At 64.1% G+C, this 57,671-nt stretch carries 53 protein-coding genes and 1 tRNA gene (1 of these 54 running past the window's edge); 39 read left to right on the forward strand and 15 right to left on the reverse strand.

The features are described from left to right. Positions 1-785 (reverse strand): GGDEF domain-containing protein (locus tag AX692_RS20745; RefSeq protein WP_155646318.1); only part of this gene is annotated, 785 nt, incomplete at its 3' end. Between the two features lie 172 nt (positions 786-957). On the opposite strand from AX692_RS20745, the gene AX692_RS12760 reads away from it, so the two are divergent. From AX692_RS12760 to AX692_RS12785, 6 genes are all read left to right on the forward strand, one after another. Next, a complete protein-coding gene (locus AX692_RS12760) occupies positions 958-1,515 on the forward strand; it encodes a flagella basal body P-ring formation protein FlgA (RefSeq protein ID WP_230959494.1) in 558 nt (185 codons plus the stop codon). A gap of 84 nt (positions 1,516-1,599) precedes the next feature. Beyond that, the gene (flgM, locus tag AX692_RS12765; RefSeq protein WP_073973113.1) at positions 1,600-1,905 is read left to right on the forward strand and encodes a flagellar biosynthesis anti-sigma factor FlgM; all 306 of its coding nucleotides are present in this window, start codon (positions 1,600-1,602) and stop codon (positions 1,903-1,905) included. Positions 1,906-1,909: 4 nt separating this feature from the next. Further along, positions 1,910-2,290, forward strand: a complete 381-nt coding sequence (locus tag AX692_RS12770; protein ID WP_230959495.1) for a flagellar protein FlgN — start codon at positions 1,910-1,912, stop codon at positions 2,288-2,290. A gap of 106 nt (positions 2,291-2,396) precedes the next feature. Further along, positions 2,397-3,437, forward strand: coding sequence for a transglycosylase SLT domain-containing protein (locus AX692_RS12775; protein ID WP_073973112.1), 1,041 nt, complete (start codon positions 2,397-2,399; stop codon positions 3,435-3,437). A gap of 50 nt (positions 3,438-3,487) precedes the next feature. After that, the gene (locus AX692_RS12780) at positions 3,488-5,554 is read left to right on the forward strand and encodes a flagellar biosynthesis protein FlhA (RefSeq protein WP_073973111.1); all 2,067 of its coding nucleotides are present in this window, start codon (positions 3,488-3,490) and stop codon (positions 5,552-5,554) included. Next, on the forward strand, positions 5,551-6,276 hold the full coding sequence (locus tag AX692_RS12785; protein ID WP_073973110.1) for a sigma-70 family RNA polymerase sigma factor: 726 nt from the start codon (positions 5,551-5,553) through the stop codon (positions 6,274-6,276). Before AX692_RS12780 ends, AX692_RS12785 begins: the two co-directional genes overlap by 4 nt. 16 nt (positions 6,277-6,292) lie before the next feature. Here AX692_RS12785 and AX692_RS12790 read toward each other — a convergent pair whose 3' ends face one another. The 4 genes from AX692_RS12790 to AX692_RS12805 all read right to left on the reverse strand — a co-directional run bounded on the left by AX692_RS12790 (position 6,293) and on the right by AX692_RS12805 (position 13,789). Beyond that, positions 6,293-9,616 carry an amidohydrolase family protein gene (locus AX692_RS12790; RefSeq protein ID WP_073973109.1) on the reverse strand — a complete coding sequence of 1,108 codons (3,324 nt, stop codon included), beginning with the start codon at positions 9,614-9,616 and terminating at the stop codon, positions 6,293-6,295. Between the two features lie 103 nt (positions 9,617-9,719). After that, the gene (locus AX692_RS12795; RefSeq protein WP_073973108.1) at positions 9,720-11,006 is read right to left on the reverse strand and encodes an acyl-CoA dehydrogenase family protein; all 1,287 of its coding nucleotides are present in this window, start codon (positions 11,004-11,006) and stop codon (positions 9,720-9,722) included. A gap of 4 nt (positions 11,007-11,010) precedes the next feature. Further along, complete coding sequence (locus tag AX692_RS12800) at positions 11,011-12,357, reverse strand: phosphotransferase (RefSeq protein ID WP_073973107.1); 1,347 nt, start codon at positions 12,355-12,357, stop codon at positions 11,011-11,013. A gap of 4 nt (positions 12,358-12,361) precedes the next feature. Further along, entirely contained in the window at positions 12,362-13,789 is a 1,428-nt protein-coding gene (locus AX692_RS12805) for an aldehyde dehydrogenase family protein (protein ID WP_073973106.1), read from the reverse strand. Between the two features lie 186 nt (positions 13,790-13,975). Between AX692_RS12805 and AX692_RS12810 the strand changes: the two genes are divergently transcribed. From AX692_RS12810 to AX692_RS12820, 3 genes are all read left to right on the forward strand, one after another. Continuing rightward, the gene (locus AX692_RS12810; RefSeq protein WP_073973105.1) at positions 13,976-14,680 is read left to right on the forward strand and encodes a glutathione S-transferase family protein; all 705 of its coding nucleotides are present in this window, start codon (positions 13,976-13,978) and stop codon (positions 14,678-14,680) included. Between the two features lie 33 nt (positions 14,681-14,713). Then, entirely contained in the window at positions 14,714-15,580 is an 867-nt protein-coding gene (gene mtnP / locus AX692_RS12815) for an S-methyl-5'-thioadenosine phosphorylase (protein WP_073973104.1), read from the forward strand. 148 nt (positions 15,581-15,728) lie between these two features. Beyond that, entirely contained in the window at positions 15,729-17,171 is a 1,443-nt protein-coding gene (locus tag AX692_RS12820) for a methyl-accepting chemotaxis protein (RefSeq protein WP_073973103.1), read from the forward strand. A 95-nt stretch (positions 17,172-17,266) separates the two neighbouring features. Here AX692_RS12820 and AX692_RS12825 read toward each other — a convergent pair whose 3' ends face one another. From AX692_RS12825 to AX692_RS12835, 3 genes are all read right to left on the reverse strand, one after another. Next, positions 17,267-20,290: a TonB-dependent receptor domain-containing protein gene (locus AX692_RS12825; protein ID WP_081095306.1), complete on the reverse strand. Its 3,024-nt coding sequence runs from the start codon at positions 20,288-20,290 to the stop codon at positions 17,267-17,269. Positions 20,291-20,498: 208 nt separating this feature from the next. After that, the gene (locus tag AX692_RS12830; RefSeq protein WP_073973101.1) at positions 20,499-21,110 is read right to left on the reverse strand and encodes an LON peptidase substrate-binding domain-containing protein; all 612 of its coding nucleotides are present in this window, start codon (positions 21,108-21,110) and stop codon (positions 20,499-20,501) included. Beyond that, positions 21,107-22,036 (reverse strand): tetratricopeptide repeat protein, encoded by a 930-nt coding sequence (locus tag AX692_RS12835; protein ID WP_073977717.1) that lies wholly within the window; start codon positions 22,034-22,036, stop codon positions 21,107-21,109. The genes AX692_RS12830 and AX692_RS12835 overlap by 4 nt, the downstream gene beginning before the upstream one ends. A 257-nt stretch (positions 22,037-22,293) precedes the next feature. Between AX692_RS12835 and AX692_RS12840 the strand changes: the two genes are divergently transcribed. The 14 genes from AX692_RS12840 to AX692_RS19100 all read left to right on the forward strand — a co-directional run bounded on the left by AX692_RS12840 (position 22,294) and on the right by AX692_RS19100 (position 29,637). Further along, positions 22,294-22,368: transfer RNA gene (locus AX692_RS12840), tRNA-Gly, on the forward strand. A gap of 424 nt (positions 22,369-22,792) precedes the next feature. Then, complete coding sequence (locus AX692_RS20195; protein ID WP_165362082.1) at positions 22,793-22,957, forward strand: hypothetical protein; 165 nt, start codon at positions 22,793-22,795, stop codon at positions 22,955-22,957. A 105-nt stretch (positions 22,958-23,062) separates the two neighbouring features. Beyond that, entirely contained in the window at positions 23,063-23,518 is a 456-nt protein-coding gene (locus AX692_RS12850) for a hypothetical protein (RefSeq protein WP_081095317.1), read from the forward strand. 403 nt (positions 23,519-23,921) lie between these two features. Then, entirely contained in the window at positions 23,922-24,239 is a 318-nt protein-coding gene (locus AX692_RS12855; RefSeq protein ID WP_073973098.1) for a DUF736 domain-containing protein, read from the forward strand. Positions 24,240-24,332: 93 nt separating this feature from the next. Then, the gene (locus AX692_RS12860) at positions 24,333-24,551 is read left to right on the forward strand and encodes a helix-turn-helix domain-containing protein (protein WP_073973097.1); all 219 of its coding nucleotides are present in this window, start codon (positions 24,333-24,335) and stop codon (positions 24,549-24,551) included. A gap of 226 nt (positions 24,552-24,777) precedes the next feature. Beyond that, a complete protein-coding gene (locus AX692_RS12865) occupies positions 24,778-25,041 on the forward strand; it encodes a DNA -binding domain-containing protein (protein ID WP_073973096.1) in 264 nt (87 codons plus the stop codon). Positions 25,042-25,176: 135 nt separating this feature from the next. Next, a complete protein-coding gene (locus tag AX692_RS12870) occupies positions 25,177-25,374 on the forward strand; it encodes a transcriptional regulator domain-containing protein (protein WP_073977076.1) in 198 nt (65 codons plus the stop codon). A 91-nt stretch (positions 25,375-25,465) separates the two neighbouring features. Then, positions 25,466-25,948 (forward strand): DUF2285 domain-containing protein, encoded by a 483-nt coding sequence (locus tag AX692_RS12875; protein WP_230959496.1) that lies wholly within the window; start codon positions 25,466-25,468, stop codon positions 25,946-25,948. A 119-nt stretch (positions 25,949-26,067) separates the two neighbouring features. Beyond that, positions 26,068-26,319, forward strand: a complete 252-nt coding sequence (locus tag AX692_RS19085; protein ID WP_081095307.1) for a helix-turn-helix transcriptional regulator — start codon at positions 26,068-26,070, stop codon at positions 26,317-26,319. Beyond that, positions 26,319-27,185 carry a replication initiator protein A gene (locus AX692_RS12880; protein ID WP_073973095.1) on the forward strand — a complete coding sequence of 289 codons (867 nt, stop codon included), beginning with the start codon at positions 26,319-26,321 and terminating at the stop codon, positions 27,183-27,185. The genes AX692_RS19085 and AX692_RS12880 overlap by 1 nt, the downstream gene beginning before the upstream one ends. Positions 27,186-27,432: 247 nt before the next feature. Continuing rightward, positions 27,433-27,942 (forward strand): DUF2840 domain-containing protein, encoded by a 510-nt coding sequence (locus AX692_RS12885; protein ID WP_073973094.1) that lies wholly within the window; start codon positions 27,433-27,435, stop codon positions 27,940-27,942. Beyond that, on the forward strand, positions 27,939-28,532 hold the full coding sequence (locus AX692_RS19090) for a S26 family signal peptidase (RefSeq protein ID WP_073981410.1): 594 nt from the start codon (positions 27,939-27,941) through the stop codon (positions 28,530-28,532). The genes AX692_RS12885 and AX692_RS19090 overlap by 4 nt, the downstream gene beginning before the upstream one ends. Beyond that, on the forward strand, positions 28,529-28,861 hold the full coding sequence (locus AX692_RS19095) for a DUF736 domain-containing protein (protein WP_081095308.1): 333 nt from the start codon (positions 28,529-28,531) through the stop codon (positions 28,859-28,861). The genes AX692_RS19090 and AX692_RS19095 overlap by 4 nt, the downstream gene beginning before the upstream one ends. A 2-nt stretch (positions 28,862-28,863) precedes the next feature. Further along, entirely contained in the window at positions 28,864-29,637 is a 774-nt protein-coding gene (locus AX692_RS19100; protein WP_081095309.1) for a lytic transglycosylase domain-containing protein, read from the forward strand. 139 nt (positions 29,638-29,776) lie between these two features. On the opposite strand, the gene AX692_RS20695 is transcribed toward AX692_RS19100, so the two are convergent. After that, positions 29,777-29,899 (reverse strand): hypothetical protein, encoded by a 123-nt coding sequence (locus tag AX692_RS20695; RefSeq protein WP_269135697.1) that lies wholly within the window; start codon positions 29,897-29,899, stop codon positions 29,777-29,779. Here AX692_RS20695 and AX692_RS12895 point away from each other — a divergent pair. The 14 genes from AX692_RS12895 to AX692_RS12955 all read left to right on the forward strand — a co-directional run bounded on the left by AX692_RS12895 (position 29,873) and on the right by AX692_RS12955 (position 43,672). Next, positions 29,873-31,630 carry a relaxase/mobilization nuclease domain-containing protein gene (locus AX692_RS12895; protein WP_073973092.1) on the forward strand — a complete coding sequence of 586 codons (1,758 nt, stop codon included), beginning with the start codon at positions 29,873-29,875 and terminating at the stop codon, positions 31,628-31,630. The genes AX692_RS20695 and AX692_RS12895 overlap by 27 nt on opposite strands. Positions 31,631-31,658: 28 nt before the next feature. Beyond that, positions 31,659-33,716: a conjugal transfer protein TraG gene (locus tag AX692_RS12900; RefSeq protein WP_073973091.1), complete on the forward strand. Its 2,058-nt coding sequence runs from the start codon at positions 31,659-31,661 to the stop codon at positions 33,714-33,716. Beyond that, entirely contained in the window at positions 33,713-34,117 is a 405-nt protein-coding gene (locus AX692_RS12905) for a ribbon-helix-helix protein, CopG family (RefSeq protein WP_073973090.1), read from the forward strand. The genes AX692_RS12900 and AX692_RS12905 overlap by 4 nt, the downstream gene beginning before the upstream one ends. 204 nt (positions 34,118-34,321) lie before the next feature. Next, entirely contained in the window at positions 34,322-35,257 is a 936-nt protein-coding gene (trbB, locus tag AX692_RS12910) for a P-type conjugative transfer ATPase TrbB (RefSeq protein ID WP_419470480.1), read from the forward strand. Beyond that, positions 35,254-35,586, forward strand: a complete 333-nt coding sequence (locus AX692_RS12915) for a TrbC/VirB2 family protein (protein WP_073973088.1) — start codon at positions 35,254-35,256, stop codon at positions 35,584-35,586. The genes trbB and AX692_RS12915 overlap by 4 nt, the downstream gene beginning before the upstream one ends. Next, positions 35,586-35,855, forward strand: a complete 270-nt coding sequence (locus tag AX692_RS12920; RefSeq protein ID WP_073973087.1) for a VirB3 family type IV secretion system protein — start codon at positions 35,586-35,588, stop codon at positions 35,853-35,855. The genes AX692_RS12915 and AX692_RS12920 overlap by 1 nt, the downstream gene beginning before the upstream one ends. Next, positions 35,852-38,308 (forward strand): conjugal transfer protein TrbE, encoded by a 2,457-nt coding sequence (gene trbE / locus AX692_RS12925; protein ID WP_073973086.1) that lies wholly within the window; start codon positions 35,852-35,854, stop codon positions 38,306-38,308. Before AX692_RS12920 ends, trbE begins: the two co-directional genes overlap by 4 nt. After that, positions 38,305-39,024 (forward strand): P-type conjugative transfer protein TrbJ, encoded by a 720-nt coding sequence (trbJ, locus tag AX692_RS12930; protein ID WP_073973085.1) that lies wholly within the window; start codon positions 38,305-38,307, stop codon positions 39,022-39,024. The genes trbE and trbJ overlap by 4 nt, the downstream gene beginning before the upstream one ends. A gap of 1 nt (position 39,025) precedes the next feature. Beyond that, a complete protein-coding gene (trbK-alt, locus tag AX692_RS19105) occupies positions 39,026-39,280 on the forward strand; it encodes a putative entry exclusion protein TrbK-alt (protein WP_081095310.1) in 255 nt (84 codons plus the stop codon). Beyond that, complete coding sequence (gene trbL / locus AX692_RS12935; RefSeq protein WP_073973084.1) at positions 39,277-40,551, forward strand: P-type conjugative transfer protein TrbL; 1,275 nt, start codon at positions 39,277-39,279, stop codon at positions 40,549-40,551. Before trbK-alt ends, trbL begins: the two co-directional genes overlap by 4 nt. Positions 40,552-40,573: 22 nt before the next feature. Beyond that, positions 40,574-41,257, forward strand: a complete 684-nt coding sequence (gene trbF, locus AX692_RS12940; protein ID WP_073973083.1) for a conjugal transfer protein TrbF — start codon at positions 40,574-40,576, stop codon at positions 41,255-41,257. Continuing rightward, the gene (gene trbG, locus AX692_RS12945) at positions 41,254-42,171 is read left to right on the forward strand and encodes a P-type conjugative transfer protein TrbG (protein WP_073977075.1); all 918 of its coding nucleotides are present in this window, start codon (positions 41,254-41,256) and stop codon (positions 42,169-42,171) included. The genes trbF and trbG overlap by 4 nt, the downstream gene beginning before the upstream one ends. Continuing rightward, entirely contained in the window at positions 42,168-43,448 is a 1,281-nt protein-coding gene (locus tag AX692_RS12950) for a TrbI/VirB10 family protein (protein WP_073974516.1), read from the forward strand. Before trbG ends, AX692_RS12950 begins: the two co-directional genes overlap by 4 nt. Next, positions 43,445-43,672: a DUF2274 domain-containing protein gene (locus AX692_RS12955; protein ID WP_073974517.1), complete on the forward strand. Its 228-nt coding sequence runs from the start codon at positions 43,445-43,447 to the stop codon at positions 43,670-43,672. The genes AX692_RS12950 and AX692_RS12955 overlap by 4 nt, the downstream gene beginning before the upstream one ends. Here the strand turns inward: AX692_RS12955 and AX692_RS12960 are convergent. From AX692_RS12960 to AX692_RS12985, 6 genes are all read right to left on the reverse strand, one after another. Further along, complete coding sequence (locus tag AX692_RS12960) at positions 43,660-44,556, reverse strand: LysR family transcriptional regulator (protein ID WP_073974518.1); 897 nt, start codon at positions 44,554-44,556, stop codon at positions 43,660-43,662. The two genes, AX692_RS12955 and AX692_RS12960, sit on opposite strands and share 13 nt — an antisense overlap. Positions 44,557-44,760: 204 nt before the next feature. Continuing rightward, the gene (locus AX692_RS12965) at positions 44,761-48,054 is read right to left on the reverse strand and encodes a DUF499 domain-containing protein (RefSeq protein WP_073974519.1); all 3,294 of its coding nucleotides are present in this window, start codon (positions 48,052-48,054) and stop codon (positions 44,761-44,763) included. Between the two features lie 11 nt (positions 48,055-48,065). After that, entirely contained in the window at positions 48,066-50,813 is a 2,748-nt protein-coding gene (locus AX692_RS12970; protein ID WP_073974520.1) for a DUF1156 domain-containing protein, read from the reverse strand. 15 nt (positions 50,814-50,828) lie between these two features. Then, positions 50,829-52,475, reverse strand: a complete 1,647-nt coding sequence (locus AX692_RS12975; RefSeq protein ID WP_155644772.1) for a hypothetical protein — start codon at positions 52,473-52,475, stop codon at positions 50,829-50,831. Positions 52,476-52,495: 20 nt separating this feature from the next. Next, positions 52,496-55,999: a helicase-related protein gene (locus AX692_RS12980; RefSeq protein ID WP_073974522.1), complete on the reverse strand. Its 3,504-nt coding sequence runs from the start codon at positions 55,997-55,999 to the stop codon at positions 52,496-52,498. 26 nt (positions 56,000-56,025) lie between these two features. After that, on the reverse strand, positions 56,026-56,889 hold the full coding sequence (locus AX692_RS12985; RefSeq protein WP_073974523.1) for a WYL domain-containing protein: 864 nt from the start codon (positions 56,887-56,889) through the stop codon (positions 56,026-56,028). A 99-nt stretch (positions 56,890-56,988) separates the two neighbouring features. Here AX692_RS12985 and AX692_RS12990 point away from each other — a divergent pair, with 99 nt between their 5' ends. Continuing rightward, positions 56,989-57,225 (forward strand): DUF2188 domain-containing protein, encoded by a 237-nt coding sequence (locus AX692_RS12990; protein WP_073974524.1) that lies wholly within the window; start codon positions 56,989-56,991, stop codon positions 57,223-57,225. A 17-nt stretch (positions 57,226-57,242) separates the two neighbouring features. Then, positions 57,243-57,671, forward strand: the start of a protein-coding gene (locus AX692_RS12995) for a CBASS cGAMP-activated phospholipase (RefSeq protein WP_081095311.1). 543 nt of this gene lie beyond the right edge of the window; only the first 429 of its 972 coding nucleotides appear in the window; it begins with the start codon at positions 57,243-57,245; its stop codon lies off the right edge, out of view.

A 57,671-nucleotide genomic window follows, 5' to 3' on the forward strand; every position in this document is an offset into this window, starting at 1 on the left:
CCCGCCATGGTGGCAAAGCTCCCCGCCAACGCGCACAGCACGCGGTCTCCGGCCGCGTGGCCGTGGCGGTCGTTGACCTGCTTGAAGTGGTCGACATCGCAGAAGGCGACCGTCAGCGGCGTGCCCGCGGCGCGCGCCTCGATCGCGGCGGTCGCCAGCCGTCGCTCGAAGGCGCGGCGATTGGGCAGGCGGGTGAGGTGATCGACCTCGGCCTCGGTGCGCGCCTGGGCGAGGTTGTCGCGCAGGCGGTCGATCTCGACCTCGCTGCGCGCCATCGCCGCCTCGACCTCCTCGATCCGCGCCAGCATCGCGCGCGACAGGTCGATCACCTGGGTGAGTTCGGCCGGCGTGCCCAACGCCTCGACCTGCGCGCCGATCGCCCCGCGATGGTCGTGGGTCTCGGTCTGCGCATCGCGCGCGGTCTCGGCGAAGCGTTCGAGGGTGTATTCGAGCTTCTCGGACAGCGTCTCGAGCGCGGCGATATGGCTGTGACCGTCGGGATCGAGCCGCGTCAGCGTGTCGAGCCAGCGCTGGTCGATCGGCTCTCCGCTCGCCTCGCGCCGCACCAGCGCGGCGGCAAGTTCGGGCTGGGACCCCGACAGCGCGCCGCACACGCTCGCCATGTTGGACGCGCTCACCTCGAGATCGTGGCGCAGGAAGAAATCGGTGATCCTCGCCAGCAGCGCGCGCCGCGCCTCCGCCGCGCGCGGGGCGGCATGCGGCACGGGGGTCGCAGCCTTGGCGCGGGCACGGGCGGCACGGGAGAAACCGGAGGGCAGGGGCATGGCGGGAAGACTGCGCAAGATGGGTGGAACGGTCGGTCCCCTCAAACCTACCTGCTTATGCTTAAGTGCCCGCGCGAAGTCCTTCCGGATGATTGCGTAGGGGAGCGCTTGGCATGGCCCTTGCTGCGTTCGGCCCGCATAAGCTTACGCGGATCACGAGGACATGATGCCGATGGAGACCATTATCGAGCGGCGCCGGACGCGGCGGTTTGCCGCACTGGCGCTTGCTGTGCCGGCGCTGATGCTGCTGCCCGGATACGGCGCGGCCGAGGCCCAGACCGTCCGGGCCGGCACCGATCCCGCCGCGATCGACCGGGCGGTCGCCGCCTTTACCGGAGCCGGCATCGGCACGCCGGGCGGCGCGCGCATGGCGAGCGACCCGCGCCTCCAGCTTGCCGCCTGCGGCGCGCCGCTGGCGGTCGCCTGGCACACCCCGGCGCGCACCGCGGTCGCGGTCGCCTGCCCGGGGCCGACGCCGTGGCGCGTGTTCGTGGCGATTCTCCCCGCGCAGGGCACCGCCGCCGCCGCAGCCCGCCCCGCGCCAGCGGTCAAGCGCGGCGATGCCATCACCATCCTGGTGCGCGGGCGCGGCTTCAGTGTCCAGCAGCCGGGCGAGGCGATGGAGGCGGGGGCGGTCGGCGACTGGATCGAGGTGCGCACGGCCCGCAAGGCGCAGGGCCTGCGCGCCCGGATCGAGCGCCCGGGCCTCGCCGTCGTCCCCGCCGGATAGACGGCTCGCGCGCCATGCCCCCCTTAAACCTTCGCGCCCTCCGCCGTTCTCGCTCACAGCAACCGCACACCAAGGATTGAGCCCATGTCTTCCGTCGAACCGAGCAAAGTGCCTGCCGTCGGCGCTGCGCGTGCCGTCGCCGCGGGCGAACGCGCGCAGATCGAGGCGCGCCCCCGCCCCGCTGCGGCAGCGAGCGGCAGCGCAGCCGCCTCCGGCGTGAGCCTCGAGGTTTCCGCCCCGGTCGAAGCGGCCGCCCCGCCGGTCGATGCCGAGCGCGTCAAGCAGATCAAGGCCGCGCTTGCCGACGGCAGCTACCCGCTGGTGCCGACCAAGATCGCCGACGCGATGATCGCGGCGCAGGTCAGCCTCTCGCTGCCCGAGCGGAACTGATCCGGTGGCCGAAATTCTCGTCCCCTCGCGCCGCCCCGCTCCCGCAGCGCCGACCGCGGCCAGTCCGCTTGCCGCGGGCCTGCGGCAGATGATTGCCGTGCTCGAACGCGAGCGGCAAGCGCTTGCCGCGCTCGATGCCGATGGCCTCGTCGGCGCGGCGCGCGACAAGGAAAGCCTGTGCGACACGCTCGCCGCGCTCGAGCCGGAGATGCTCGACGGCGAGACCCGCAGCCTCGCCGAGACCGCGCGCCAGCTCAACGAGGTCAACCGCCGGGTGCGCAACCTGCTCGCCGCCAATGTCGCCGCGCGGATCGATGCGCTGGGCGGCAGACACGGCCGCTCGGGCCGCCTGCCGAAGATGACCTACGCCCCGGCGCGCACCTGAGGGCTATCCCCTAGACGCGCGATCGCGCCCTGTCTGGCACGGCGTTTGCACTTCCCGCCCCGAAGGCCCCGCATCCCGCGGCGGCACACAGCAGGCGGACGCGCGCATGAGCCAGCCCTCCCCATCGATAAGCCTCCCCGCCGGGTCGATCCGCGCCGGGTTCGAAAGCGCCGCGCGTGCCCATGCGGCGGCGCGCACCGCAATGGAGGGCGCGGTGGATGGCGGCGCGGAGCCGGCCGCAGCGCGGCAGATCGCCGCGCCTGCCGGCTCGGTCGAGGCCGCGATCGCCCGCGCGTCGCAGGCGACCAGCGTCGATTTCAACTACCTCCTCGCCCAGGCCGAGGTCGAGAGCGCGATGAACCCCGCAGCCCGCGCCGCCACCTCGAGCGCGACCGGGCTCTACCAGTTCATCGAGAGCACCTGGCTCGACACGCTGAAGAAGCACGGGCACCGCTTCGGTCTCGGGCATGTCGCCGACCAGATCGACGTGACGTCGTCGGGCAGCGCCTATGTCGCCGATGATGCGCAGCGCGAGGCGATCCTCGCGCTGAGGAACGACCCGCAGATCGCCGCGCTGATGGCGGCGGGGCTCGCCGAGGACAACCGCGCGCACCTGATGCCGATCCTCGGCCGCCAGCCCGATCATGCCGAACTCTACCTCGCGCACTTCCTCGGCGCAGGCGGCGCGGGGCGGTTCCTGAGCGAGCTCCAGGCCGATCCGAACCAGAGCGCGCCCGCGCTCTTCGCCCGCCCCGCCGCCTCCAACCGGGCGATCTTCTACGCCCCCGACGGGAGCCCGCGCAGCCTCGCGCAGGTGATGCAGGTGATCGACGGCAAGATGGGCCGCGCCCTCGACCGCGCCACGGATGGCCGGGCGGCCAATTTCGTGCGCGCCGATTACGCCCCGCGCCCCACCGGCGGCGCGGGCTTCACGCCTTCGCCCTATCTGATCGCCGACGAGGCGGTGTTCGGCCCCGGCCTTCCCCCGGCCCTGACCCAGAACACCCTGCCCCCGTCCGCTGCTGTGCGCGCGCCCGCAAGACCCCCCATGTCGCAGATCCTCGGCAGCACCTTCGGCACCGATCCCGCCGCCGCGCCGCCGCAAGTGCGCCGTGCCTATGACCGTCTGAAGGCGCTCGGCCTGTGAGCACATCCGTGACGACTGCCCGCGCTTTCTCCCTGTCCCGCATCGCCGCCATGCCTGCAAGCCTCGCGCTGCCGGTAGGCATCTTCGCGCTGCTGGCGCTGATGGTGCTGCCGATCCCGGCGCTGCTGCTCGACATCTTCTTCGTGCTCAACATCGCGATCTCGATCGCGGTGCTGATGGTCGCGCTGAACGCGCGGCGCCCGCTCGACTTCTCCTCCTTCCCCTCCGTGCTGCTGTTCGCGACCCTCTTGCGGCTCGCCCTCAACGTCGCCTCGACCCGCGTGGTGCTGGTCCACGGGCACGAAGGGGGCGCGGCCGCCGGCCACGTGATCGAGAGCTTCGCGGCGTTCCTCGTGGGCGGCAACTTCGTCGTCGGCCTGTTCGTCTTCGCGATCCTCATGATCATCAACATGATCGTCATCACCAAGGGCGCCGGGCGCGTCTCGGAAGTCTCCGCACGCTTCGTGCTCGATGCGCTGCCGGGCAAGCAGATGGCGATCGACGCCGACATTGCCGCAGGCCTCGTCACCGCCGACGAGGCGCGCGAGCGGCGGCGCGAAGTCACCGTCGAGGCCGATTTCTACGGCTCGATGGATGGTGCCAGCAAGTTCGTGAAGGGCGACGCCATGGCGGCGCTGCTGATCCTCGGGGTCAATATCATCGCCGGCTTCGCCATCGGCATGATCAGCCACGGCCTGTCCGCGAGCGAGGCCGGCGAGGCCTATGTCACGCTCGCGGTGGGCGATGCGCTGGTGGCGCAGGTGCCCGCGCTGCTGCTCTCGATCGCCGCCGCCGCGATTGTCACCCGCGTCAGCGACCAGCGCGACCTTGCCGGGCAGATCGGCGGCCAGTTCGCCGATCCGCGCGGGTGGCTGCCGGTGGCGCTGATCCTCGGCGCGGTGGGAATGGTGCCCGCCATGCCGCAGACGATCTTCCTGCCTGCCGCCGCCATCGCGGGGACGATCTGGTGGCAGCTCAGGAAGCGCGCCGCGCTGCCTGCTCCGGTCGCCGAACCGGTGGAAGAGGTCTTCCCCGACACGATCGCGCTCGCCGATGTCGCCGATGCGACGCTGGTCACGATCGAGCTGGGCTTCGGCATCGTCGGGCTGGTCGATGCCGCGCAGGGCGCGCCGCTGATCACCCGCATCACGGGCATCAGGAAGCAGCTTTCGCGCGATCTCGGCTTCGTGCTGCCGCAGTTCCGGATCCGCGATTCGCTCGAACTCGCGGCGCAGGACTATGCCGTGCTGATGGGCGGGGTGAGCATCGCGCGCGGCAGCGTGCGACCGGCCAAGCTGCTCGCCATCGACGCGGGCGAGGTGCGCCCGGGCCATGGCCTCACCGGCGAGTCGACCCGCGACCCCTCCTTCGATTGCCCCGCCTTGTGGATCGCCCCCGGAAGCCGCGACCATGCCGTGGCCGAGGGCTTCCTCGTCGTCGACCCGGCCTCGGTGATCGCCACCCACGCCAACCAGGCGCTGATGGGCGAGGCGCATCAGCTGCTCGGCCCCGACGAGGTGCGCGAGTGGGTCGATGGCCTCAAGGCCCGCGCCCCGGCGCTGGTCGAGGCGGTGACGCCCGACCCGCTCCCGCTCGCCGCGCTGACCCGCACCCTGCGCGCGCTGATGGCCGACGGGATCGGGCTTTCGCATCCCCAACCGCTGTTCACGGCGCTGGCATTGGCGCTCCAGAAGACCACCGACTTCGATGCCGTCATCGACGCCGTACGAACAGATCTGGCTGCGCGTATCGTGGCGCGGATCGTAAGCCCGGACGAGCCGCTCAAGGTCGTCACCCTCGATGCGGGGCTCGAGAGCGCGATCCTCGGCGGGATGTTGGATCCGCTCACCGGAAATCCTCTGATCGAGCCCGATTGCGGAAGCATGATCCTGCGCGAGGTCAACGCCGTCGCCGATGCCGAGAAGGGCCCGATCGCGCTGATCGTCCAGCCCCCGGCGCGCCGCGCGCTCGCCGCGCTGCTCAAGCACCGGGCCCCGCGCTGCCTGGTGCTCTCGATCGCCGAGCTGCCCGCCAGCCAGCCGATCGCGGTGGTCGGCGTGATCGGCGCCCCGCCTGAAGCGCCCGCGCTCTCCGCACCGCAGGGGATGGCGGCATGAAGCACGATCACGCCGGCTTCGGGGCGCTGAGCCAGCCCTACGCCCCCTCGCGCGCCGAGGTCGAGGACCGCGTGCGCCGCTTCCTGCCGCTGGTGCGCCGCACCGCGTGGCACATCAACGGGCGCGGGCGCGAAGGTCTCGAGATCGAGGATCTGGTGCAGGCCGGCATTCTCGCGCTCACCGAATGCGCCCAGCGCCACGCCGGGCCGACCGAGGACGGCTTTGCCGCCTATGCCAAGATCCGGGTGCGCGGCGCGATGCTGGATGAAGTGCGCCGCGTCGCCCACGACAGCCGGACGGCGCGGGCCAAGCGAACGACCTACGAGCGGGCGCTCGCTTCGCTTCGCGGGTCACTGGGCCGCGAGCCGAGCCGCGCCGAGCTCGCGCGGGCGATGGAGGTCTCGGACGCCGAATTGCTCGCGATCGAGGCCTCGGGCGTCCGGCTCACCCCGATCGACGACGCCTATGACGAGACCAGCCTCGCCTTCGCCAGCGACGATCCCGACCCCTTCGAGGCGCTGTGCGCGGCGGAAGATCGCGAGCGGCTGATCGCGGCGATGGTGAGACTGCCCGACCGGCTGAAGCTGGTGCTCCAGCTGTTCTTCGTCGAGGAGCTGAACCTCACCGAAATCGCCGCCGTGCTCGAGGTGAGCGTGCCCCGCGTCCACCAGCTGCGCGCCAAGGCGCTGAAGGATTTGCGGGGGCTGCTGGAGGGGGATTGATCATCCCCCTCAAGCCTCATCCCGCGTCGCCATCCGCATGGCCACGGCCCTCGCTGGTCGTGCGCGACGACCCCGCCGCGCCCATCGCGCCCTCGCCTTCCCAGAAATAGGGGCGGCGCTTGGCGTCGCCGGTGCCGACCTCGTTCATCGTCTTGGCGTCATACAACCGCCCGCCGAGCATCACCTTCTCGATATTGTCCGAGTTGGCGATGTCCGCGCTCGGATCGTCCGAGAGGATCACGAGGTCGGCGAGCTTGCCGGCCTCGATGCTGCCGATGTCCTTCGCCATCCCGAGTGATTGCGCCGAGGTGATGGTGCCCGCCTTCAGCGCCTCGACCGGGCTCATCCCGCCGCGCACGAAGCTCCACAGCTCCCAATGCGCGCCGATGCCCGCCTGCTGGCCGTGCGCGCCGATCGAGACCTTCACCCCGCGCCGCGCGAGCTTGCGCGCCTCGCGCGCGTTGTTGTCGTCGACGAAGGCCCACTCGGGTGCCTTGGTGCGACGCGCGGTTTCGGCGAGCAGCATCTTGGGCGGGGTGTGGACCATCAGCGGGTTCTCCCACACATTGGTCGCCTGCCGCCAATAGGGATCGCCCGCGAGGCCGCCATAGGTGACCACCAGCGTGGGCGTGTAGTTGGTGCCCGACTGGCTGTAGAACTGCAGCACGTCCTCGTAGAACACGTCGACCGGCACGTTGTGTTCAAGCGTCGAGTTGCCGTCGGCGGCGATATTCATGTCCATGCCGAACAGCGAACCGCCCTCGGCCACCACCAGCATGTTCTCGGCAGCGGCGGCGCGGACCACCATCTGGCGCTGTTCGCGGCGGGGCTGGTTGTAGTTCTTGACCGAGATCCCGCCCTGCGCCTTGATCCGGCGCACGTGCGCCAGCGCGTCCTCGTAGGAGTCGATCCGCGCATAGACGTCCGGAGCCTTGGCCCCGTAGATGATCTCGCCGGTCGAGAAGATGCGCGGGCCGAGCGTCAGCCCCGCCTTCTGGCGCTCGGCGGCGGCGAAGACGGTGCTCGCCTGCGAGGAGGGGTTGTGGACCGTGGTCACCCCCATCGCCAGATCCTGGAGCAGCGACCAGTTCTGCTGCGGAATGAGGTCGCCGACGCCGTAGGCCCCGTGCGCGTGGGCATCGACGAGGCCGGGCATGATGGTCTTGCCGCTGGCATCGACGAAGCGGGTGCCTTCGGGGAAGGTCATCGCCGCGATCGAACCTTCGCTGACGGAGGTGATGCGGTCGCCCTCGATCACGATCACGCCGTCTTCGATCACCCCGGCATCGCCGGCGGCCAGCCCCGCCTTCATGGTCAGGATGCGCGCGCCGTGGATCACCGTGGTGCCGGTGGGCTTGGCCTTCTGCACCGTCACTCCGAGCGGGATACCGGTGGTGGGGGGCGTGAACGCGGGCGTCTTGTCGCTCTCGGCCTTGGGCGCGGCGGCGAACAGCGCGGGCACGTTGGCGCTCTGGAGCGAAGGCCCGATCGACCAGAACAGCGTCTCGCCGCCATTGGCCCAGCCGAGATAGTCCGCGCCCCCGGTGCTGACCTTGGTGACAGGGAGCGCGCCGCCCTTCTCGCTGACGTCGACCGGCTTGCCGCCGGGCACCAGCGGCATGGCGAAGACCTCGTAGTTCTGCCGGAAGGCGATGGTGCGGCCATCGGGCGCGATGCGCAGGTCGTTGGCGAGATCGCCCTTGGCATGGGTGCGCTTGGCCTCGCCGGCAAGGTCGGTGGAGATCAGCGCCAGCTTGCCGCTGTCGCGCGCGACCATGAACAGGCGGTCATTGGCCGCGCCCCATTGCGGGTTGGCGCCCTCGCGGGTGACGAGTGTCGCCTCGCCGCCCGCGACCGGCATGACATAGATGCCGGGGCTTTCCGAGAAATCGGGCGAGGTGAGATAGCCGCCCTCGCGCTTCTCGAAGGCGATCATCGTGCCATCGGGCGAGAAGGCGAGATTGCCATAGTGACCCGGCCCGGTGAGGACGCGGCGGTTCTGGCCCTGCGCATCGGCGATGACGATCTCGCCGAGCGTGGCGTCGCTCCAGCGGACATAGGCAAGGCTCTGCCCGTCGCGGCTGAAGGCGGGGAAGGCTTCGAGCACATCGGCGCTGTCACCCGTCAGCGGCGCGGGCGCGTCCTTGCCCTTGGCGGATTTGTTGTAAAGCCGCCCCAAGCTCTCGAACACCACGCGGCTCCCATCGGGCGAGAGCGTGGCGAAACGCGGCATGGTGGTGGTGAAGCTGTCGGGCGCGACCGCGATCACCGGGTGCGGCGCATCGGCGACGCCGCGGGTGTCGTTGACGCGGAAGGGGATCACCGCATGGCCCGATCCGTCGCGGCCCACGCGGTTCAATTTGCCCCCGGCCCAGAACACGATGGCGCTCGAATCCGGCAGCCAGTCCATGTTGGGATAGACCCCGGTGACCGCCCAGGTCTCCTGCACGTCGAGGTCGAGCTTGCCGTAGATCATCCGCTCGCGGCCCGAGGCGATGTCCTTGACCCACAGCTGGGTCTGGTCCTTGTCGCGGCGGACGAAGGCGATCTCCTTGCCGTCGGGCGAGGGCGCGGGGCGCACCGCGCCGCCATAGCCGCTGACCGCGGTGGTGACTTCGCCGGTGGCGAGGTCATGGCGTTCGATGGCGAAGATGCCCGCCTGGCTATCCTGCGCGTACTCGAAGATCGGCCCCGGGGTGGTGTTGCGGGTGTAGTAGATTGCCGAGCCGTCGGGCGCGAAGACCGGCTCGCCCAGCTCCTTCTGGAGCCGCTCGTTGGCGCGCTCGACCACCTGCACCCCGCCGCCGCCGCTGACGTGGTAGAGCCACACCTCGCCCGTCCCGGCGCTGCGTTCGGTGGTGTAGTGCTTCTTGGCCGCGATGAAGCGCCCGTCGGGCGACCAGGCGGGCTGGTTCAAGAGGCGGAAGTCCTCCTTGGTCACCTGCCGCTTGTCGCTGCCGTCGGCGTTCATCACCCAGATATTGTCCCCGCCGCCGCGATCGCTGGTGAAGGCGATCCGCGTGCCATCTGGCGAGAAGCGCGGCTGCACGTCCCACGACAGGCCTTCGCTGATCCGCTTGGGCGTCCCGCCCTCGATGGGGAGGGTGTAGATGTCGCCGAGCAGGGTGAAGGCGATGGTCTTGCCGTCGGGCGCGACGTCGACATCCATCCAGGTGCCTTCGTCGGTGTTGATCGGCACCTGCTTGATCGTGGCGCCCTTGGGGGCCTCGACGTTCCACTTCTCCTCGGCCTTGGCGTCCTTCTTGGGGGCTGCGCTGGCGGCGACGGGTGCGGAAAGGCAGGCGGCCCCGGCAAGCAGGGCGGCGGCGAGATAACGCATGGAAAGTCTCCCTCTGTCGGCGCGGGAGACTAGCGGGGCGGGGGGATAAGGAAAGTGGTCACAAATGTCGTTGGTCGATCATGGACGCAACTTTGCCCGAGGATCACCCGTACATCCCCCGCTTCGGCCCGAGATAGCCGAACAGGTAGGCCCCCACCTTGCGCATCTGGATCTCCTCGGACCCTTCCGTGATGCGATACCGGCGGTGGTGGCGGTAAATGTGCTCGAACGGCTTGTGGCGTGAATAGCCGATGCCGCCGTGGACCTGCATCGCGCGGTCCGCCGCCTCGCACACCAGCCGGTTCGCCCAGTAATTGCACATCGAGACCTTGTCCGAGATCGTCCGCTCGATCTCTTCGTGGGGCATGTTGTCCATCTCCCACGCGGTCTTGAAGATCAGGAGGCGCAGCATCTCGGCCTGCGTCGCCAGCTCCACCAGCGGGAACTGGATTGCCTGGTTGCGCGCCAGCTCTTCGCCGAAGGGCTTGCGCTCCCGGGCATATTTGACGCTCTCGTCGATGCAGTAGAGCGCCGCGCCGCAGCTTGAGGCCGCCTGGCGGATGCGGTTCTGGTGGACGAAGCTCTGCGCCAGCGCCAGCCCTCGGCCCTCGACGCCGAGGATCGCGCTGTCGGGCACCCAGACGTTGGTGACGCTGAGGCGCGGGTGGTCGGTGGGCATGTTGAAGGTCCACAGCCACTCCTCGATCTGGAGGCCCGGCGTGGGATTGGGGACGAGGAAGCAGGTGATCCCGCTCGCGTCCCCCGCCTTGCCGGCGGTGCGCGCGAACATCGCGCAGTGGGTGGCGGTGTGCATCCCGGTGATCCACATCTTCTCGCCGTTGATGAGCCAGCCGTCGACCCCGTCACGGGTCTCGCGGACGGCGACCGTCTCCATGTGCGTGGCGTCTGAGCCGTGGTGCGGCTCGGTGAGCCCGAAGGCGACGCGCCGCGTGCGCTCGAACCCGCCGAGGATGAATTCCTGTTTCTGCTCCTCGGTGCCCCACTGGTCGAACATGGCGACGAAGGGGAAGTTGCCGACGATCGAGTGTTCGTTCTGGAGATCATTGTGCAGGCCGAGGCCAGCCCGCGCAAAATGCTCGCGGATCACCGCCATCCAGAGGTTGCTGCCGTCCTTGCCGCCATAACGCTTGGGCGCGGAGAAGCGCCAATGGCCCGCCTTGTCGGCGCGGCGGGTGGCTTCCTTGAGCAGTTCCTCCCACTCGTGCCGGGGCAGCCCGCCGCGCTCCCAATCGGTGCGCGCGTGTTCGCGGCGGTGGTCGAAGAAGCGGATGTTGTCGTCCTGCTGTTCCAGCGGCTTGATCTCGGCGGCGATGAAGGCGTCGAGTTCGGCGAGATAGGCTTGAAGGTCGGCGGGGATGGCGAAGTCCATGGGGTTATTCCTCTCCGGTCCACTTCTTGCGCGCCGCTTGAAGCGCGGGATATTTGGGCACGTCCTGCATGATCGTTGCCAGGATCGCCTCGCGCAATTGTGCCAGCAGGCCGGGCTCCGCGAGGCTTCCCGCGCCCGACAGGAGGCGTGCGGCGAGCGGCGCGTTCTCGAATGCCGGGATAGCCGCCGCATTGTAGCGCGAAATCATCCCGAGCGCGTTGCGGGCGACAGCATACTGAAAGCGGTCGTGCCCGTCGAACCGGTCCTTTACCGTGCCCAGCCATTCGTAAATCGCGATCGCCAGCTCGCCGTCATTGGCCTCGCCTTGCGGCGCGGGCGGCTGCGGCACCGCGACCAGCCGCACCCGCTCCGCCTCCGGCGCATCCTCCTCCAGCAGCAGCAGCAGATCGAGTTCCTGCTCGCTGGTGCGGCGCGAGATCACCACGCGTTCGAGCATCCGGTCCGCGCCCGAGCGCCATTGCGCCGCCATCTTGAGGCAGCCGAGCGCCCACCATACGGTGCGGTAGATCGTCCAGAAGCGGAAGCGCGCCGGATCGATGGTAACCCCCGCCTCGGCCTCGTAGGCGGCGATGTAGTCTTCGATTGCTCCCAGCCCCAACGCCGGGCGGTCGTAGCGGGCAAAGCGCCACACCGCCATGCAGCCAAAGGCGAGGTCTTCGTGGCGGTCGCCGAAATGGGCGATTTCCCAGTCGAGCACGCCAGTCAGGCGAGAGCCCTCGACCAGCAGATTGCCCATGCGGTAATCGCCGTGGTTGAGGACGGGCTCGACCTCAGGCGGGCAATTGTCCTCCAGCCACTTGAGCCCGAGCGCGATGATCGGGCGGTCGCCGCCCGCCTCCATGAACTGCGCTTTGAGGTCCGCGATGGCCGCGCGGTAGTCCATCACCGGCACGCCCTTGGGCACATCGCCGGGTCGCAGGCGGTGGATGCGCGCCAAGTCGCGAGCGATGCCACGCAGCAACCCGTCGGGATCGTCGCAGCCCAGAATGACCTTGGGATCAGCCGTCCCCGGCAGCGCGCGCATCACGAAGCCCGAGCCGAGCCCGTCGCCCTCCTCCAGCACCGCCACCACCTCCGGCGCGGTCACGCCCCTGGCGCGGGCCGCCTCGATCAGCGCCGCCTCAACGCCATGCCCGTAAGGCCGCCCCTCCATGAAGGCGAGGCTCGGGGCGCGGCGCAACACGTAGTCGGAGCCGCCAGCGGAAAAGCGCCAGCTCTCCATCACCGCCCCGCCCGTCAGGCGCTGCGGCGCCAATGACAAAGCGCCGAGGCCGACGCGGGCACACACCCGCGCCAGCCCGGCGCTCAGTTCTTCAGCCGTCACCGCCACCGGATCAGGCGGGAACCTTGTCCTTCTTGACGGTGATCACCTGCGCGTAGGTGAACTCCTTGAGGCCTTCCTTGCCGTATTCGGCACCGAAGCCCGACTGCTTGTGCCCGCCAAACGGCGCGAAGGGCGAGAGGTGGAGGTATTCGTTGACCCACACCGTGCCGGTTTCGAGCTGCTCGGCGATCTCGACGCCCTTGTCCGGGTTGCCGGTCCACACCGCGCCGGCGAGGCCGTATTCCGAGTTGTTGGCGCGCGCGATGACTTCCTCTTCGGTCGAGAACTTCATCAGCGGCATCACCGGGCCGAACTGCTCTTCCGCCACGATCCGTGCGTCTTCGGGCGGGTTGTCGAGGATGGTCAGCGGGACGAAGTAGCCGGTGCCGCTCGGATCGACGTTCCCGCCGAGCAGGAACTTGTAGCCGTTCGACTTCGCATCCTCGATCAGCTCGAGCACGCGGTCATACTGCTTCTTGTTCTGGATCGGACCGACCCCGGTGCCCTGCTGGCTGCCGTCGCCGACCTTCACCGTCTTGGCATATTCGACGATCGCGGCGCTGAGTTCGTCGTAGATATCCTCATGGATATAGACGCGCTTGGCCGCGACGCAGATCTGGCCTGCATTGGAGAAGCTCGACCAGAACAGCTGCTCGGCGACCTTCTTGGGATCGGCATCGGGGAGCACGATCGAGGCGTCATTGCCGCCCAGTTCGAGCGTGATGCGCTTCAAGTCGGCGCTCGCGCCTTCCATGATCTTCTTGCCCGTCGCGGTCGAGCCGGTGAAGGTGATCTTGTCGATATCGGGGTGGCTGGTCATCAGCGGGCCGAGGTCGTCCTCGCCGGTGATGATGTTGACGACGCCCGGCGGCACCTTGTCGGCGATCAGCTCGGCGATGCGCAGGGTGGTCAGCGGGGTGAAGGGCGAGGGCTTCAAGACGATGGTGCAGCCCGAGAGCATGGCGGGCGCGATCTTCTGCATCGCCATCATCACCGGAAAGTTCCACGGCACGATCCCCGCGACCACCCCCACCGGCACGCGGCGGGTGCGGGAGAGGCGGGTGTCGGAGTCCTCGTTGATCTCGTCATCGAGGCTCAGGGTGGACTGCGCCGCGCTCATCGCCGCGGCACCGTAGATTTCCCCCTTGGCCTGATCGTGAGGCTTGCCCTGCTCGCTGGTCAGCAGGCGGTAGAGTTCCTCGGCATTGGCCTTGATCGCGCCCGAGATCGCCATGATCGCGGCGCGGCGTTCCTCGATGGGGGTGTTCTTCCAGGTCTTGAACGCGGCGCGCGCGGCGGCGACGGCGCGGTCGAGCTCGGGCTTGCCGCAGGCCGGCACCTGGCCGATGACCTGCTCGTTGGCGGGGTTCACCACGTCGAGCCAGCGGTCGGTCGCGACCATCTCGCCGCCGATAAGGTTCTTGTACTGGGTGACCATGTGAATGTCCTCTCTGCGAATGGGGAGTCGTCTCTCTCTGCCCAAGGTTGGCGCGTTGCATTGAAAAACGCAATCGCTGCTTTGGCGCCACAGGTAGCGCGGCAGAGCGGCGCGATCACCTGACGATTGCGCTACGCCGCAGCCATTCTATGTGAGGCTCCCGGCTTGACGACGAGAGGACACGACATGACCACGACCCGCCCCGATCTGGTGCTTTACGGCAGCCCGCTCTCGCCCTTCCTGAGGAAGGCTGCGGGCGTGTGCCTCACCAAGGGCGTGGCCTACGAGGTCGAGGGCGTGAACGTCTTCGCCCCGCCCCCCTGGTTCCTCGACATCTCGCCGATGAAGCGCATTCCGGTGCTGCGCGACCGCAGCGTAGCCGAAGAGGGCGTCGCGGGCACAATCCCCGATTCCTCGGCGATCTGCGCCTATATCGAGAAGAAGCACCCCTCACCTGCGCTATACCCCGAAGACCCAATGGCCTACGCCGAGGCGCTCTTCATCGAGGAATTCGCCGATACCTCGCTCGCCGCGGCAGCCGGCCTCGGCATCTTCCGGCCGATCTTCTTCGCCATGTCCAAGGGCGAGGAACCCGGGCTCGACAAGGCGCGCGATGCCTGGGCGAACCAGTTGCCGCCGATCTTCGACATTCTGGAAAAGCGCCTCGATGGCCGCGCGTTCTTCGCGGGCGATGCGCTGTCGATCGCCGACATAACCGTCGCCTGCGTGCTGATGCAGATTTCGCTGGTGGCCGAGACCCCGCTCGAGCGCTGGCCGGGCCTCGCAGCGCATTTTGCCGCGATGCAGGCCCTCCCCGCCATCGCCCAGCCCTATGCGGCGGCGGAAAAGATCGTCCGCAAGGCCTTGCCCACTCCGTTCGACCTGACCTAAGGCGCTGAGACGAGTGAGAGGATAGCGGGGCGCATGGCCAGCGAGTGGTGCATCGGGATCATCGGCGGATCGGGCCTCTATGCCATCGACGGGCTGGAGGACGCGCAGTGGATCGCGATCGAGACACCGTGGGGCGATCCTTCGGACGAGATCCTGTGCGGGACGATCGGCGGGGTGAAGGTGCGCTTTCTCCCTCGCCACGGGCGCGGGCACCCGATCACGCCCACGGAGCTCAACGCCCGCGCCAATATCGACGCCCTGAAGCGCGCCGGGTGCACCGATATCCTCGCGATCAGCGCGGTCGGCTCCCTGCGCGAGGAGCTCGAGCCCGGGCGCTTCGCCGTGGTCGAGCAGTTCATCGACCGCACCGTGCACCGCCCCAGCACCTTCTTCACCAGCGGCTTCGTCACCCATGTCTCGATGGCCGACCCGGTCTGCCCGCGCCTGTCCGACATGGCCGCGCAGGCGGTGGTCGCGGCGCAGGGCAAGGTCGCGGTGGGGGCGACCTATCTCGCGATGGAGGGCCCGCAATTCTCCACCCGCGCCGAAAGCCGGATGTACCGATCATGGGGCGCGGACGTGATCGGCATGACCGCCATGCCCGAGGCCAAATTGGCGCGCGAGGCCGAGCTGCCTTACGCGCTGGTCGGCATGGTCACCGATTACGATTGCTGGCGCGAAGGCGATTCGGTCGATGTCGCGCAGGTCGTCCAGCAGATGCAGGCCAACGGCGCGCTCGCGCGGGCGACGGTCATGAACTTCATCGCCGCCCTGCCCGAAACGCGCGACCCTTCGCCGATCGACACCGCGCTCGATGACGCCGTGATCACCGCGCCCGACGAGCATGATCCGGCGCTGCTGGCCAAGCTTGACGCGGTCGCCGGGCGCTTGTTCGGCTGACGCCCGCAGGGCCCCTGCCGCGTCCGCGCAAGGCAAAGTCCCCGCATACCGACGTCCTCGCATTCGCACGTAGTTCGCCGCAAAGGGTTGCTTGGGCGCGCTGGGCCTAGGGATAGCGGATTGCCCGATCAATCCGAAAGTCCCGCCCATGGCGCACCGCCCGCTCAGTGAACGGCTCGAGTTCTACAAGGTCGCAGGCCAGCATCGCGATCACGCGATCATCGCCCGCGCCATCCGGCGCAGGATGGATCACGCGCTCGATGCCTTTTACCGGGAACTCAAATCCCGCGACGATCTTGCCAGGATGTTCTCGAGCGACGCGGCGATGGAGCGGGCGCGCAAGGCCCAGGGGCGCCACTGGCTCGAGGCCTTCGAGCAGGGGATCGACGAGAGGTTCCGCGACCGCGCGGCCCATATCGGCGAGGTTCATGCCAAGATCGGCCTGCCGCCCAAGTGGTACATGGGCAGCTATGCCCGCATCCTCGACGAACTGATCGAGGAGCTGGTGGCCCCGGGCTGGCGGCGCTGGCTGCCGTGGAAGCGCGCCGAGGCCCGCCGGGTCGCGACCCTGGTGAAGGTCTCGCTGCTCGACATCGAGATCGCGCTGTCATCCTATTTCTTCGACAGCAGCAGCAAGATCAACCAGCTCAACGAGGTGCTGGGACATGCGCTCGCGCAGCTGGCCGAGGGCAGGCTCAACATCGCGCCGGTGACCCTCGCGTCCGACTACGCCCAGGTCGCGCAGGACTTCAATTCCTCGATCGGGTCGCTGCACACCACGATCAGCGCCGTGATCGCCGGGGTGAGCACGATCTCGGCCGGATCGACCGAGATCCGCTCGGCTTCCGATGACCTTGCCCGGCGGACCGAGGAGCAGGCCGCCAGTCTCGAGGAAACCGCGATCGCGATCGCCCAGGCGAGCCAGCGGGTCAGCCAGACCAGCCAGACCGCCAGCGCGGCGCGCACCGCGATCCAGGAAGCCAACATCAAGGCCAGCGAGGGCAGCAAGATCGCCTCGGAGGCGGTGGTCGCGATGGACCAGATCGAAGCCTCGAGCAGCACCATCACCAACATCATCTCGGTGATCGATTCGATCGCCTTCCAGACCAACCTGCTGGCGCTCAATGCCGGGGTCGAGGCCGCGCGGGCGGGCGAGGCGGGCAAGGGCTTCGCGGTGGTCGCCAGCGAGGTGCGCGCGCTGGCCCAGCGCTGCGCCGAAGCCGCCGACGAGGTGAAGGGGCTGATCACCGCCAGCAACGGCCAGATCGCGCGCGGGGTCGATCTGGTGAAGCGCAGCGGCGATTCCTTCGCCGCCATCACCCACGGCGTCGTCGAACTCTCCGCCGCCATCCAGGCGATCGCCGAGGCGACCGACGAGCAGGCGAGCGGCCTGGTGCAGATCAATCAGACCGTCTCCGATCTCGACCGTACCACGCAGCAGAACGCGGCAATGGCCGAGGAGTGCAACGCGGCGGCAAGCTCGCTCGCGCGCGAGGCGGACAATCTGCGCGCGACGGTTTCGGCCTTCGAGGTGGGCGGGCAGCATGCCATGCTGAGCGCGCCGGGCGAAAGATATGCGCGCGCCGCCTGACCGGCGCCCGGCATCCGCCAGGTGCGGCTGACGCAAAGAAAGGGGCGGGCACCGGATCATCCGGTACCCGCCCCTTGCTGCGTCAGGCGTCCGCCTCAGAAGCCGAGCTGGTCGGTGGTGATGCGGATCCCGGCGTAGAAATAGCGGCCGAGCCAACCCACGCCCGACTGGCTGGCAATCCCGCGGATCGGCAGCTCGTTGGTGAAATTGTTCACCCCGACGTAGAAGCTCGCGCGTTCATCGTCGGTGGCGATTTCGGCACGGATGTCGTGGATGAAACGCTCGCCGATGGTCAGGAACTCGGGCGCGGCCACATCGGGGTCGCCCGCGATCACGTCACGCTCGAAGCGCAGCTGGTCGCCGACATACTGGAGCCCGTAATTGAACGCAAAGTTGCCGATCGACCAGGTCACGTCGGCGGTGCCGATCCACTCGGGCGCGCCGTTCTCGCCCTGGTTGTTGTCGACGATCCCGCCATTGGCCGGCAGCACCAGCAGCTTGTCGAGATAGCCCACGGTGCCGCGCAAGGCGAACCGGCCGAGACCGCCGTCACCCGGCGTGAAGGCGTAGTTCACCGTCACGTCCGCGCCCGCCGTCTCCACGAAGGCGACGTTCTGCGGCGAGAGCAGGTAGTTGGTGACGAAGCCGGTATCGGTCGAACGCGTGATCGAGTTGCAGAACACGTTGTCGAGCGAGGCGGAATCGACGCAGAACTGGGCGGTCTCGTTCAAGGAGGCGGTGCGCACCGCGTCGGTCAGGCGGATGTCGTACCAGTCGGCGGTCACCACCAGGCCGCGCAGGAAGCTCGGCTGCAGGATCACCCCCGCCGTCCAGGTGCGCGCGTCCTCCTCGGTGAGGTTGCGGTTGCCCTGGAACACCCCTTCGCGGCTCGCGCTCGAATTGATGTCGCTGGCCGGATCGAAGGTGTCGAAATCGACCCCCAGCCCCTCGATCAGCGCACGGCAATTGGCCGCCCGGAACTCGGTGCCCTGGTTGAGGTTCTCCGGCCCGCACGGATCATCGATAAAGGCGAAGGTGCCGCTGCGGGGAGCGAACAGCTCGGTGATGTTCGGCGCGCGCACCGACTTCGAATAGCTGCCGCGGAAGCGGATGTCGCGGATCGGCGCCCATTGCCCGTTGACCGACCAGCTCTCGGTGCTGCCGACGGTCGAGTAGTCCGAATAGCGGCCTGCGACAGTGAATTCGAGCAGCTCGAAGAACGGCCGGTCGGCGAGGATCGGCACGTTGATTTCGCCGAACACTTCCCAAACGTCGAACTGCCCGGTTTCAGGCGCTAGCAGCGCGAGATCGGCGAGCACGCCGCTGCCGTCATCGAAATCGGTCACCTGGGTGGAGATCGCGTCGGGCTGGAAGTTGCTCTTTTCCTTGCGGTACTCCCCGCCGAACGCGAAGTTCACCGCGCCGCCCGGCAGCTCGAACATATTGCCGAAATCGCCTGCGATGTAGGCGTTCGCGACGTGCTGTTCGATCCGGTAATTGTTCCGGGTGTCGGTCAGGACGAAGTCGAGCGCGGCCTGGCTCGGCGCGCCTTCGCCGAAGATGTTGAGCGGCACGCAGGCGCCCGGGGTGAAGGTCTGCGGCGCCTGGCCGTAGTTGCCGTTGCCCGCATCGGCCAGCGCCCCGCCGTCGACATTGACGCGGCAATCGAACACGCCGTTGGGGGTGCCGGTGGTGAACTGGCCGACATCGACCACGTCGAGCGCGGCGAAGTAGCGATCCTCGATGCGCTGGTTGGTCGAGATGAAGGTGGTGTCGTTGCGGCCGTAGACATAGCTCGCCTCGAACTTCACCCGGTCGGAGATGTTGCCGTCGATCCCGATCACGCCGCGATAGAGATCACGCTCGAAATTCTCGTTGCGCGTGCCGAAATCGAAGTTGTCGCGGTTGAACAGCAGGCCGCCGAATTCGTCGAGCCCGGCGGCGCGGACGTTGGCGGGGATGAACGGGTTGTCCTCGGAGATGAAGGTGAAGAAGTCGAAGGAAGGCTGCGCGACCGAGAAGTTCTCGGTGCGCACATACTTGCCCTCGGCGAACAGGCGCACGTCGGGAGTGAGCTCGAAGCTGAACAGCGCGTTGACGCTGTGGTGCTCGGTGCCGGCCTGAAGGTCGCCCTGGTAATCGTTCACCGGGGTGTTGTCGCCGCCCTGCGCGAGGAAGCCCGATTGCGGCAGGAAGATGCCCGGATCGTAGACCCGGCCATCGCCGTTGAAGCGGGGCGAGAAGCTGCCGTCGATCACCAGCGCGCCGCCGGGCGAGCTGTCGGCATAGCCGATGCGATTGAGGAAGATGTTGTCCGGGAGGTTCGGATCGTCAGGAATGTCGTCGGGGTTGCGCACGAGGGTGTCGGCGTCGAACCGCCCGTTCGGCCGGTCGCCAAAGCCGACCCGGCCATCCTTGCGGAACTCGTAGTTCAAGGCGATGTTGCCGCGGTCGTCGGCGAAGTTCTTCCCCGCGGTGACCGAGAAGAAGTTGCTCTCCGCGTCGCCGAAGTCGGAAATGCCGTTCTGCGCGCGGATGTCGAGGCCTTCGAAGTCGCGCTTCATGATGAAGTTGACCACGCCCGAGACGCCGTCGGCACCATAGACCGACGAGACGCCGCCGGTCAGCACGTCGACCCGCTCGATCAGGCTGATGGGGATCGAGTTGGTGTCGACCGCGGCCTCGCCCGATACGCCCGCGACGTGGCGGCGGCCATTGACCAGCACCAGCGTGCGGTTCGCGCCGAGGTTGCGCAGGTTGAGCAGGTTCACGCCCGCAGCGCCGGTGCGCGCCTGCGAGCCGGCGGCGTCGAAATTGGTCTCCGAGCCGAACAGCGCCGGGGTCTGGGCGAGCAGTTCGGTGACGTTGTTGATCCCCGACTGGACGATGTTCTCGGCCGTGATCGCGACCACCGGGGTGGCGGTGGCGGCCTCGGGGCGCTGGATGCGGGTGCCGGTGACGATGATCGCCGTGCCGCTGTCCTCTTCGGGTGCGGCGGCGGTCTCCTCGCCATCGACGGCCGCGTCCTGCGCGAGGGCGGCGGGGGCGAGGCCCACGCTCAGCCCGGCGATGCCGGCGGTGAGGAGCAGCTTCGTGCGCCGCATACCATTATGACTCATATGTATTTCCCTGTTCCTGACAGTCGTGTGAAGGCCCGCGGCGTCGGGCGCGAGCGCGCACCCGCTATCCGCGAAGACGGCCGTCTAGGATGCGATCAGGCCGCCACGCGCAACCTGCGCGGACGGCTTGTTCGACGAAATGACATATTTATATGATTAGTAGCATGAATGAGCCGACGCGCGTCGACGGGCGGATTCCGCGGACTGGCTACTGCAGCGTCACAATCTCGTCACCGCCATCGTGGCGGCCATAGAACTGCATGAGCTGGACCAGCAGCTCGCAGCGCGCGGCGAGTGTCTCGGCCTCGAGCAGCGCCTGCTTGCTCGCCGGATCGAAGGGGGCGATCTGCGAGACGCCGTTGATCAGCGAGCGATCATCGAGCCGCTCCACCGAATCCCAATCGACCGAATAGCCCTGCGAATCCGCGAAGTGCCGTGCCTCCCGCTCGAACCCGCCGCGCTGGGCGTGGGTCAGGATCTCGTCCTCGTCCTCGGCGAGGATCTCGGCCTCGACCTGGCGGTAGGCGGTGGTGACGTCGAGCTCGCGCACCAGCCGGAAGCGCGCGGTGCCTTCGAGGATGAGGTTGTAGCGCCCGTCGTCCATCGCTTGGATCTCGCCGATCCGGCCGACGCAGCCGACCTCGTAGAGCGGCGCGCCCTCGACCGAGCGGCGCGGCTGGATCATCGCGATCAGCCGGTCGCGGATCAGCGCATCGCCGACCATCGCGCGGTAACGCGGCTCGAAGATGTGGAGCGGCAGCTGCATGCCGGGAAACAGCACCGCGCCCGTAAGGGGGAAGATGGGAAGCCTCTTGGTCATCCGAACAATACGCGCGACAGGCGGCGGCGGACGCCGACCACCCATTCGTCTTCCAGCCCCGTGGCCTCGAAGATCTTGAGTAGCTTCGCGCGCGCGGCGCCCTCATTCCACTCGCGGTCGGCTGCGATCATGGCGAGGAGGGTGTCGGCGGCGGCATCGCGCTCGCCGGCGGCAAAGGCGGCCTCGGCATAGACGAGCTGGGCGTCCATGTCGGCCGGAGCGGCCTCGGCAGCAGCGCGCAGGGCGGCGAGCTCGCCATCATCGACCCGCTCGCCCGCCAGCTCGAGCGCGCTGCGGGCGGGGGCGATGGCGGCATCGGCGGCGAGACGCGGATCGCTGTCGATCACTTCCATGACCTGGCGGGCCTGTTCGAGCTCGCCCGATTGCACCAGCGCGCGCACCAGTCCTGCATGCGCCGGAGCATTCTCGGGGGCGAATTCGGTGATCTGGGCGAAGATCGACGCGGCGCGCTGCGCGTCACCGGCGGAGAGCGCCTCCTCGCCCATTTTCGCGAACTGCGCGAGTTCCTCGGGCGAGGGCCCCTGCGGCGCGCCCGGCTCGCCCGCCCCGCCCTCCACAGGCAGCTGGGCGAGCAGCTGGTCGAGGATCGCCTTCAGCTGCGATTCGCTCCGCGCATTGGTCAGATCGGCGATCGGCTGGCCCTGGAACATCGCATAGACCGTCGGGATCGAGCGCACCTGGAACTGCGCGGCGATGAACTGCTCCTCGTCGACATTGATCTTGGCGAGCACCACGCCCTTGTCCGCATACTCGCCCGCGACCTTTTCGAGCACCGGGGTAAGCGCCTTGCACGGCCCGCACCATTCGGCCCAGAAGTCGAGGATCACCAGCTTGGTCTGCGACGGCTCGACCACCGCCTTGCGGAAGCGGTCGACCGCCTTCTGTTCCTCGATGCTCAGTCCCATGCTGGCCAAGATACCTGCTCCTGCTGTCCGTTGACGCGTTTTGCGCCTGTCCGGTTCCCATGTGGGATGCGTCAATGCGCTTGTGAAGCGCTGCCACGTGCTGGCCGCTCGCCCCCTTGCGATCAAGCCCAAATCACGCCCGCCATCGCGTCCGGGGCGGGCGGCAATTTTGCGCTTGCAGCCGTTGAAGCGCGCTGCTAATCGCGCCGCCTCTCCGGCAGGAACGGCGCGAAAGCGGTTCCTGTCAGCGCCAGTGAGCGGGCGTAGCTCAGGGGTAGAGCACAACCTTGCCAAGGTTGGGGTCGAGGGTTCGAATCCCTTCGCCCGCTCCAGTTTTCTCCCAGAAAACCAACGGTTTGAACCTCGCGAAGCTCGCGAGGGCTTGGTGACAACGGCTAAATCTCCCGTGATTGTCACCACATTGTCACCAGTGCAAATCCAGCTCGGTACAATTCAGGCGTGCACACGTCTCAGCTAGCCCAATCATCCGGATTGATGATCAAGCGACCGGTGGTCGGGATAGGCCAATCTTGTTTGTGCACCGGTTACGCGAATTGCCTGCACGTGCGCATGACCAACCACTCGCATTAGCCGCTGATCCCTGGGCTCGAAGCCTGTCCTCCTTCAATCAACCCGTGAAGGGTCCGCTACGCTAGCGCGTGCGGCCGCAGCCGAGCTGCGGTGATTGCGGCCAGCCCCCGGCCCTTGGGGCGACTGTCGAGCGGGGTGGTCCCGCTCCTCGACAGGAGCCGCATCATGCCACTTGCAACCGCACAATCACTTGGCTTGAACCTTTCCCGGACGCTGATGACGGTCATCGTCCTGATCAAGACCGGTCAGGGCTATTTTGTGATCCCTGCCGACGAATTTGATGGCGACCCCGATCAGGTCGTGCGCGAATATGACCCATTCGCCCGCTGACATCAGGGACACTCGGACGTTTCGAACCGAGATCCATTGTGCTAATCTTGCCTTGCAGATTGCGCTGAGGTGGTGGTGGCGAGCGCGTCCAGACAAGGGACGCTTATGACCATTCTTCTCATCCTCGGGGGCATCGCCGGCCTCTACATGCTCTCGCTTCTGTTCCGGCTCGCCAGTCTAGCGCTGCCAGTCTACGTCGCCATCGGTACGAGCTTTGCCCTGCTTCGCGACGCGCACGGCTATCCCGCGGCGATTCTGACCGGCTTTTTCGCTGGAATCGCTACCCTGCTTATCGGCCAATTTCTGATCGCCTACATCCGATCACCCTCGGTTCGGCTTGCAATTGCGCTGCTCTTTGCGGTGCCGGCCGCCTTCGCCGGCTATCAAGCCGCCCACGGTCTGGCTTCGCTAGCGACGAGCAGCGATCCCGCATTGGCGATTCTCGGAACGATCGCGGCTGTCGCCACATCCATCTCCGCCTGGCGAAACGTGATGAATGGCAGCGATCGGTTCGACATAGCCTCTGCTACCGACCGATCAGATGGAAGCTATTCCCGATAGCGCTGCATTGGTTGGGACCGAATAGCAGGACGGCGTGGTTGGGGCGATTGCCTCCTGCATCGTCATCGAATGGCTTGGTTCGAGCTTTATTTGGGCCAGCCCTCCCGACATTTGACCTCGCGAACTATGCACCGGGTGTCATTTCCAGACGGAAAGCAACAGTACCGCCTCTTTCGATCCGCGCCTATGTCAGCCAGGCACTTCGCTTGGCAGGCTTGCCGCAACGGTGCGTTTCGGACTTTCTTCCCCCGGCGTTCCGCCGTTCCTCGCGCAACAAGAAAGCCCGGCCACACCGTCCTTCGCTGGCGCTACGGGCTGACGCTGCGGCGCCTGCCACTGGCTGACCTTCATCCGCGCATCGAGGCCGCACTGGAGCGGTCCGACCAACGGAAAGGAAATACCCATGGCAAAGATCGGCAACTTCAAGAAGGTTTCGGGAGAATTCCGTGGCCAGATCGCCACTCTCGCACTGCAAGCCAAGTCGGTCCGTATCGCAGCAGAAGAAAGCGCAAGCTCAAATGCTCCCAGCCACCGCGTATTCGTCGGCGATGTCGAAATCGGCGCGGCATGGGAAAAGCGCACCCAGGATGACCGGCCCTATCTCTCGATCAAGCTCGACGATCCGAGCTTTGTAGCCCCCATCTTCGCCCAGCTCTTCGAAGCTGAAGACGGCAGCTACGATCTGGTCTGGAACCGCCCCGCACGACGCAGCGAAAGCTGACCCGGCCAAGTCATCGCCCGGGTAACACCGGGCGATGACGAATCCCTAGTATATTGGGTGGCAGTATATTAGGGTTCCGCCGACCCACGGAGCATGAAGCTTCGGGAGATTTTTGCGACGAATTTAAGGCGAATGCGTCACGCCAGTGGGCTTTCGCAGGAGGAATTGGCGCACCGTGCTGGGCTCAACCGCAACTATGTCGGTCTGCTTGAACGCGCAGCGAATTCGCCAACGCTCGACACGGTTGAGCGACTCGCAGAGGAACTCGTCGTCGATCCAGCCCGCTTTTTCGACAAGGCCGGCGAACAATGATCGCAAACTAGCGCCCGTTCGCCGATTTGAAACTCCGACTTTACAATTTTTCAACTACGGCAAGCAGATGCTTGCTATTTCGGAGTGGTCGCCCAACCAAAATCCGACTCAGCTTATGCGGGAAAACGCATAATGCCCTGCGGATTATGGGGGAAGTGTCGACTGCTTCGCCACTCGTCTTGCGGCGTCACTGCGAGTATTATGGCTCCACGCTTAGGAGGGACCCATGTCGGCTCCTGACTTCGAAGATCAACCACCGCAGATGGACCGGCTCAGCGGCTATGACGAGCGCCACCTCGTCACCTATTTGCGTCTGCTCGACTCCGAAAAAGACGGCGCGCCTTGGGAAGAGGCGGTGGCGATCATCTTCGCCATTGATCCAACCAAGGAGCCTGAGCGCGCGCGCCAGGTTTACGCGAGCCATCTTGCCCGGGCGAAGTGGATGACCCAAAGCGGTTACCGGCATTTGCTGGTTCCGCGCACTCAGTGAACATACGCAATTCACACCGATGCGACACAATCGATTGTGCGTTCCCTGAGGGTATCGCAGCACTGACTCCAGCACTTCTCTGCCCACTGCCGTGACGTGATCGTTCGACTCCAAGAAGCTCACGGGAGAGCTGCGATGGAGGAGAAGCCCGACTGGCGTTCGGAGAATTACGCCAAGGCATTTGAAGACCACGACCGGGCCGATTTCGCGCAGGAATTCCTGCGCCGCAATCCGGCATACCGTGACGACTATGCACGCGCCGTTGATGCCGCGCCAATCGCCGGAAGGCGACTGGCAAAGCACTGGGGGTTGGTTTTTCGCTGCAAACCCTGAACTCTCTCCTACCCACTTCCCCGCCATCTGGGACCCCTCAGCCGCAGCGATTGTCGTCCAGTTGCGGCACGGCGGGATTGCAGATGGTGGCTTGAATACCCTGACAGTCACCGAAAATGCCTCAATCGTAGCGCGTCATTCCGACGACATGGCGACGCACATGGTGCTGGCATGCGAAGGGCGGCGCTACCGCCTGATCATCATTGGCGACATGGCCAGTACCGCACCGCTTTCCTTCATGCTCCCGGTCGACCACTTCTGGGACGTGCGTCGAGCGGCCATGTCGGCGTTTCAGGAACATGTTCATCTGGGTGTCCGGCGGCCTCGTCCAGCCTGTCTTGAGCCAGGTCACTCCGAGCGCTGGCGTCTCGTGCAATGGTTGCGAATCCTTGATGCTCTGCCGGAGGGCGTCAGTGCGCGTGAACTGGCAGTCGACCTGATTGCCCGCGACGCCGGACACTATTCATCCGCGGAGTGGGATAGTTCGAGCGAACGCAAACGGATCGCCCGCTGGCAGCGCAATGCTCTTGCCGTCCGCGATGGCGGATATCTGCGGCTTCTAAACGGCCACTGATCGGGACATTCGCAGCCCTTGCGCAATGTCCGTTCACCCAGACAGCTGAAAATCAGAACTCTCGCCTCCTGTCCGCCGGTCCGACCCTGTGTGTCCGGCACTTCTCAAGGAGGCACTTCATGGATGGAGATTTCGTACCGGTCATCCCGCGCTACGTCAGAACACCCGATGCAGCGGTTCATCTCGGCTTGTCGGCGCGCACGCTCGAAAAGCATCGCTGCTACGGAACCGGACCCGCGTTTCACAAGCTGGGCCGGCGGATTGTCTATGCCATCGCGGACCTGGATTCCTGGGCGCAGAACGGACGGCGAAATTCCACATCCGATCCCGGCAAAGGCATTTGCCTCTCCGCTCGCCCGGTGCGTCGCTGATGCGCCCTGCCGCAGCTTCTACCCAACTGGAGCTGTTCCACCCCATTCGCGGCGATATCGCCGCGAGGGACGCGCAGGATCTTATGGCGTGGCCGTTTTTCAGCCTCGCCAAGTCGAAGCGCAGCGCTCCCATCGACTTTTCCATGGGGGCGACCTGGATCTCGGTTGAAGCCGTGCCCGAGCACGGCATGGCGACAATCTGGGATGCAGATATCCTGATCTGGGCGGCGAGTCAGCTCGTCGAGGCTCGCGATGCGGGACGTCCCACCTCCCGGCTCATCGCTGCTCGCCCACATGAAATCCTCACATTCATCGGTCGAGGCACCGGCAAGGATCATTATGAACGCCTGCGCGCGGCCCTGGACCGGCTGCAAGCCACCACCGTTGCAACGTCGATCCGACAACAGCACCAGCGCCGCCGCCACCGCTTTTCGTGGATCAACGAATGGCGCGAGACGCTGGACGATCGCGGCCGCGCCATCGGGATCGAGATGATCCTGCCCGACTGGTTCTATGCAGGTGTCCTCGATCGCGCTCTCGTCCTGACCATCGACCGCGCCTATTTCGGCCTGACTGGCGGCGTGGAGCGCTGGCTCTATCGCATCGTGCGCAAACATGGCGGGCACCAACGCGGCGGTTGGAGCTTCGATGTTCCGCATCTGCACCTCAAATCCGGGGCTCTCTCACCGCTCAAGCAATTTGCTTTCGAGCTGCGTGCCATCGTCCGTCGGCAATCGCTCCCGGGCTACCAGCTGACCCTCGATCACAGTTTCGGGCGTGAACGCCTGATTTTCAAACCGATCCCCGTCGATCCGTTTCTCGCGGCCGCCCGGCGGGTCGGCTTGCCTGTGGAGAACTTGCCATGACGCTCGGCCTATCGAAAACCGTCAAGTTCGGCCCATTGCAAACCCGATCTTCGGCCTATCGGAAACCGAAGTCGTCCGGAACACCGCAGAAATCCGCCAAAAACACGCCATCCTCTAACGATGCTAATAGAAAAGAATCCTTCGGATTCTTGCTAACGGCCTCGTCGGTTGTGGACAGCTTAGCTGCGGCACCGATGCTTCCGTCTCCCAGAACAGCTGCTCGTCGCCTGTTGCCGGAGGGACGATCATGAGCCGTCCGACTTTGCCTCGACCTGCGAGCAGTTCGCGTTTCGCCAGCACGACGACTGAGGTCGAACTGACCTGGATCGAGAAGCGCTACGAGCAATGGATTCGCTTCGGGCGCATCGCAAATGACAGGATCATCAGCCGCAGCACCCGCATTGTCAGCTTCCGTCCTGGCGCAACCTTCGCGCTCGTGCGCTGGATGTCCAACGACTTCGGAACGGTTTTTTCGAGCATAGACATTGTGACCGCTGTGTCGTCAGGCCAGCCGTATACGACCTTGCCCTTCGTGCGTCCGGGCGGAGAAATACTCCTGCACATCGAAGGATGGCCCAAAGTTGCACAAGTGCTCGAGGCTATCGATAGCGTGGAGGCAGCCGGGCTCGATCCCAGCGACGCATCGCCTGACCATTGGCGCCACGTAAGCAACCGGCTGAGTGCCGGAATGCCATTTCGGCCCTATACGGCGGAGCGGCACGCGGCATGGCTCCGGCGCAAGGCGCTCGAAGCATGACCCGGCGCAGCTATCTCCGCGCCACAATGCTGCTGGCGGGCGTCTTCAGCGCTGGGTTTGCAGCCGTCGCTGTGCAGTTACCGCGTCCCCGGTTGATGTGGAACGCCAGCGCCAGCGCGCCAATCGGTCTCTATCGGATCGACCGCGCCGCACCTTTGCGGCTTGGCGATCTCGTAGCCATTACACCGCCCGACGACATTGCCCGGTTTCTCGACCGTCGTCGTTACCTGCCATCCGGCGTGCCGCTCATAAAGCATATTGCAGCCTTGCCCGGACAGCGGATTTGCCGCGTCGGCGCAGTTATCACGCGCGATGGACGAGCGATCGCCGTGGCGAAGATGCACGACAGGATGGGCCGCGCGCTGCCAGTCTGGCGCGGCTGCCGCCGATTGGGTTCTGGCCAGCTCTTCCTGCTCAATCCAGCTCCGGACAGTCTCGATGGGCGCTATTTCGGTTTGCTCCCGGCGACGGGTCTGATCGGCAACGCACGCCCCATCCTGACACGCGCAGCCCCCGGTGAACCGCTGCGCTGGCGCGCGTCCGACACACCCACCGTTTTTACAACCACCAAGCAGGAGACCAAGCCATGATGATTGGCGAGTTTCATTCCACTCAGGATGGGTTCGCTGGCCGCATCCGGACGCTCACGCTCGATGCTGCCGTAACTCTCGTTCCAGCCCCCGCGAACGACTGTGAGAATGCACCCGACTGGAGAGTTCTGCTCGGCGATGCCGACACCGGAATCGAAATTGGCGCTGGATGGAACCGGACAGGCGAACGTGCCGGGGCCTATGTCTCCGTACATATTGATGACCCGGCATTCGTACTGCCCCTTCGCGGAAATCTGCTCCGCTCGATCGGCCAGCACGACGTGCATCACCTGCTCTGGTCGCGTCCGACGCACCGCGATCGGAAATAGCCATGAACCGTCAATCACGGACCAGTCGCAAGTGGCGTCCGCTTTGCCTTGCGTATCGCCTGCACCGCGACCTTCTCCTTCCCGGCCTTTGTCTGGTCATTAGCGTCGGAACAATCATCGCACCGCAGGCGGCGATTGCATCCGAGACAGACCAATTCGCGGCGCATCCTTATGCACCGCACGTTGCTGAGGCGTCACAGCGCTTCGGCATTCCTGAACTCTGGATATGGGCGGTGATGCGCGCCGAGAGCCGCGGCAATTCGCGCGCTGTTTCTTCCACTGGAGCGATGGGTCTGATGCAGCTCATGCCTGGCACCTGGAGCACACTCACCGCACGTCATGGGCTCGGCTCTGACCCGTTCGATGTCCGCGCCAACATTCTTGGGGGAGCAGCATATCTGCGCGCCATGTGGGACCGCTATGGCGACGTCGGTCTGATGTTGGCAGCATATAATGCAGGACCAGGCCGTGCCGATGACTACGCCGCTGGTCGGCGGGGTTTGCCCGCAGAGACCATCAGCTATGTGGCTCAGATCGTGCCGGGTCTCGGCATATCGAGCACTGCCGCGCCTGCTGCAATGCCGCCAGCCATTACAATGTCGTGGCGCCAATCTGCTCTATTCGCGCCTCGCGACGTTGATGGCGGTGACCGCGCAGATCCTGCAACGCCAGAGCAACCAGAGGACGCGAGCGGCGCAATTCCTGTGCGATCACTACGGCGTGCTGACCGAGCACCGCATGCGCTGTTCGTCTCGCTTTCGTCACGGAATCCGTGATGACGTACACCCTGTCAGTTCCGGTCGCTCCGGCACCATGCAATGTGTTTCGTGCGGTTTGGTGGGCGGTTGGAATTCAGCAGAAGGTGGGAGGGCAAGATAAAAGGACAGCCAGCAGGCTCGTCCTATGTGGTTGGGATCATTGCCGAAAACCGTATGGCTCCCCGCCGGCACAGCCATATCGCAACGCAAATTTGTCATTGTTTTCAACGCCAAACTGTATGGCGCGCAGTCCATGAGCCGCGATGACGGTGATTTTCACGTCCGGCCGGGAAGAGGCAGGGATAGCGGCAAGGGTTCGGCGCAGAAGGGCCAAAAACTCGCTGCACAGGTCCGCCGTGCTGCCGCGCGATCAGGACAGACGCGCCTGCCGAGGACCGCTTCGAAACGCGGACAAGGCACTGGCAGAAGCGGTCGCGGCAGGCACGCACTCGCCTCAATGCGGCAGCGCTCGCCGATACAGCGCCGGGTGACGGTCCTGGCTCGCATAGTCCGGCACAAAGGAGCGCAATACCGAGCCGCACCACTCGGTCGGCACATCTCGTATCTCGAACGCGACGGCGTGACCCGTGACGGCTGCAAGGCAACGATGTTCGATGCCCGCAGCGACGCGAGTGATCGCGAGGCCTTTGCCAATCGGTGCGAGGATGATCGTCATCATTTCCGTTTTATCGTCAGTCCCGAAGATGCAGGCATCATGCAGGATCTGCGAGATTTCACGCGGGATCTGATGGGCGACATGGCCAAGGATCTGGGCACCGAACTCGACTGGGTAGCAGTTGGTCACTGGAACACCGACAATCCCCACATTCACATTCTCGTGCGCGGCGTGGCGGATGACGGCACCGATCTGGTCATTGACCGCGGTTATGTCAGCGATGGCATGCGAAATCGAGCCGAGGAGCGGGTCACGCTCGAGCTTGGGCTGAGAAGCGAACGCGACATCAGGACCGCCGTAGAGCGCGAGGTCGATGCCGAGCGATGGACGGGACTTGATCGGCAGCTCGTCAACCTCGGCGAAGATTCGGCAGGCCGCGTCGACTTTCGCCCGGGCGGAGAAGGCGATCCCGAGACACGGCGACTGCTTGTTGGTCGCGCCGCGAAGCTGGAGCAGCTCGGTCTGGCCACCCGCGAGGGGGCGGGAGTGTGGACCATTGATCCTGGCATTGAGCGCACCTTGCGCGATCTCTCCGTCCGCAACGACATCATCAAGACCATGCACCGCGCCCTGACGCGGGAGGGCGGGCAATTCGACCCTTCAGCTTTGGCTTTGCACACCCAAGCACCCAGCGACCCGATCCTGGGACGCCTGATCGCGCGAGGCCTCCAGGATGAACTGACGGGCAGCGCCTATGCGATCGTCGACGGCACCGATGGGCGCACCCATCACCTGCGCTTCGACGACATAGAAATGACCGGCGACGCACGGCCGGGATCCATTGTCGAGCTTCGATCTTGGGAGGACAGCAAAGGTCACACTCGCCTTTCACTGGCGACGCGTTCGGATCTGCCCCTTGCGGACCAGATTGCATCGCCAGGCGCAACGTGGCTCGATCGCCAGCTTGTCGCGCGCGAGCCTCCAATCACCGGGAATGGCTTCGGCCTCGACGTGCGGGCCGCGCTGGAAGCACGCGCGCACCATCTTGAAGCGCAGGGCCTCGCCAGAAGGCAGGGCCAAAGGTTGATCCTCGCTCAGGACCTCATTGCCACGTTGAAAAATGAGGAGCTGGCATCGACGGCAGAGGGAATCTCCGCGCGAACCGGACTCGAGCACAAACCGTCTGCGGCCGGCGACTATGTCAGCGGAATCTATCGTGACCGCGTGACGCTGTCGTCCGGTCGGTTCGCGATGATTGACGACGGCATGAGCTTCCAACTCGTGCCGTGGCGTCCGGCACTCGACAAGCATCTGGGGCAACACATCACAGGCACCATGTCACCGGGCGGGACGGTCGACTGGGCCTTGGGTCGCGGGCGGGGGATCGGCCTGTGAAGCACCTTTCCCGACAGGACCAAAACCCATGAACGACAAGATCCTTTGGGGCCAGATACTGGCCGTCTTCACGATTATCCTTCTTGCGATCTGGAGCGCCACGCAATGGACTGCAGCGGCGCTTGGTTATCAACCCGAACTGGGACAACCCTGGTTCTGGCTCGGCGGCCACCCCGTTTACGCGCCTCCTGCCTTCTTCTGGTGGTGGTTCGCTTTCGATGCTTACGCGCCGTCGGTCTTCCTGCATGGCGCCTTCATTGCCGTGTCGGGTGGCTTCCTGTCCTTCATCGTCGCGATCGCGATGTCGGTCTGGCGCGCACGCGAACGTCGTAAAGCCGAAACCTATGGCTCGGCTCGCTGGGCCAATGAAGCCGAGATCCGCAAAGCCGACATGCTCGGCGATGCCGGCGTAATGCTCGGTCGGTTCGGGCGCTCCTACCTCCGGCATGATGGCCCAGAGCATGTGCTCTGCTTCGCGCCGACCCGTTCGGGCAAAGGTGTAGGCCTCGTCGTTCCGACCCTATTGACTTGGCCAGGCTCGGTAATCGTGCATGATATCAAAGGCGAGAACTGGCAGCTCACCGCCGGTTTCCGCGCCCAACATGGCCCGGTCCTGCTCTTCGATCCGACCAACCCCAATTCTGCAGGCTACAACCCCTTGCTCGAGGTCCGGCGCGGTGAATGGGAAGTGCGCGATGTCCAGAATGTCGCCGACGTCCTGGTCGATCCGGAGGGTAGCCTCGAGAAACGCAACCACTGGGAAAAAACCAGTCACGCGTTGCTGGTCGGCGCGATCCTTCATGTGCTCTATGCGGAGAAGGACAAGTCCCTCGCAGGCGTCGCCGCATTCCTGTCCGATCCTCGCCGCGGGATTGAGACAACACTTCACCGAATGAAGGTCACCCGGCACCTCGGTGAAAAGGGCGTCCATCCAGTCGTGGCAGCAGCGGCGCAGGAACTGCTCAACAAATCCGACAATGAGCGGTCCGGCGTCCTGTCGACCGCCATGTCGTTCTTGGGCCTCTATCGTGATCCGGTCGTGGCGAAGGTCACCAGTGCATCGCACTGGCGCATCGCGGACCTCATGGCCGGACAACATCCGACGTCGCTCTATCTCGTCATTCCTCCCGGCGACATCAGCCGGACCAAACCGCTGATCCGACTGATCCTCAACCAGATCGGACGGCGCCTGACCGAGGACCTCAATCCTGGTAACCGTCCCCAGCGACTGCTCCTCATGCTGGACGAGTTCCCGGCCTTGGGGCGGCTCGACTTCTTCGAGAGCGCACTGGCGTTCATGGCGGGCTACGGGATCAAGGCGTTCCTGATCGCCCAGTCGCTGAATCAGATCGAGAAGGCTTACGGCCAGAACAATGCGATCCTCGACAACTGCCATGTGCGGGTGAGTTTCGCGACCAATGACGAACGAACCGCGAAGCGGATTTCCGACGCTTTGGGAACCGCCACGGAAATGCGCGCGATGAAGAACTATGCCGGCCATCGGCTTTCGCCCTGGCTTGGGCATTTGATGGTCTCGCGCTCGGAGACGGCCCGTGCTCTGCTCACGCCCGGCGAGGTCATGCAACTTCCGCCCGACGACGAGATCGTCATGGCTGCGGGGATTGCTCCTATACGGGCGCGCAAGGCCCGGTATTTCCTCGATCCCCGATTCACAGCGCGGGTAATCGACCCGCCTCAGCCAAAGCCTGCCAAGGATGCGAAACCTGCTGAGGATGACTGGTCGGGCCTGAAGGTCGCCGAAGTCGAACTGCCGCCCAAGGTAAGTGACGCCGGTGCCGCGGTGAGGAGTGCCGCCTCGCCCGCAAAGTCCAAAGCGCACGCCAGCAAACGTAAGCCCAAGTCCACCGCCGAGAGTCAGGCCGAAAACAGTGGCATCCGTCAGGAACCCGGCCTGCCCGATCATGAAAATGTGGCACCAGAAACGGATCGACCGTTCAACCCTTTCGACCCCGATGCTGACGCTTCGCAGGACGAGACAGCGCAGAATCGGCAGGCCATCGACCGCGCCTTTAGGCGTAATGCACGCAATGCCTCGCTCGATCCCGATGATGGGATCGAACTATGAAGAAGCCCGATCGCCAGAAAATGACCTTCCGGATCGACGCCCATCTGGCCCGCCAGCTCTCAGAACGGGCGCGCACCCGGCGGGTGTCGCAGACTGAAGTGCTTGAGGCCGCACTCGCGTCAATGCTGACACCTGACAGCGATGAACGGATCGAGGCGGTGGTGACCAAGCGGCTTGACCGTCTTGCTCGCCAGCTTGAGCGTCTCGAATGGCATGTCGAATTGTCGAACGAGGCATTTGCGATCTTCGTGCGTTTCTGGCTCACGAGTAATACGCCGTTGCCCGATGAAGCCATGCGGGCAGCGCAGGCGACCGGTAAGCAGCGGTATCAGGCCTTCGTTGAGTCACTGGCGAAGCGGATGGATGCAGGGCCAAAGTTGAGGGATGAGATCGACAGCTAGCGAGGCCGTTGCTCGACTGCTTCTACGCTCATCCCTGTTTTTCTGCGCTCCACTACTACGACGCTAAATCGTTGTTGAACCTGCCTGTTTTCTGCGTCTCTTAATCGACCCTGATGAGCCGGACGATGTTGTCCCGCTCTTGCAGCGGGGTATCCGATGGGCGCTGAGCCAGTCCGAATTGAAGCACGTTCGCGCGGCGCACGCATGTTGCGCACGGCAATGGGAGCGTCGATCGCGACCTGGCTGGCCGACCCGCAGGTCACCGAAATCATGCTCAATCCTGACGGGCGGCTCTGGGTCGACCGCTTGGGGATCGGGCTGTCCGACAGCGGAGAGCAGCTGAGCGCTGCAGACGGCGAGCGCATCATTCGCCTTGTCGCCCACCATGTTGGCGCCGAGGTTCACGGGGACGCGCCCCGGGTGTCAGCGGAGCTGCCGGAAAGCGGGGAAAGGTTCGAAGGGCTGCTGCCACCGGTGGTGGCTGCTCCAACCTTCGCGATCCGCAAGCCTGCTGTCGCGGTGTTCCTGCTGGCGGACTATGTCAACGCGGGGATCATGTCCGGGCCGGAAGCCGACGTGCTTCAACGAGGTGTAGCGGAACGCCTCAACATCCTGGTTGCCGGAGGCACCGGCACTGGCAAGACCACGCTCACCAACGCCTTGCTAGCCGAGGTCGCCAAGACCACGGACCGGGTCGTCCTCATTGAAGACACGCGCGAACTGCAATGTCGCGCGCCCAATCTCGTGGCGATGCGGACGAAGGATGGCGTTGCCTCGCTCTCCGACCTGGTGCGTTCGAGCCTTAGATTGCGCCCTGATCGTATTCCGATCGGGGAAGTGCGCGGCGCGGAGGCGCTGGACCTCCTGAAGGCCTGGGGCACTGGGCATCCCGGTGGGATCGGGACGATCCATGCAGGGAGTGCGATAGGCGCTCTGCGGCGCATGGAGCAGCTCATCCAGGAGGCGGTCGTCACCGTCCCGCGCGCGCTCATCGCCGATACCATCAACCTTGTCGCCGTCCTGGTCCGCGACGGCACCGGACGACGCCTGGCTGAACTGGCGCGCGTCACGGGACTGGACCCGATGACCGGTGACTACCGCCTCATCCCCGTCACCCAAACTCAAGGAGACACCCTATGATCTGTTCCATCCGGCGCGGCGCTGATCGCGTCGCTCTTGGCGCAACCGGCGCGCTTGTCCTTCTCGCTACCGCGACGCCGGCCCATGCCGGCGGATCGTCGATGCCCTGGGAAGCTCCCTTGCAATCGATCCTTGAAAGCATCGAAGGGCCGGTCGCCAAGATTGTCGCGGTGATCATCATCATCGTCACCGGCCTCAGCCTGGCGTTCGGAGATACGTCCGGCGGTTTTCGCCGGCTGATCCAGATCGTTTTCGGCCTCTCGATCGCGTTTGCCGCATCGAGCTTCTTCCTCAGCTTCTTCAGCTTCGGCGGTGGGGCGCTGATCTGATGCCAGCGGCTGACGACATCCCGGGCTTCTACGCGCCGGTCCACCGGGCGCTGGCAGAGCCGATTCTGCTCGGCGGTGCCCCTCGTGCTCTGGCCATCGTCAATGGTACGCTGGCGGGTGCGATCGGGCTCGGCTTGCGGCTGTGGCTCGCGGGCCTCGCGATATGGGCAATCGGACACGCGCTCGCTGTCTGGGCGGCCCGGCGCGATCCGCAGTTTGTCGATGTCGCGCGCCGTCACCTCAAATATCCGACGTGGGTGCGGCCATGATGTCGCTCAGCGAATACCGCGCCAAATCCGCCAGTCTGGCCGACTTCCTCCCCTGGGTCGCACTAGTGGGGCCGGGCGTGGTGCTCAACAAGGATGGATCGTTTCAGCGCACGGCGCGCTTTCGCGGTCCGGACCTCGACAGCGCCACGCCCGCAGAACTGGTCGCCGTGACATCACGCCTCAATAATGCGCTGCGGCGACTGGGCTCGGGATGGGCCGTGTTCGTCGAAGCGCAGCGTGTCCCCGCAAAGGCTTACCCGCACAGCAATTTCCCCGATCCTGTTTCTGCCCTGGTCGACATGGAGCGTCGTGAGCAATTTCGCGAAGAGGGAGCGCACTTCGAGAGCGGCTACTACCTCACCCTGCTGTGGATGCCGCCGCCGGAGGATGCGGCCCGCGCCGAAAGCTGGCTCTACGAGGGCAAGGCAGCGACGGGTGTCGATCCTAACGAGCTGGTCAAATCCTTCGTCGATCGGACGGACCGCGTACTGCACCTTGTCGAGGGCTTCATGCCCGATGCCGGTTGGCTCGATGATCGCGCAACTCTGACCTATCTGCACAGCACGGTTTCAACCAAAATCCAGCATGTCCGCGTTCCCGAAACGCCCGTCTATCTCGACGCCTTGCTGGCCGACGAGCCGCTGACCGGCGGTCTCGAACCGAAGCTCGGGCATGCCCATCTGCGCACGCTCACTATTACCGGCTTCCCGACCGCAACTTTCCCCGGACTGCTCGACGAACTCAACCGGCAGGCATTTCCATACCGGTGGTCGACCCGTGCGATCATGCTCGACAAGACCGATGCAACCAAGCTGCTGGCAAAAATCCGCCGCCAATGGTTCGCCAAGCGCAAATCGGTCGCCGCCATTCTCAAAGAGGTGATGACCAACGAGCAATCGGTGCTCATGGATTCGGACGCTTCGAACAAGGCAGCCGACGCCGACATGGCGCTTCAGGAACTGGGCGCAGACCATGCCGGCATTGCCTACGTTACGGCAACGGTCACCGTCTGGGACCGCGATCCGGCGCTCGCCGTCGAAAAGCTTCGTCTGGTCGAGAAGGTCATCCAGGGCCGCGATTTCACCTGCACGATCGAAGGCATGAACGCGATCGAGGCGTGGCTGGGATCGCTTCCCGGCCATGTCTACGCGAATGTCCGCCAGCCCCCCATTTCCACCCTCAATCTCGCCCACCTGATCCCCCTGTCAGCGGTATGGGCGGGAGCGGAACGGGACGAGCATTTCGGTGACGCCCCCTTGCTTTACGGCAAGACCGAAGGCTCGACCCCGTTCCGCCTTTCCCTTCATGTTGGCGATGTTGGCCACAGTCTTATTGTCGGGCCGACAGGGGCCGGGAAATCGGTGCTGCTGGCGCTGATGGCGCTGCAATTCCGGCGCTACCCCGGCTCGCAAATCTTCGCCTTCGACTTCGGCGGTTCCATCCGGGCCGCAGCACTTGGAATGGGCGGCGATTGGCAGGACCTGGGCGGTGCCCTCAGCGCAGATGCGGATGACAACACGGCCGTCGCGCTTCAACCGCTCGCCTGCATCGACAATCCGGGTGAGCGCGCCTGGGCCGCGGAATGGCTGGCAGCGATGTTCGCGGGCGAAGGCGTGCATGTTGACCCGGCGGCCAAGGAGCACCTCTGGTCGGCGCTGACGTCTCTTGCGTCCGCCCCGCCGTCCGAACGTACCCTGACCGGACTAGCCGTGCTGGTGCAATCGCAGGAGCTGAAACAGGCGCTGTCGCCCTACCTCGTCGGAGGCCCTTGGGGCAGGCTGCTTGATGCCGAGCAGGAACGACTTGGTGAGGCCTCGGTCCAGGTGTTCGAAACCGAGGGGCTGATCGGCGCGTCGTCGGCTGCGGCCGTTCTCGCCTATCTGTTTCACCGGATCGAAGGTCGGCTCGACGGCTCGCCAACCATGATCATCATCGATGAGGGCTGGCTGGTACTCGATAGCCCAGCCTTTGCCGCACAACTGCGCGAATGGCTGAAGACGCTGCGCAAGAAGAATGCCAGCGTCATCTTCGCCACGCAAAGCCTTGCCGACATCGAGACCTCGGCCATCGCGCCGGCCATCATCGAGAGCTGCCCGACGCGGATATTTCTGCCTAACGAGCGGGCCGCCGAACCCCAGATTGCTAAGGTGTACGAGCGGTTTGGACTGAATGGCCGGCAGATCGAGATCCTGAGCCGGGCCACGCCGAAGCGCGATTATTATTGCCAGTCACGGCGCGGCAATCGCCTGTTCGAACTTGGCCTTGGCGAGGTCGCACTCGCCTTCAGCGCGGCATCCTCCAAATCCGACCAGCTCCGCATTGCCGAACTTGTCGCTGCCCATGGCCGCGACGGTTTTGCGGCGGCCTGGCTCCGGCATCGCAGCCTCGCATGGGCGGCCGAACTGCTTACTCCCCCGCCGCCCGCACTCAACGGAAAGGAAATCCTCCCATGAAAATTCCCGTCCTCCGCCGCACCCTCATGGCGACGGCAATCGCCACCTCGCTGGTGGCAGGCACCATGATCGCCGCGCCAGCGCGGGCCCAGTTCGGCGGGATTGTCTATGATCCCAGCAACTACGCGCAAAACGTGCTGACCGCCGCCCGGACGCTGCAGCAGATCAACAACCAGATCCAGCAGATCCAGAATCAGGCGACCAGCTTGATCAACGAAGCACGCAATCTAGCCAGCTTGCCGGTTTCGACGATCCAGACGCTTCAGCAACAGGTCGATCAGACCCGCCAGTTGCTGAACCAGGCGCAGCGGATCGCCTACGATGTGACCGACGTCCAGCAGGTGTTCAACGGTCGCTACAAGGGCGCGGCCCTGTCAGCGGGACAGGCTCAGATGGTCGCCAATGCCGATGCCCGTTGGCAGGACAGCGTCGGCGCCTTCGAAGATGCCATGAAGGTTCAGGCCGGGATCGTTGGCAATCTCGGCGCGACCCGCAGCACCATCACGACGCTTGTTGGTGCTAGCCAGTCGGCAACAGGCGCTCTTCAGGCAGCACAGGCGGGAAATCAGCTGCTCGCGTTGCAGACCCAGCAGCTTGCCGATCTGACAGCGGCCATCGCGGCACAGGGCCGCGCACAAGCACTGGAAGCTGCCCGCAGTGCAGCGACTGAGGCTGAAGGACGCGAGCGCTTCCGCCGCTTCCGGACCCGCAACTGACATGAGCCGGTCGGTCAAGTTGGCGGCGGCCGCAGCGCTTGGCGGGCTCCTCATGGCGATCGCGATTGCTTCGGCAACGCGGTCGCCAGTGGTGCCAACGACGACCGTCCTTGTTGCTGACGAGGCAACGGCTCCCGACCCTCATGCCGCCGAACTCAGGCGCTGCCGGACAATCACCATGCCGGAATCTGGGTGCGACGCCGTCTGGGATGTCGAACGCCAGCGATTTTTCCATGGAAGGGATGATCACCGATGAATGACACCGGCGTGATCGACCAGTTCCTGGCGGTCTTCCTCCAATATATCGACAGTGGCTTTGGCCTGCTGGGCGGCGAGGTCGGATTTCTGTCATCGACCCTGATCGTGATCGACGTAACCCTGGCGGCCTTGTTCTGGGCATGGGGCACGGATGAGGATGTCCTGCAGCGTCTGATCAAGAAGACACTCTATATCGGCACTTTCGCATTCATCATCGGCAACTTCTCGAACCTCGCCGGGATCATGCTCCAGAGCTTTGCCGGTCTCGGTCTCCAGGCCAGTGGCAGCGGCATGGCCATCGGCGATTTCATGCGCCCGGGCGTTGTCGCCGCCACCGGGCTTGATGCTGGACAACCCCTGATCGACGCGACCGCAGACCTCGTCGGACCGGTGGGGCTGTTCACCAACTTCGTGCAGATTCTGATCCTGCTGATCGCCTGGGTGATCGTGGTGATTGCCTTCTTCGTATTGGCAATCCAGGTCTTCGTGACAATCATCGAGTTCAAGCTGGTCACGCTTGCAGGCTTCGTCCTGCTACCGTTTGCCTTCTTTGGACGCACCGCCTTCATGGCAGAGCGCGTCCTTGGGCATATCATTTCCTCGGGGATCAAGGTCCTCGTGCTGGCCGTCATCACCGGTATTGGCACCACTCTGTTCGCTCAGTTTATCAACGCCGGGCTTGGCGCCGAACCTGACATCCAGCAGGTCATGGCCATCGCGCTTGCCGCGCTGACCTTGCTTGGCCTCGGCATTTTTGGTCCCAGTATCGCCAACGGCATCGTCGCCGGAGGCCCCCAGCTCGGCGCAGGCGCGGCGGCGGGAACGGCGATTGCTGCCGGCGCGACATTGGCCGGTGGTGTCGCTGGCGCCAAGCTTGCTGCGGGTGCCACCGGATCGGCCATGGCAGGAGCTGCCACCGGAAGCGCTCGCGCTGCTGGTGGTGCCTCGCGCGCCTATGCAGCCGGCGCCGCCGGAAAAACCGGCGGGGGCGCGGCGGCTTCGGGTCTTGCCAACGTCGCGAAATCGGCCGCCGACGCTGCAACCTCGCCGCTCAAACGCGCCGCCGATAGCCTCAAGGCCAACTATGCCTCGGCGAACGCTGCCGCACCCAAGGACGAAACTGCGACGCCTGACAGTCCACCTGCCTGGGCGACAGCAATGCGGCGTCGGCAGACCATGAGCCAAGGCGCCTCCATTGCCACGCACACGCTGAAGGGCGGCGACAGCCATGGCAGCGGCTCAGGCCCCGACATCACCGACAAGAGCTGAAACCATCCACGAGGACATCACCATGTTTCGACGCCCGACTATCCGATACGGGACCAGTCCCGAACCCGCCACGCCATACCAACGCGCCGCCCAGGTGTGGGATGACCGCATCGGTTCGGCCCGGGTTCAGGCGAAAAACTGGCGTCTTGCCTTCTTTGGCTGCCTCGCGCTCTCAGGGGGCCTTGCTGGCGGACTGGTCTGGCAATCGGCACGCGGAACGATCACCCCCTGGGTGGTCGAGGTCGACAAGTTGGGGCAGGCGCAGGCTATCGCGCCAGCCGACGCGGACTATCACCCGACCGATCCGCAGATGGCCTTTCACCTTGCCCGCTTCATCGAGCAGGTTCGGGCCATTCCTTCCGATCCTATCGTCCTGCGGCAGGATTGGCTCCGGGCCTATGACTTCACCACCGACCGCGGCGCGCAGGCTCTGAATGACTATGCGCGCAACAACGATCCCTTCGCGCAGGTGGGAAAGGTCCAGGTTGCCGTCGACGTCTCCAGTGTCATCCGCGCCTCGAACGACAGCTTCCGCGTGGCCTGGACCGAGCGTCGCTATCAGGATGGCGCTTTGATCGAGACCTCACGCTGGTCCGCGATCCTGACCACGGTCGTGCAGCCGCCGCACAATGCTGACGCTCTGCGCAAGAACCCGCTCGGCCTGTTCATCAACGCCATCAACTGGTCAAAGGAGCTTAGCCAATGATTCCCCGTTCGCGCCTGTTGCGCCTTTCTGTATTGCTGACGAGCGCGACCCTCGCCAGCTTTCCCAACGCTTCGACGGCCCGCGAAATGCGAGTGCAGCATTCACACGGCGAAATCGCAAGTGGCCCCGCAGCCGAAGCTGTTGACCCGCGCACGCGTATCGTGCGGGCAAACGCTGCGGCGCGCGTACAGCCGGATCGGAGCAGCTATTTCAATGCGATCCAGCAATATCCCTACGCCGAAGGGGCTCTCTTCCAGATCTACACCTCGCCAGGGCACGTGACGAGCATCATGCTGCAGGAGGGCGAGGAGCTGGTCGGGCCGGGACCGGTCGCCTCGGGCGACACGGTGCGCTGGATCATTGGCGACACGCTGAGTGGAAGCGGCCCTACGCGCCGCGTCCACATTCTCGTGAAGCCGACACGGGCGGATATCAGCACCAATCTCGTCATCAATACGAACCGGCGCACCTATCATCTGGAGCTGAGCGCCACGACGGCCACCTATATGGCGGCCGTATCGTGGACCTATCCGCAAGACGCATTGATCGCTTTGCGGAGCGCGGCCGCAGAAGCCGAGCGCACCGAACCGGTCGCTGCCGGGATCGATTTCTCGGCCTTGAACTTTGATTACCGCTTGTCCGGTGATCGGCCGCCCTGGCGGCCCGTGCGCGTGTTCGATGACGGCCGCCAGGTCTTTGTCGAATTTTCCGCCAGCATCGCCACCAACGATATGCCTCCTGTTTTCGTGATCGGCTCCGACCATTCCGCCGAACTCGTCAATTACCGGGTTCAAGGCCGCTACATGGTTATCGACAGGCTGTTCGACACGGCGGAGCTTCGCCTGGGCGCCGGCACCGGTGCCCGACGTGTCCGAATTGCCCGTGAAGGCGCGCGCCGCAGGGGGCGCGTATGAGCGGGCCGCAATCGTTCGATCCATCGTCGCTCGACGAGATCCCTGAGGAAAATCCTGATCGAGCGGCAGGGGAGGCACCCGCCGCAGCGGCCAGCAGCGACGGCTTTCGTCTGGGCGGCGAGCCACCACGCGTGATGCGCCTGTCGCGCAAAGCGCTCGCTGCGATCGGCCTAGTAGCGAGCCTCGGCATTGGTGGATCGCTGATCTACGCTCTTCAGCCAAAGACGCACGCACCGCCGGAAAACCTCTATGACACCAACAGCCGCAATCGCGCGGATCAGGTGACGGGTGCGCCTGCCAATTACGGCGACGTGCCGAAATTGGGGCCACCACTCCCTGGAGATTTGGGCCGCCCCATCGTCGCAGCCCAGCAGAATGGCCAGAATGTTCCCATCCCGCCGGTCGGACCAGTTCCCAATAGCGCGCCGCGGCCCGATCCGAGGCTTGCTGCCGAACAGCAGGCCCGCGACCGCGCGGCGCAGGAACGCGACAGTGCCAGAACCAGCCAGCTGTTTCTGGCAGGGGGCACCCGGGGGAACGAAAATCGCACGGAAGTCACGGCTGGAGCATTACCCTCTGTTGCCAATCCCGCCGGGGAGGTGGCTCAGGCCGCTCCTGCCACGTCGTCGACCAGTCGCCGTGCCTTCCTCGAGCGAAGGGGGGATCGTGGGACAGAGAGCCCCGAGCGCATTGTGCGGCTTGGGTCTCCCAATGTCGTACAGGCTGGAAGCATCATTCCCGCTGCGCTGATCACGGGAATTCGCTCAGATCTCCCTGGCCAGATCACGGCGCAGGTCACGCAGAATGTCTATGACAGCCCTACCGGACGCATCCTGCTGATTCCGCAAGGGTCGCGTCTGATCGGCGAGTACGACAGCGACGTTGCATCCGGGCAGAACCGCGTACTCCTGGCCTGGGACCGGCTCATCCTCCCGGGTGGCCACTCAATCCTGCTCGACCGGCTTCCTGGTGCTGATGTAGCCGGTATGGCCGGCCTTCAGGATCGCACCAACTTCCACTGGGGCAACATGCTGAAGGCTGCCCTGATCTCGACGCTGCTGGGTGCCGGCACGGAACTGGTCGCCAGTGACGAGAGCGATATTGTCCGGGCCCTGCGCTACGGTACGCAGGATACCGTCAGCCAGACGGGGCGGCAGGTCGTGCAGCGGCAGCTCAATGTTCCGCCCACCCTTACCATGCGACCGGGGTTCGCTCTCCGGATCATTGTCACGCGCGACCTGATCCTTGAGCCTTTCCAGTCAGGAGAAGCGCGATGACCCGGCTCAAGCTGACCGATCTTGCTGACGAAAAGCCTGTGCGTCTGACAGTCGAACTCCCAGCGCGGCTGCATCGGGATCTTGCCGCTTACGCCCTTGCGGTGAACGGAGGCGATCCGAAGGGCGCGCCCACGGTCGAACGTCTTGTCCCGCCCATGCTGGAGCGGTTCATTGCCACCGACCGGGGCTTCGCCAAATGCCGTAGGACTTCTCAGGCGGGGTAACGCTCGTTGATGAGCGTGAAGAAGCGTTGCAGCGCTGGATTTTCATTGTCCTCGCGCCAGTAGACCGAAAATTCCAGGCGGGCCGTTCCGCCCTGATCATGGATTTCCCGGAAATTAAGCCCGGGCCATGTCACCCCCTGCGACGCTTCGGTCGCGATCGTGATGAAACGTCCGACCGACACGATGCTGAGGACGCTTTCAAGGCTGGTATCCTGGACAATGATATTGGGGCGGTAGCCTTGCTCGGTCAGACGTGCGGCCAAGAGGTTAGCCACGATCGGGCCGATCCCGCTGCCGGGAACGACGAAAACCTCACGGCGCAGGTCAGTCCAGTAAATCCGCTCATTCTCGAGCAGTCTGTGTCCGTCGAGCAGCGTGACCAGGAGCCGATCAGACCAGACCCGGCGCGAGACTACGCCGCTCTCTTCCATGCCTGTCGGCGCCACCGCAACATCGATAGTTCGCGACTGCAGCCGATGCAGGAGCGTCTCCGGGCCAGCCTCGACGCCGTCGAACTGGACATCAGGAAACCGGGTCAGATAGTCCGAAAAGGTCTGCTTGAGATTTCCCGCCATCAACGATGAGCTGTACCCAACTGCCAGGCGGCCCTGTTCGCCGTAGCTGACGGCCCTTGCCGTCGTCTGGAGGTTGTCGATATCCGTGATGATGCGGCGCGCAGATTCGATGAAAACTCGGCCCATTTCGGTCGGTTCTGCACCGCGCGTTGACCGGGTGAACAGCTTGATTCCAAGTTTGTCCTCCAGTTGTGTGACCCGCTGGCTCAGTGTCGCCTGTCGCATATTGAGGGCTGACGCCGCACGCGATAGGCTGCTCATGTCTGCCGTGAGAACGGCGTAGCGCAGTTGCCTCACCTCGATCGTCACGCAGTTGCATCCCCCAATCGCCAATTTGGTCTATTGAGGCTCTATCAGAGTATGCCCGCAACTAAAAAATGATCTCCAAGTCATGCCTGGTGATAGAAATGCGACGTAAATAGACCAATTTACATGTAGAATCTTCGCAGCTCACCTATCGGCCCATTTTGGACCAATAGGTGAATAACCTTATCAAGGTGCGAGAGCGAAGTCCTACTCTACGGATTTTTCTGAAAATCCGAGAGTGTTAGCATTCTCAACCAGGGTGCGGACCTTGGCGCGGTCGAGGCCTCCGGGGACTTCCGCGTCAATTTCCAGCCTGAGAGTTACCTTGCTGCCGGGGAGTGTCGTCAACTGTTCGACGATCGCCTCGACAATCTGATGCATATCGCGCGCCGGACGTTCAGGCGAGATCATGACAGTACCGCTGAAGCGGGTCGGGTTTCGCTCGACAGGTGGCGTCGGGCTGGTTTCGGGCGGCAGCCCTCCCGGACCCGGAGGCGTCTCAGAAGTAGGCGCGCCCGGTGAAGGATCAGAAGGTTGCGAAGGGGCCGGTCGATGCGACTCTGCAACCTCTGGCCTGATGATCACGCTATCGCCATCAATGACGATCATCGCATTGCTTGCGTGGTCAATCGCAAGGCCCAGATACTTGCCCGACGCTTCGTCCCAACGCTCTGCATAGGCAAACGGCCCAGGCAGCATGCCACTCACAGCAGACTGGACAGACTTGACCAGCACATCCTGATTTTTGAGGCGTGGCAGGTAGATGTAGCGATTGAGGTACTCGCGCAGATCTCTCAAAGAGAGGTGCGGCTTGTCGTTCCAGATGTATTTCTGAAGGTCTCGATCAAGGCGCGTTGGGCCAAGTTCGGTCAGCAAACCCTCTTCGCCAGTCAGCTTCTTGCTGGCACGGGCGAGCAATCCGTCCTGTGCCGGAATTTTGCCGGAAGACCATTCGAGGTCGGCTTGGGCGCTGGCCTGGGCCGGGTAGTGCAAATAGCACCAAGCTTCCTTCAGCCGGGTCTTCACCGTTTCGTTGGCCTCAGAAAGCTTCGCCTTGGCCAGCGCGCTGTCGCTTTGAGTGAGGTTCAGGCGATCAGTGTCGCGGACAATCTCGTTCCAGGCGAGTGCAGCGCGCACGGCATCCTTCAGGTTGTCGAGCTGCTTCGCGTCGGCGGCGATGAACACGAGCATATTGCGATACACACGCGGCGTACTGCCGCGCTGCATCAGGATTTCCTTGGCTTCGACCAACGCTTCGGACCCTTCCCGGCCGTTATGCGGATGCGCTACGCCCAGCACCACTGCTCTGACACCGCCGGCTTCGTCCGGCACCTCGGCCGACCCTGCTGGCGCGACCTGTACGGCGTCGAAATGCCCGCGGTCTGTCAGGCCGGCGACATATTTGGTTAGCTCGGCGTCGATTGTGACATCGACCAGCGCCGCCTCGATCTGCGCGGCCCGGTCAGTCGCGATACGGTTCAGGCTTGCCGCCATCGAATACCAGTACCGACCGAGGTCTGAATGCATGAACTTGGCTTGGTTGGTCAGTCGGCGCAGCGCGTCACCGAAAATTGCCGGGCGCTCGCCAGGCTGGACTACGCCAAGGTTGATCTGCTTGTCGTCCAGGCCAGTGTTCTGCTGCTGGTGAGTCGGCGCTGTGCCCATGAAGATGGCCCGCGCGACGCGGCGGGTGGCCGAGTAGCGGTTCAGGTTCGGCGCCGACTGGTCGATCTTGTAGGGTGTCGAGGCCGCGCCATCGACATCACCGGCGATAATCGACTGCCAACTGACATCGAGATAGTGCAGTAGTTCCGGTTCAACGCGCGGCGAATTGATCGCGACGCTGCCCGGCATAATCATGACCGACGGATCGCCGCTCATCCACAATTCGTGGATGGCCTGAGCCATCAATCGAAGCACGCCGCGCGTGCGCTGGAATTTTTCGAGCGATCCCCAGCAGGTGTAGAGCTGGTCGAACAGTTCGGGATGGATCGGGTAAGCCTTCTCCAGCTTGCGCCGATAGTCCTCGTCGGCGCAGCCCTGCGGGAATTCATTGGCGTTCTCGCGATAGAGCTTCGCAAACTGCTTCAGCGTGTTATCGCGATGGTGGAAGCGGTCGCCCGGGATTTCCTTGAACAGGCGACGGCGGACGATCTCGTAGCTCTCCTCCTGGCTGGCAGGTCGCCACGAGGACTCAACGCGGCTGAACGTCTGTTTGAGGCGCGCCAGGGCCTCCTGGCCACCTTCACCGCCCACCTCGATCTGCGATGCCGGCAACGAAGCGACCAACAGCGTGCCTGGGCTGGCCTTCACCGCTTCGGTGAGGGCCTGCACGAACGACAGATTAGAGTCGAACGAGCCCGAAGGCAGGCCATCAACCTTATAGATCTGGCGGAGGTAGGCGACCCATTCGTCGATCAGGATGAGGCACGGGGCGCACTTGTTGAAGATCGCTTCGAGAAGGTTTGATCCAGGCGCGATGCCGGTTGCGTCATTCTCCGCGATCATATCGAAGGCATCGGCGCCGCCGAGCTGCCATGCCAAATCGCCCCACGTGGTGCGGATCTTCCGGCCACCATCGGCATTGAGCACGTCCTGCGGCCCGCGCGATGTGCCGACGAGCACCGCCCTGTTGATTCCATTGGGCACTGTCAGGCCGTTGGTTTCCAACAACTGATCGAGGCCTGACAAATCCTGCGCCGGCGTCGGACCTGCCATGTGGTAGAGCGCCAGCATCGAGTGCGTCTTGCCGCCACCAAAGTTGGTTTGAAGTTCGACCACGGGGTCGCCGCCACTTCCCGACAGGCGCTTTGCAGCGCCAATAAGAAGCGTACTGAGGCCTTCGGTCAGATAGGTGCGGCTGAAGAACTGCTTCGGATCGCGATATTCGGCTGGTGCGCTCCCTGAATGCACCTTGGCGAGGTCCGCTGCGAACTCCGCTTGCTGGAATTCGCCGGTCGCGACGTCCTGATGCGGTTCGACGACTTCGCGCCAGGGTTTGAGGCCAGCGACCGTTTCGACCGAAATCTCCAGCCGCTGGGTCTTCCGGCGTTCCTCATTGCGCTGAAGTTCTGTGAACTTGGTGCGCAGGATCGTGTCCCGCATCCGGCTTAGCTGCTCGGCAGCATCCCCGGCGCTGATCGCTTCCATCAGGCGGCGCATGGAATCGAGGGCACGCTCGGCATCATCGTAGGTGAAGGTCTCGTTGTGCGAGAGCTTGTTCCGCACGTCGAGCAGTTCCGACACGTAGGACCGCTCAGGATGGCCCAGCACAGTGGCGAAGGCGTCCTTCCAGAAGGCCATCATGGTCTTGAGCAGTCCCTGCTGGTCCCAACCCACGTCGCCTGTCGAATTGGGGCGCAGTCCTTGGACGCGCTGAACCACTTCCAGCTGCCAGTGGCCCTTGATCGAGCTTTCCAGACGCTTTTCCACGAAGGGAATCAGCGCAGACGGCAGGAGTTCCATGCCTTCGAACACATACTGGCGGGTGCTTTTTGCCATGATAATTCCCTTTAGACGTCGAAGCGCATTTGGCCGTCGCGGCGCGTGTCGTGGACAGCGGCTGCCTGCCGCGTGAGTTCGGTCCAATCGGCAATAAGCCCGTTATAGGCCGTCGCTTCCTTGGCATCCTTCCGCTTGTTGGCGCAGATGTCGTAGAGGCAGTAGGCCAGATCCTTTACCGCCTCGGCTTGGGCATTGAGCTTTTTGAGAAGCACTGCAGTGTCGTGCGAAATGCCGCCCTTCTCGTGCAGGCGAACCAGGTGCTGGAGGCACTCCCACACCGTCAGGTGGCGGTCCTCCTCCGGATCCCAGTCCTCGTCGAGTTCATCGCGGCCGAGGATACGGACTTTACCGGCAGCGCTTTCGATGATCCCGGCGTGTTTGACGCTTTCAACCGAGATGCCGCGAGCGCGGGCGAGATTGTCGGCAACACCGTAGTCGCCCTTGCCGATCCCATTCTGCTCAAACCAGGTGATTGCGAACCGGGTGTCTGCGTCAAACTCACCTTGGATGCCACCCAGATATTCGTCCAACTCCCGGTTTATGAGTTGAAGAGCTGTCTTCACCGCCATCGGGCTGTCATCTGATTCAAGGACGGCCCCATAACGCGAAAAAACGCCCATGCCGGGGCCGATCGCTGATTGGGGCATGTCGGCTGGAGCTATGTTGGCAACCTGCAGTTCAGCAATTGCCGAAGGCAGCTCGCGCTTGAGGGCACGAATAAACTCGGCCCTTGTGATGACTTCAGCCGTGACATCTTTTGTTCGGCAGACGAGAACCACTGAGGTCGCAAGCGCATTAGTTCCCACGCTGATCGTGCGCCCGGCCCTTTCGGTGCGGACCGGCCAAGTCCCAACAACGGCTAGACCAGAAGAAATTACAGCATCAAGGAAGGTTGCCCAGCCAGTTGATGTCAATCCCTCATCAGAAACCTCACTTTGCTTGAATGCGTAGTAAATTGTTGCAGGGATATTTCTATCAATCTGAGAAACTATGTTGGCAAAAGCCTCCGACATGCCGCTCAAGAAATAATCTTCGGCAGCACGACGGTTTTTATGTCGATGTGGCATAGCCACCAATTCATCGGATTTCGGGACCGTGATCGTCGAAAAAATCTCTGGGTAAATGGTGCCAACCGACTGCTTCAACCAAACGTAGAAATAGTCAGACAGGTCAGCATATCCGATATTGTCATAATATGGCGGATCAGTCGAAAGGCAGCTTGCAGATGGCAAGACGGCATAGCGAGCATCAGCTTGCTTCACGCTGCCAGTGCCATTTGCGGGGAGCTCCGACAAAGATTTGACGACCCAATCGACGGCGCCGCTGAAATTTCCCGTAGACGAGCTAAATACATTGCATTCAGCAAAATCCCAAGTCATCGCAATTGCCTGACGGGCGAATGTAAACCGTATGAATCCACTTGTGGCCCAAGTTGCGATAGTGCTCCAAGCGTCCGCACATCTGTCAATCGCGCAGGCTAGATACACACGAATTGCATTAACGTACTCATCTATAGAGATTCCGTTTATGGACGAGCTTCCTGCCACGTCGCTGAGAATTTTTTCCCTGAGACCTTTGGCAACATCGACAAATGTTGTCAGAGCAGTTGCTTGGCGACCTGTAAATGCGTCGCCCCACGTTGTCATGCCGTACATCGGCAATCGGTCAACCTCATGGGAAGGTGTCGTAACCAGTTCTTCTGGCAGCCATTTCGGCTTTGCAAGGAACGCCGTTTCTTCCATCTCGGTTGTTGCCGAAATGAAGACGCGTCCTCGGGTGCCTTCAACGACGACCGCCATTAGCCGCTGACCAAGGTGGCCCTTTCGCGCCATTTCTCTGATATAGTTCAGCGGCATCGCGCTGTTCGACACCAAGCATCGACCACCCTGCCTGCTGACCGTCCCCGCGAGCTTGGCTGCTTCGGGTAATCGGCCTGTTCGCACTTGAAAGGTGTACTGCTTGCCGGTCACAATTGGTTCGACCCAAGCGCTGTCGCTCAGCTGAAATGATCGAACCAATGGAACTTCGACACCAGCAAACGCAGGGTCTGGGCTTGGAACGGTCCGCGACCAGATCCAAGCCACTACGGTCCCTTTACCGCCGCCTATCTCCTTCGGCAGATCGACCTGAGGATATAGATGCCCAATTTCACCCCAAGCTTTCTCCCGCATCCAATCGCCGTAGTACTTCACATCTTCGGCTAGGCCTTCGGCGTTGCGATAGAACTGCCGGTCCTTCGCGCCAGGATGGATGGGTTCCTTGTCCTTGAACTTGGGCGGGATCTCAACCATCGCCTTGCCGATCATCACCGCTACGGGGTTCAGGTCCGACCCGTAAGCGGGCAGTCCTAACCGCTGTGCTTCGAGTGGAATCGAGCCACCGCCTGAAAATGGGTCATAGACCGGCGGGAGTTCGCCACCGCAGCTCTTGCGGATTTCGGCACGTGCCTCTTCCAGGACCTCTTCGTTGGTGGAATTTTCCCACTTCACCAGCTTCTCGATGATCGCGAACAGCCGCTTGCGCTCGGCCTCCTGATCCTCGTGGGTGGGAAACTTGTCGGGATGGCTCGACGGATCATCCACCAGCTGCGCGAACAGGACTGCACGGCATGCAGCGAGCGGTCGGCGTGCCCACCACAGGTGCAGCGTGGACGGATGGCCATGGCGGATCGACTTCTCGCGCGCGGACGCCTCATTAATCGCCTCCAGCGGAATGGCGACCTCGATGAGCTTCTTCTTATAGGTAGTCTCGGACATCGGATTCTTTCTTACTTAAGTCGCGCGAGTATCGAGGTGCGAGGGTAGCCAGCCAACCAGGACATGCTGATCGTCGTCCACCCATGTGAAATACAATCGGAAACAGAAGCGCTCCTCTCGACTGTTTCCCTTCTTGAGGTGGCGGTCGAGCAGGAGACGGCTTTTCCCCCAGCGAACGAGATAGGTGTCACCGTGCTCGCCCCATCCTGCCCCAGCGAAGGATGGCTGTTCGTCGATCCCCAGGCGCCCACATTCCGCATCGTATGCAGCTTTGGCAGCATCCCCGCCGCCACGGCGCATCGGAACGTAAAAGTCCCGCAGCAATAGCAACGAATTATAGATCAACTGGACATCTTCGAATTGTGACTTCTTGATCCCTTGGAACGCCCGGCTGTGCAGCTCGACCGAACCTGAAAGGTGTTCTCGGCACCAGTCCTCAAAGCCATCAAGGCTATTTGGAAGTTCGGTTTGAGGCGGCGCGGTCTGGGCCAGACGGCTTTCGAGCAACGAGATTCTATGCCGCAAGAACGCGTTGCTTTGCCGCTGCTGTTCAGCCTGCTGTTCGGCTTCCTCGCGCTCTTGGTCGGCAAGCGCGATGTAGCTGTCCTGCTCTTCCTTGATCTGCTCAAGCGATGAGGTCAGATCACGAATTTCCTGCTCTGCAAGCGCGAGCAGGTCACGATCAGACTCGCCTTCAATGCGCGCTGATTGCCGACGAAGCTCGCCCGCCACCCGTTTCACTTCGAGGAATGGCGGGAGCTGCCGCTGGCTATCCCGACCACTTACGGTCCGGTTCAGCGTCTGGTTGACGAGAAACGACCGATAAGCTTGCGGGCCGCCAGCCCAGTTCGCGATCCTGCCGGGAAGGCCGAGAGGGTGTGCCGCAGCCTCGTCGAGCGAAGGGTCAAAACCAGGTCGATAGGTGCGAACTGCCTGCCGGTATACGGACAATGCCTTGCCGACCTGATCCGTTAGTCGATAGCTCGCCGCTTGAGACACGATCGCCACATGTGCGGCGCCTGCAAGGCGGCGCGCTACATCACGAGCCGGAATGATGGTCTCCGACCAGTCGTTTGAATCCTCCGGCAACGAAAATACGATGACATCGCTTCGGCGCCCACGATTCCAGAGCAGCTTGCAGAGCTCGTCTGCATCATCCTCTGATTCAACGAGCATCGGTTCTGCGGAAATGTTGATGCCATCAAGCCAGGCATGGCCCGACTCTACGACCTCACGGACGAAGTTTGGCACAGATGCGTCAAACTCCTCATATTGGCCGCGCGACACACATTGGAGACGGGTGCCAAAAAGAACCCGACCGTCCGCCTGGGGCGCCAATGCAATTTCAGTCGTCCAGGTCCGCTGGGGCACACTTTTATCTGCGTCGTCGATGCGCGCAGCCCAATAGCGCGGAGCTTCTATCGAGATGGCTTCAGTCCGCTGCGAGCCTATGTCATCGATTACGAACGACTTTCCGTCGTGAGCTTGGCTTGGGAGCGGACGCCCTGAGCGCCGCTCCATCCAGCCAAGTACCGATTGCATTAATCCGTTAAAGGCCGAGCCACTCCCTTCGCCGTCGATCAGCAATGCACACTGACTGACCGGCTGAATTGCCGGACGTCGCGATCGATTGGCGCTCAAGCGAAGCAGCGATTCACCCATGATCATCTCCCTTGTCGGCCTCATCCCGGAACCTCGGCGCGTTCCAAGAGGCGCGGAAGGTGGAACTGGATGGCGGTTTCGAGGAACGACGGCTCGCGCTCGACCAGCGGGCCGCGGATGTAGCGCGGCTCATGGGCGTACCCGTTGCTGACCGACACAACCGCGAGGATGAACTTTTCAGGCTCGTGCAGCGAGGTGATGATCTCCTGCCGCGTGATCATCACGTTGTCGGCGCCATCAATCCGTCCCTTGACCTCAATGAAGCGCAGATGCCCGGTCGTTGGATCGTGCGAGGCGATGTCATAGCCGATCTTCTGCATCGAGACATCGGTGGGCGTGTTGCCCAGCGTCCGCTCGGCCGCCATCACCGCCTCCATCGCCGCCAGCTCGATGGCCCGGCGCGCGGCCGGATCTTCCGAGAAATGGTTGCCGATGGGCGCTGCGTTCTGCGCGTCGAGGAGGCCGCGCGGGATCACGACCATGCCGCCGCGAACCCGTGGCGGCTGCGAAGAAATGAACCGCTCCTTCTCCAGCTGGTCCATCCGCCGCTTCTGCCGCTCGGCGAGATCCTCGGCGCGGCGCTGCGCGTTCTGCCAGTTCAGCCGTGTCTTCTTGCCCGCCTTTTCCTCTTCCTTGAGTTCGAAGGCGCGCGAATCCCAGTAGTTGATCTCCTTCTTGAGCCGCGCGCGCACTTCCTGCTCGACCTTGTCGATCTCGGGCAGCCGCCGCGCCTTCACATCAGCAACATGGTGCTGCGCCAGCTCGACCGTCGCGAACCGGATTGCGGTCTTTTCAAGATCGGTGGTGAGCCAGCCCTCGTCGAGCTGTCCGCGCACCGCTGCGACCTCTTCCGGGGTGGCAGGTCGAAGGTTGAGGTGCGGCGCGATCCCGGCATTGGTTGCGTGGCCCGCCTTGTCGATTGCCGCGAACTGCAACTTTTGCGACAGCGTATGCGGCTTGCCGAGGCTGGTCAGTCGGCCATCCTGCACGCTGTGTTCGAGCAGGAATACCACTGACAGGGCTTCCCCCGCATCGGTGTCGTCGACCAGAATCGCGCCCTGGCGCATGATCTGCTCATACTGCTCGCGGATCAGGCTGATCACGGCTTCGAGCAGCGGATGGCCTGGGCACACGAACGCGGCAACGGGCTGCTGGTTGATCTTGTCCTTTTCGAAGCAGATCCGCTCATACTGCTTCTGGATCGGCGCGCCGGTCCCGATCTGGCGGTCCCGCTCCCGGATGCGGACCGGGACGTGAGAAATCTCCCACCGGCCTTCCTCCCGCCGCTTGATGCGTCCGCCCAGATGCTGGAAGGCCTCGACGAAGAAGCTCTGGATATGGTGCGGCTGTAGCCGCAACGCTTCGGCTCGCTCCATCTCGAGCCGCAGCTCTTCGACCCGGGCTTCGGGCATCGTGTCGTTGGTGAGCGCGCGGCGGCGCAGCAGTTCGAGCAGATGCGTCTGGTCAACCGCACCGTCGACCTGGCGGAACAGTCGGGCCTTGACCTCGTCCTGTTCGCCATACTGGATCGCCTGAAACAGAAGATCCTTGAGCGCTGTCCCTTCGAACAGCTCGCCCAGCACGTCATAGACGCGCCCGCCGAGTGCTTCGCGCGCAGCTTCGAGCTTTTCCAGCAGGCGAGCATAGACCTCGCCCTCGCGCGTGTCTGCAGCAACCAGATTCCACAGGTGGCACACTTCTGTCTGGCCAATACGGTGGATGCGGCCGAACCGCTGCTCGATCTTGTTCGGATTCCACGGCAGGTCATAGTTGACCATCAGGTGCCCGCGCTGAAGGTTGACGCCTTCGCCCGCCGCATCATTGGCGATCAGCACCAGCAGGTCCTTGTCCTGCATGAAACGCTCGACCACCTTGCGGCGCTCCTCGCGCGAAACCCCGCCATGGATGACGTCGACGGCCTCGGCATTGCCGATGCGGGCACGCACCTTGTCGAGCAGATAATTTAGAGTGTCCTTGGGCTCGGTGAAAATGATGAGCTTGCGCCGGTTGCCAGCGGAATCGACCATTAGATCGTCATCGAGGATCCGGTTGAGCTGGCTCCATTTGGTATCGACGCCCGAGCGCAGCACACCGAGCGCCATCGACTCCAAGCCCTTCAGCGTCTCGACCTCGAGTGCGAGCTGCTCGACGGTCTCGGCGGTCGTCGCCCCGGTCGAGATCAGGTCTTCGAGTTCATCGATCTCGTCCTGCCCATATTCATCAATATTGCCGAGGATGTCGGCATTGACCTTTGGGACGGCGAAGTCTGCGCGCCGACTGGCGTTGGCAAGGCGAGCTTCGCCAAGTTCTGTCTCAAGGCGCTCGCGGCGACGTTTCAGTGACTGGTAAATCGCAGCGGGGGATGACGCGAGACGCCGCTGCAGGATCTGCAGCGCGAAGCCGACATTGTTCCGCTTCTTGCCGTCGCCCTCGGCAAAACGCTGCACGCGGTTCATCTCGGTGCGCACATATTCGGTGACCGCCGTATAGAGCCCAGCCTCGCCCTCGGAGAGTTCATATTTGACCGTGTAGGCCCGGCGCTCGGGGAACAGCGGGCGCCCGTCAAAACGCAGCAGCTCTTCCTTGGTCAGTCGCCGCATCATGTCGGCCGTGTCGGCATAATGCACGCCGTCGCGGAACCGGCCCTCGAACCGGTCGCCGTCGAGCAGCGCCATGAACAGCTGGAAATCCTCTTCCTTGCCGTTGTGCGGGGTCGCCGACATCAGCAGGAGGTGGCGGCAGACCTGACCCAGCTTCTGGCCGACCTGGTAGCGGCGGGTATATTTGACATCGCCGCCGAAGTAGGTCGCCGACATGCGATGTGCTTCGTCGCAGATGATGAGGTCCCATTCGCGGGCGCTCATCAGCTTTTCCTGCAAATCCTCGTTGCGCGCGAGCACATCGAGCCGGACGATCAGCCGGTCGCGATCGGTGAACGGATTCCCCGAACGCGACGTCTCGATCATGTCGCGGGTTAGAATGTCGAACTCGAGGTTGAACTTCTGGCCAAGCTCGTCCTGCCATTGCTCGACCAGGCTGCCGGGTGCGACGATCAGGCAGCGTTCGAGATCGCTGCGCGCAATCAGCTCCTTGATCAGTAGCCCGGCCATGATCGTCTTGCCCGCGCCGGGATCGTCGGCGAGCAGGAAACGCAGCGGCTGGCGCGGCAGCATCTCGCCGTAGACCGCCGAAATCTGGTGGGGCAGCGGATCGACCAGACTGGTGTGGATGGCGAGATAGGGATCGAAATAATGCGCCAGCTTGATCCGGTTGGCCTCGGTCACCAGGCGCAGCAGTGCACCATCGGCATCGAAAGACCACGGACGGCCATTCTGCTCGACCTCAAGGCGATGCTCGTCATCGCGATAGAGGACGGCTTCGGCGACGGTGCCGTTGGGATCGCGGTACACGACGTTGATCGCCTGATCGCCGATCCAGTCGACCGAAATCACGTGGACGGGCTGGCTCGAGGCGACGCCGCGCACCGATGCACCGTTCTTGATCTCTTCGAGTTTCGCCCCCATCGGCACTACCGTCCCCTACCTACGCTCTAAAGGTGAAACTCGGCGCGCTCCAGCGCCGCCAGCGTTTCCTTGCGATTTACATTGACGATATGCTGGCTCCGCGAACTGCGCTTCGCCGCATCATCAAGCAAACCGAGCCTTTTCAATACATAAAACAACATTGCATAGCGCACAGAAAGTACCGTTGTGCCGATTTCAAGGCCATAATCCTTGGCGACAACTTTCTTTTGACCTTCGGTCAGGTCAGGATGTGGGCCGACGACAACATCGAAATAGTCGTTCCACAGCCAGTCGTGCTCGCCGGATTGGCCGGGTTCGCTCTTTTCTCCCACTTCGAGAATTCGGGGAAGCAGGAAGTCCTTAAACTTCGTCTCTACGTGGCAAAATGCGCGAACGTGCCAGCGAAAGCCGTCATAGCCAAAGGCGTGCGGCGTCATCCGCCGCCAGATCGGGTCAGGCCGGGCACTGTTCATTGACTGGTACAGCACATCGATCGACTGGTTTTCGCGCACGGCTTCGAGAACCCTGCGCAGGATACCGATGTCGATTTCGCGCTTCGGCGTAAGCGCGACGTCCGCACTGGGCATGGCCGCAATCCACGATTCGCTGGTCGGCAACATTCCTTCCGCCACCGCACGCAGCTGCGAGAGATATTTATAGGGATCAGGATCAAGGAATCGCAGCACGAAGGCATGGGCCGCGACGTATCGCTTCGCCCGCGTGTCGTAGAGCATGTTGCCCGGCGCACGCGCCTGATAAAGCGCCAGATCCTTCGAGGCCTGCGGCGTCGAAACCCCGAAACAATCGATGATATCGGCGCGGTTGATCGTGCCCTCCCAGAAAAGGCGGAACTCGATAAATTCCAGTCTTTGCTCGACACCCCAGCGCACCTTGGCGACTCTCCATCCGTATAGAAACTATGCGAACATTGACGTTCTATGAGAATAGTTTATATGCGGTTTACGAGAGTCGAGTCAAGGAGATGAAGCGTGGCAGACCGGTACGTGACGAAGCATCCGAACGGATGGGCGGTAAAAGCGGCGGGCGCGCAGCGCGCCAGCAGCGTGCATTCAACCCAGCGCTCGGCAGAGCAGGCCGCCAAGCAGACGGTGCGCAACCTCGGCGGCGGCGAGGTCCGTATCCAGGAGCGTGACGGCCGCTGGCGCGATTCGGACACGGTAGCGCCCGGCAACGATCCGATGCCGCCGCGCGACAACAAGCACTGAGCGAAGGACTGGGGGCAGTGAAGCGCATCCTGACCATCGATGGCGGCGGCATTCGGGGCACGTTCCCGGCAGCCTTTCTTGCCAATCTCGAACAGGACCTGGAGCAGCCGATCGGGCGCTATTTCGACCTGATCGCTGGCACATCGACGGGCGGGATCATTGCCATCGGCCTCGCCCTGGGGCTGCGCGCCGCCGACATTTTGCGCCTCTACGAAGAGGAAGGCCCGGCGATTTTTGCTCAGAGCCGGAAAGGCTTCCTTGGCTGGCTCGAACGCCATCTGCGGACCGGTCGCTGGGCCTTTTGGGGTCCGAAATACAGCGCAGAGCCGCTGCGCAAGGCTCTTCACGGAGTCCTCGGCGACCGGCTGCTGGGCGAAGCGCAGACCCGGCTCGTGATCCCGGCCTGGCATCCCCAGACCCAGGGCGTCTATGTCTTCAAAACTGCG

The sequence above is a fragment of the Erythrobacter donghaensis genome (assembly GCF_001557325.1).
GTDB lineage: Bacteria > Pseudomonadota > Alphaproteobacteria > Sphingomonadales > Sphingomonadaceae > Erythrobacter > Erythrobacter donghaensis_B.

Coding starts and splice junctions, on each gene's coding strand:
- AX692_RS12760 (WP_230959494.1), top strand. CDS start 958: ATGGAGACCATTATCGAGCGGCGCCGGACGCGGCGGTTTGCCGCACTG.
- flgM (WP_073973113.1), top strand. CDS start 1,600: ATGTCTTCCGTCGAACCGAGCAAAGTGCCTGCCGTCGGCGCTGCGCGT.
- AX692_RS12775 (WP_073973112.1), top strand. CDS start 2,397: ATGAGCCAGCCCTCCCCATCGATAAGCCTCCCCGCCGGGTCGATCCGC.
- AX692_RS12780 (WP_073973111.1), top strand. CDS start 3,488: ATGCCTGCAAGCCTCGCGCTGCCGGTAGGCATCTTCGCGCTGCTGGCG.
- AX692_RS12785 (WP_073973110.1), top strand. CDS start 5,551: ATGAAGCACGATCACGCCGGCTTCGGGGCGCTGAGCCAGCCCTACGCC.
- AX692_RS12790 (WP_073973109.1), bottom strand. CDS start 9,616: ATGCGTTATCTCGCCGCCGCCCTGCTTGCCGGGGCCGCCTGCCTTTCC.
- AX692_RS12795 (WP_073973108.1), bottom strand. CDS start 11,006: ATGGACTTCGCCATCCCCGCCGACCTTCAAGCCTATCTCGCCGAACTC.
- AX692_RS12805 (WP_073973106.1), bottom strand. CDS start 13,789: ATGGTCACCCAGTACAAGAACCTTATCGGCGGCGAGATGGTCGCGACC.
- AX692_RS12810 (WP_073973105.1), top strand. CDS start 13,976: ATGACCACGACCCGCCCCGATCTGGTGCTTTACGGCAGCCCGCTCTCG.
- mtnP (WP_073973104.1), top strand. CDS start 14,714: ATGGCCAGCGAGTGGTGCATCGGGATCATCGGCGGATCGGGCCTCTAT.
- AX692_RS12820 (WP_073973103.1), top strand. CDS start 15,729: ATGGCGCACCGCCCGCTCAGTGAACGGCTCGAGTTCTACAAGGTCGCA.
- AX692_RS12825 (WP_081095306.1), bottom strand. CDS start 20,290: ATGAGTCATAATGGTATGCGGCGCACGAAGCTGCTCCTCACCGCCGGC.
- AX692_RS12830 (WP_073973101.1), bottom strand. CDS start 21,110: ATGACCAAGAGGCTTCCCATCTTCCCCCTTACGGGCGCGGTGCTGTTT.
- AX692_RS12835 (WP_073977717.1), bottom strand. CDS start 22,036: ATGGGACTGAGCATCGAGGAACAGAAGGCGGTCGACCGCTTCCGCAAG.
- AX692_RS20195 (WP_165362082.1), top strand. CDS start 22,793: ATGCCACTTGCAACCGCACAATCACTTGGCTTGAACCTTTCCCGGACG.
- AX692_RS12850 (WP_081095317.1), top strand. CDS start 23,063: ATGACCATTCTTCTCATCCTCGGGGGCATCGCCGGCCTCTACATGCTC.
- AX692_RS12855 (WP_073973098.1), top strand. CDS start 23,922: ATGGCAAAGATCGGCAACTTCAAGAAGGTTTCGGGAGAATTCCGTGGC.
- AX692_RS12860 (WP_073973097.1), top strand. CDS start 24,333: ATGAAGCTTCGGGAGATTTTTGCGACGAATTTAAGGCGAATGCGTCAC.
- AX692_RS12865 (WP_073973096.1), top strand. CDS start 24,778: ATGTCGGCTCCTGACTTCGAAGATCAACCACCGCAGATGGACCGGCTC.
- AX692_RS12870 (WP_073977076.1), top strand. CDS start 25,177: ATGGAGGAGAAGCCCGACTGGCGTTCGGAGAATTACGCCAAGGCATTT.
- AX692_RS19085 (WP_081095307.1), top strand. CDS start 26,068: ATGGATGGAGATTTCGTACCGGTCATCCCGCGCTACGTCAGAACACCC.
- AX692_RS12880 (WP_073973095.1), top strand. CDS start 26,319: ATGCGCCCTGCCGCAGCTTCTACCCAACTGGAGCTGTTCCACCCCATT.
- AX692_RS12885 (WP_073973094.1), top strand. CDS start 27,433: ATGAGCCGTCCGACTTTGCCTCGACCTGCGAGCAGTTCGCGTTTCGCC.
- AX692_RS19090 (WP_073981410.1), top strand. CDS start 27,939: ATGACCCGGCGCAGCTATCTCCGCGCCACAATGCTGCTGGCGGGCGTC.
- AX692_RS19095 (WP_081095308.1), top strand. CDS start 28,529: ATGATGATTGGCGAGTTTCATTCCACTCAGGATGGGTTCGCTGGCCGC.
- AX692_RS19100 (WP_081095309.1), top strand. CDS start 28,864: ATGAACCGTCAATCACGGACCAGTCGCAAGTGGCGTCCGCTTTGCCTT.
- AX692_RS12895 (WP_073973092.1), top strand. CDS start 29,873: ATGAGCCGCGATGACGGTGATTTTCACGTCCGGCCGGGAAGAGGCAGG.
- AX692_RS12900 (WP_073973091.1), top strand. CDS start 31,659: ATGAACGACAAGATCCTTTGGGGCCAGATACTGGCCGTCTTCACGATT.
- AX692_RS12905 (WP_073973090.1), top strand. CDS start 33,713: ATGAAGAAGCCCGATCGCCAGAAAATGACCTTCCGGATCGACGCCCAT.
- trbB (WP_419470480.1), top strand. CDS start 34,322: ATGTTGCGCACGGCAATGGGAGCGTCGATCGCGACCTGGCTGGCCGAC.
- AX692_RS12915 (WP_073973088.1), top strand. CDS start 35,254: ATGATCTGTTCCATCCGGCGCGGCGCTGATCGCGTCGCTCTTGGCGCA.
- AX692_RS12920 (WP_073973087.1), top strand. CDS start 35,586: ATGCCAGCGGCTGACGACATCCCGGGCTTCTACGCGCCGGTCCACCGG.
- trbE (WP_073973086.1), top strand. CDS start 35,852: ATGATGTCGCTCAGCGAATACCGCGCCAAATCCGCCAGTCTGGCCGAC.
- trbJ (WP_073973085.1), top strand. CDS start 38,305: ATGAAAATTCCCGTCCTCCGCCGCACCCTCATGGCGACGGCAATCGCC.
- trbK-alt (WP_081095310.1), top strand. CDS start 39,026: ATGAGCCGGTCGGTCAAGTTGGCGGCGGCCGCAGCGCTTGGCGGGCTC.
- trbL (WP_073973084.1), top strand. CDS start 39,277: ATGAATGACACCGGCGTGATCGACCAGTTCCTGGCGGTCTTCCTCCAA.
- trbF (WP_073973083.1), top strand. CDS start 40,574: ATGTTTCGACGCCCGACTATCCGATACGGGACCAGTCCCGAACCCGCC.
- trbG (WP_073977075.1), top strand. CDS start 41,254: ATGATTCCCCGTTCGCGCCTGTTGCGCCTTTCTGTATTGCTGACGAGC.
- AX692_RS12950 (WP_073974516.1), top strand. CDS start 42,168: ATGAGCGGGCCGCAATCGTTCGATCCATCGTCGCTCGACGAGATCCCT.
- AX692_RS12955 (WP_073974517.1), top strand. CDS start 43,445: ATGACCCGGCTCAAGCTGACCGATCTTGCTGACGAAAAGCCTGTGCGT.
- AX692_RS12965 (WP_073974519.1), bottom strand. CDS start 48,054: ATGGCAAAAAGCACCCGCCAGTATGTGTTCGAAGGCATGGAACTCCTG.
- AX692_RS12970 (WP_073974520.1), bottom strand. CDS start 50,813: ATGTCCGAGACTACCTATAAGAAGAAGCTCATCGAGGTCGCCATTCCG.
- AX692_RS12975 (WP_155644772.1), bottom strand. CDS start 52,475: ATGGGTGAATCGCTGCTTCGCTTGAGCGCCAATCGATCGCGACGTCCG.
- AX692_RS12980 (WP_073974522.1), bottom strand. CDS start 55,999: ATGGGGGCGAAACTCGAAGAGATCAAGAACGGTGCATCGGTGCGCGGC.